The 46,451-nt window shown below is 67.3% G+C and carries 39 protein-coding genes; 22 read left to right on the plus strand and 17 right to left on the minus strand.

Going from position 1 to position 46,451, the window contains the following annotated elements; all coding sequences use genetic code 11:
* Positions 1-99 precede the first annotated feature (99 nt).
* Both V7778_RS21300 and V7778_RS21305 read left to right on the plus strand, forming a co-directional pair.
* Positions 100-531 carry a DUF2231 domain-containing protein gene (locus tag V7778_RS21300; protein ID WP_335558937.1) on the plus strand — a complete coding sequence of 144 codons (432 nt, stop codon included), beginning with the start codon at positions 100-102 and terminating at the stop codon, positions 529-531.
* On the plus strand, positions 528-1,820 hold the full coding sequence (locus tag V7778_RS21305) for a PQQ-dependent sugar dehydrogenase (protein ID WP_335558939.1): 1,293 nt from the start codon (positions 528-530) through the stop codon (positions 1,818-1,820). Before V7778_RS21300 ends, V7778_RS21305 begins: the two co-directional genes overlap by 4 nt.
* A gap of 22 nt (positions 1,821-1,842) precedes the next feature.
* Here the strand turns inward: V7778_RS21305 and V7778_RS21310 are convergent, their stop codons facing one another.
* Genes V7778_RS21310 through V7778_RS21325 form a run of 4 tightly spaced genes read right to left on the minus strand, consistent with a single transcriptional unit; the run spans position 1,843 to position 6,012 of the window.
* Positions 1,843-2,169: a hypothetical protein gene (locus V7778_RS21310; RefSeq protein WP_335558941.1), complete on the minus strand. Its 327-nt coding sequence runs from the start codon at positions 2,167-2,169 to the stop codon at positions 1,843-1,845.
* A 2-nt stretch (positions 2,170-2,171) separates the two neighbouring features.
* On the minus strand, positions 2,172-4,688 hold the full coding sequence (gene ctaD, locus V7778_RS21315) for a cytochrome c oxidase subunit I (RefSeq protein ID WP_335558943.1): 2,517 nt from the start codon (positions 4,686-4,688) through the stop codon (positions 2,172-2,174).
* On the minus strand, positions 4,685-5,614 hold the full coding sequence (gene coxB, locus V7778_RS21320) for a cytochrome c oxidase subunit II (protein WP_335558944.1): 930 nt from the start codon (positions 5,612-5,614) through the stop codon (positions 4,685-4,687). The genes ctaD and coxB overlap by 4 nt, the downstream gene beginning before the upstream one ends.
* Entirely contained in the window at positions 5,611-6,012 is a 402-nt protein-coding gene (locus V7778_RS21325; RefSeq protein WP_335558946.1) for a c-type cytochrome, read from the minus strand. Before V7778_RS21325 ends, coxB begins: the two co-directional genes overlap by 4 nt.
* Before the next feature lie 79 nt (positions 6,013-6,091).
* On the opposite strand from V7778_RS21325, the gene V7778_RS21330 reads away from it, so the two are divergent.
* Genes V7778_RS21330 through V7778_RS21340 form a run of 3 tightly spaced genes read left to right on the plus strand, consistent with a single transcriptional unit; the run spans position 6,092 to position 7,905 of the window.
* On the plus strand, positions 6,092-6,640 hold the full coding sequence (locus tag V7778_RS21330; protein ID WP_335558949.1) for a c-type cytochrome: 549 nt from the start codon (positions 6,092-6,094) through the stop codon (positions 6,638-6,640).
* Positions 6,637-6,999 carry a c-type cytochrome gene (locus tag V7778_RS21335; RefSeq protein ID WP_335558950.1) on the plus strand — a complete coding sequence of 121 codons (363 nt, stop codon included), beginning with the start codon at positions 6,637-6,639 and terminating at the stop codon, positions 6,997-6,999. Before V7778_RS21330 ends, V7778_RS21335 begins: the two co-directional genes overlap by 4 nt.
* Before the next feature lie 51 nt (positions 7,000-7,050).
* Positions 7,051-7,905, plus strand: coding sequence for a fumarylacetoacetate hydrolase family protein (locus V7778_RS21340; protein ID WP_335558952.1), 855 nt, complete (start codon positions 7,051-7,053; stop codon positions 7,903-7,905).
* A 148-nt stretch (positions 7,906-8,053) separates the two neighbouring features.
* On the opposite strand, the gene V7778_RS21345 is transcribed toward V7778_RS21340, so the two are convergent.
* The gene (locus V7778_RS21345) at positions 8,054-8,608 is read right to left on the minus strand and encodes a carboxymuconolactone decarboxylase family protein (RefSeq protein WP_335558954.1); all 555 of its coding nucleotides are present in this window, start codon (positions 8,606-8,608) and stop codon (positions 8,054-8,056) included.
* A 117-nt stretch (positions 8,609-8,725) separates the two neighbouring features.
* On the opposite strand from V7778_RS21345, the gene V7778_RS21350 reads away from it, so the two are divergent.
* On the plus strand, positions 8,726-10,051 hold the full coding sequence (locus tag V7778_RS21350) for an aspartate aminotransferase family protein (RefSeq protein ID WP_335558956.1): 1,326 nt from the start codon (positions 8,726-8,728) through the stop codon (positions 10,049-10,051).
* Positions 10,052-10,202: 151 nt separating this feature from the next.
* On the opposite strand, the gene V7778_RS21355 is transcribed toward V7778_RS21350, so the two are convergent.
* From V7778_RS21355 to yjgA, 3 genes are read right to left on the minus strand one after another with little or no spacing between them, the layout of a single operon-like run.
* Positions 10,203-10,871 (minus strand): alpha/beta hydrolase, encoded by a 669-nt coding sequence (locus V7778_RS21355; RefSeq protein WP_335558957.1) that lies wholly within the window; start codon positions 10,869-10,871, stop codon positions 10,203-10,205.
* Positions 10,872-10,884: 13 nt separating this feature from the next.
* Positions 10,885-11,499 carry a molybdopterin adenylyltransferase gene (gene mog, locus V7778_RS21360; protein WP_335558959.1) on the minus strand — a complete coding sequence of 205 codons (615 nt, stop codon included), beginning with the start codon at positions 11,497-11,499 and terminating at the stop codon, positions 10,885-10,887.
* Complete coding sequence (gene yjgA, locus V7778_RS21365; protein ID WP_335558961.1) at positions 11,480-12,070, minus strand: ribosome biogenesis factor YjgA; 591 nt, start codon at positions 12,068-12,070, stop codon at positions 11,480-11,482. The genes mog and yjgA overlap by 20 nt, the downstream gene beginning before the upstream one ends.
* A gap of 107 nt (positions 12,071-12,177) precedes the next feature.
* Between yjgA and pmbA the strand changes: the two genes are divergently transcribed.
* Both pmbA and V7778_RS21375 read left to right on the plus strand, forming a co-directional pair.
* Positions 12,178-13,530 carry a metalloprotease PmbA gene (gene pmbA, locus V7778_RS21370; RefSeq protein WP_335558963.1) on the plus strand — a complete coding sequence of 451 codons (1,353 nt, stop codon included), beginning with the start codon at positions 12,178-12,180 and terminating at the stop codon, positions 13,528-13,530.
* An 11-nt stretch (positions 13,531-13,541) separates the two neighbouring features.
* The gene (locus V7778_RS21375; RefSeq protein WP_335558965.1) at positions 13,542-13,781 is read left to right on the plus strand and encodes a hypothetical protein; all 240 of its coding nucleotides are present in this window, start codon (positions 13,542-13,544) and stop codon (positions 13,779-13,781) included.
* Between the two features lie 103 nt (positions 13,782-13,884).
* Here the strand turns inward: V7778_RS21375 and V7778_RS21380 are convergent, their stop codons facing one another.
* From V7778_RS21380 to paaX, 7 genes are all read right to left on the minus strand, one after another.
* The gene (locus V7778_RS21380) at positions 13,885-15,822 is read right to left on the minus strand and encodes a DUF4214 domain-containing protein (RefSeq protein WP_335558967.1); all 1,938 of its coding nucleotides are present in this window, start codon (positions 15,820-15,822) and stop codon (positions 13,885-13,887) included.
* A 150-nt stretch (positions 15,823-15,972) separates the two neighbouring features.
* Positions 15,973-17,835, minus strand: a complete 1,863-nt coding sequence (locus V7778_RS21385) for a DUF4214 domain-containing protein (RefSeq protein ID WP_335558969.1) — start codon at positions 17,833-17,835, stop codon at positions 15,973-15,975.
* A gap of 119 nt (positions 17,836-17,954) precedes the next feature.
* Complete coding sequence (locus V7778_RS21390) at positions 17,955-24,104, minus strand: type I secretion C-terminal target domain-containing protein (protein WP_335558971.1); 6,150 nt, start codon at positions 24,102-24,104, stop codon at positions 17,955-17,957.
* A 110-nt stretch (positions 24,105-24,214) separates the two neighbouring features.
* Positions 24,215-28,858, minus strand: a complete 4,644-nt coding sequence (locus V7778_RS21395) for a DUF4214 domain-containing protein (RefSeq protein ID WP_335558972.1) — start codon at positions 28,856-28,858, stop codon at positions 24,215-24,217.
* A 222-nt stretch (positions 28,859-29,080) separates the two neighbouring features.
* Positions 29,081-29,317, minus strand: coding sequence for a hypothetical protein (locus tag V7778_RS21400; protein WP_335558974.1), 237 nt, complete (start codon positions 29,315-29,317; stop codon positions 29,081-29,083).
* A 10-nt stretch (positions 29,318-29,327) separates the two neighbouring features.
* Positions 29,328-30,461 (minus strand): M14 family metallopeptidase, encoded by a 1,134-nt coding sequence (locus V7778_RS21405; RefSeq protein ID WP_335558976.1) that lies wholly within the window; start codon positions 30,459-30,461, stop codon positions 29,328-29,330.
* A gap of 60 nt (positions 30,462-30,521) precedes the next feature.
* A complete protein-coding gene (gene paaX, locus V7778_RS21410) occupies positions 30,522-31,451 on the minus strand; it encodes a phenylacetic acid degradation operon negative regulatory protein PaaX (protein ID WP_335558978.1) in 930 nt (309 codons plus the stop codon).
* A 93-nt stretch (positions 31,452-31,544) separates the two neighbouring features.
* On the opposite strand from paaX, the gene paaA reads away from it, so the two are divergent.
* The 13 genes from paaA (at position 31,545) to V7778_RS21475 (ending at position 44,012) form a co-directional block, all read left to right on the plus strand.
* Positions 31,545-32,528, plus strand: coding sequence for a 1,2-phenylacetyl-CoA epoxidase subunit PaaA (gene paaA, locus V7778_RS21415; protein WP_335558980.1), 984 nt, complete (start codon positions 31,545-31,547; stop codon positions 32,526-32,528).
* 71 nt (positions 32,529-32,599) lie between these two features.
* Complete coding sequence (gene paaB, locus V7778_RS21420) at positions 32,600-32,884, plus strand: 1,2-phenylacetyl-CoA epoxidase subunit PaaB (protein WP_020651929.1); 285 nt, start codon at positions 32,600-32,602, stop codon at positions 32,882-32,884.
* An 8-nt stretch (positions 32,885-32,892) separates the two neighbouring features.
* Positions 32,893-33,645: a 1,2-phenylacetyl-CoA epoxidase subunit PaaC gene (gene paaC, locus V7778_RS21425; protein ID WP_335558984.1), complete on the plus strand. Its 753-nt coding sequence runs from the start codon at positions 32,893-32,895 to the stop codon at positions 33,643-33,645.
* Positions 33,645-34,157: a 1,2-phenylacetyl-CoA epoxidase subunit PaaD gene (gene paaD / locus V7778_RS21430; protein ID WP_335558986.1), complete on the plus strand. Its 513-nt coding sequence runs from the start codon at positions 33,645-33,647 to the stop codon at positions 34,155-34,157. Before paaC ends, paaD begins: the two co-directional genes overlap by 1 nt.
* Before the next feature lie 7 nt (positions 34,158-34,164).
* Complete coding sequence (paaE, locus tag V7778_RS21435) at positions 34,165-35,241, plus strand: 1,2-phenylacetyl-CoA epoxidase subunit PaaE (protein WP_335558987.1); 1,077 nt, start codon at positions 34,165-34,167, stop codon at positions 35,239-35,241.
* A gap of 150 nt (positions 35,242-35,391) precedes the next feature.
* A complete protein-coding gene (gene paaG, locus V7778_RS21440) occupies positions 35,392-36,183 on the plus strand; it encodes a 2-(1,2-epoxy-1,2-dihydrophenyl)acetyl-CoA isomerase PaaG (RefSeq protein ID WP_335558989.1) in 792 nt (263 codons plus the stop codon).
* Positions 36,184-36,185: 2 nt separating this feature from the next.
* Positions 36,186-37,721, plus strand: a complete 1,536-nt coding sequence (paaH, locus tag V7778_RS21445) for a 3-hydroxyacyl-CoA dehydrogenase PaaH (RefSeq protein ID WP_335558991.1) — start codon at positions 36,186-36,188, stop codon at positions 37,719-37,721.
* A complete protein-coding gene (gene paaI / locus V7778_RS21450) occupies positions 37,714-38,160 on the plus strand; it encodes a hydroxyphenylacetyl-CoA thioesterase PaaI (RefSeq protein WP_335558993.1) in 447 nt (148 codons plus the stop codon). Before paaH ends, paaI begins: the two co-directional genes overlap by 8 nt.
* Before the next feature lie 14 nt (positions 38,161-38,174).
* The gene (gene paaK, locus V7778_RS21455) at positions 38,175-39,488 is read left to right on the plus strand and encodes a phenylacetate--CoA ligase PaaK (RefSeq protein ID WP_335558996.1); all 1,314 of its coding nucleotides are present in this window, start codon (positions 38,175-38,177) and stop codon (positions 39,486-39,488) included.
* A gap of 13 nt (positions 39,489-39,501) precedes the next feature.
* Positions 39,502-40,704, plus strand: a complete 1,203-nt coding sequence (pcaF, locus tag V7778_RS21460) for a 3-oxoadipyl-CoA thiolase (RefSeq protein ID WP_335558998.1) — start codon at positions 39,502-39,504, stop codon at positions 40,702-40,704.
* Between the two features lies 1 nt (position 40,705).
* Positions 40,706-41,302: a phenylacetic acid degradation protein PaaY gene (paaY, locus tag V7778_RS21465; RefSeq protein WP_335558999.1), complete on the plus strand. Its 597-nt coding sequence runs from the start codon at positions 40,706-40,708 to the stop codon at positions 41,300-41,302.
* 184 nt (positions 41,303-41,486) lie between these two features.
* Entirely contained in the window at positions 41,487-43,538 is a 2,052-nt protein-coding gene (gene paaZ, locus V7778_RS21470) for a phenylacetic acid degradation bifunctional protein PaaZ (RefSeq protein WP_335559001.1), read from the plus strand.
* A gap of 27 nt (positions 43,539-43,565) precedes the next feature.
* Positions 43,566-44,012: a cupin domain-containing protein gene (locus V7778_RS21475; protein WP_335559003.1), complete on the plus strand. Its 447-nt coding sequence runs from the start codon at positions 43,566-43,568 to the stop codon at positions 44,010-44,012.
* On the opposite strand, the gene V7778_RS21480 is transcribed toward V7778_RS21475, so the two are convergent.
* Both V7778_RS21480 and V7778_RS21485 read right to left on the minus strand, forming a co-directional pair.
* A complete protein-coding gene (locus V7778_RS21480) occupies positions 44,009-44,236 on the minus strand; it encodes a hypothetical protein (RefSeq protein WP_335559005.1) in 228 nt (75 codons plus the stop codon). The genes V7778_RS21475 and V7778_RS21480 overlap by 4 nt on opposite strands.
* A 228-nt stretch (positions 44,237-44,464) precedes the next feature.
* On the minus strand, positions 44,465-45,136 hold the full coding sequence (locus tag V7778_RS21485) for an HAD-IA family hydrolase (protein ID WP_335559007.1): 672 nt from the start codon (positions 45,134-45,136) through the stop codon (positions 44,465-44,467).
* 317 nt (positions 45,137-45,453) lie between these two features.
* Here V7778_RS21485 and rsgA point away from each other — a divergent pair.
* A partial coding sequence (rsgA, locus tag V7778_RS21490) for a ribosome small subunit-dependent GTPase A (protein ID WP_335559009.1) occupies positions 45,454-46,451 on the plus strand: 998 nt, incomplete at its 3' end.

The raw sequence follows: 46,451 nt of genomic DNA on the forward strand, positions 1-46,451 counted from the left end.
TGAGCAACGCGTCATCCATCCCCGGCCTCAAGCATGCGCCGGCGCGCCGGTATCGCCGATATGATTTGAACAACATCCATCACTGTCGAGGAGTCGCCCATGTCTTCCGTTGCCACCGCCGGCCCAAGCTATCGAAGCGCGCCGGGGCCGCTGCACACGATCCTGCTCGCCGGAGCCGTCCCGCTGTTTCTCGGGGCATTGCTGAATGACATAGCCTACTTCAAGACCTACCAGATCCAATGGAGCAATTTCGCCTCCTGGCTGATTGCCGGCGGCCTGCTCTTTGGCGGACTCGCTCTTTTGTTCGCACTGGTGAATCTCGTCCGTGCGAAGCGGAAGGCGGGACGGCCGCTCGTGTATGTCCTGCTGCTGCTGGCAAGCTGGGTGCTTGGACTGGTCAATGCCTTCGTCCATGCGAAAGACGCATGGGCCGCGATGCCGGCCGGACTGGTGCTGTCGGTGATCGTGACCCTGCTGGCCTGCGCAGCCGCCTGGGCCGGCCTCGACCAGCGTTCGGGAGGTGTCCAATGAAGCGGTCGAACAGCTTGGCATTGATCGGCATGGCGCTGCTTGCAAGCGCATGCACCAAGGAGGGCGGCGGCACACAAGCATACGGAGCGGATCCGACCATGCCGGAGCCGCAGCGCGGCCTGCTGCCCAGCATGAAAATCGCCGAGCCGGCCGCCTGGGGCGACCAGCGGCCGACCGTGCCCAAGGGCTACACCATCACGCCGATCGCGACGGACCTGAAGATTCCACGGCAAACCCTGGTCCTGCCCAATGGCGACATCCTGGTGGCGGAAGGCCGCGGCGGAGGCGCGGCCAAGCTGAAGCCGAAGGACGTGATCGCCGGGTATATCAAGGCACAGGGCAACACCAAGGTCAAAAGCGGCAATCGCCTGAGCCTGCTGAGGGATGCCGACGGCGACGGGGTGTATGAGCTGAAGACCGTGTTTGCGGAAAACCTGAACGCTCCTTACGGCCTGGCCTTTGCCAACAACAAGCTGTACGTGGCGAACCAGGATGAGCTGGTCAGCTTCGACTACCAGGAAAACCAGACCAGGGCCGGCGGGCCGCCGACCAGCATCGCCAAGCTGCCTGCCGAGATCAACCATCACTGGACCAAGGCATTGACCGTCAGCCCCGACGGGCGCTTCCTGTATGTCGGCATCGGTTCGAACAGCAATATCACCGAGCGCGGCATGGAGGCGGAGGTCGACCGGGCCCTGGTGTGGCAGATCGATGCCCAGACCGGCGCCTACAAGCCTTATGCGACCGGCCTGCGCAATCCGACTGCGCTGGCGATGCACCCGCAAACCGGGCAATTGTGGGCGGTGGTGAATGAACGCGACGAGCTGGGACCGGACCTGGTGCCGGACTACCTGACCTCGGTGCGCGAAGGCGGTTTCTACGGCTGGCCTTACAGCTATTGGGGACAGAACGTCGACACCCGCGTCAAACCCCAGGACCCGAAAAAGGTTGCCGCCGCCATCAAGCCCGATTACAGCCTGGGCTCGCACGTCGCGGCGCTCGGACTGAGTTTCTCGCTGCCGGCCATGGGCGACGCCTACGCCAGCGGGGTGTTCGTCGGGGAACACGGCAGCTGGAACCGCGACAAGCCCGTGGGCTACAAGGTGATCTTCGTGCCCTTCGCTGACGGACGTCCGTCCGGCCAGCCGGTCGACTTCGTGACCGGCTTTCGCGATGCCGATGGAAAGACGCGCGGACGGCCGGTTGGCGTGACGGTCGATCCGCGTGGGGCGCTGATCGTCGCGGACGACCTGTCGAATACGGTGTGGCGGGTGGTCCGCACGCCTTGACTATAGCCGGGATGCCCTGCCGTCAGGCGCATCCCGCCACCAGCAGCAGCGGCATGCCGTTCCAGGCGATGCCGATCACGGCCAGCAGCGCGCTGGCAACGGCCGCATAGCCGGACAGTCCCAGGTCCGGCTCCCGCAGGCCCCCCCGCGCGCGCCACCCCAGCCATACGCAGGCGCCCAGCGCCAGCACGGTCGCCACCCCCAGCAGCACCCGGTCCGGACCGCCAGTGCGCATCCCGCCCGGCGTGCACTGGGCCGCCGCCAGGCCGTAGCACAGCGCGAAGTGCAAAGCCCAGATCATCAGGGGAGCGGTGGCGCGCGCGAGGCGCACGAAGAAGTGGTCGTGCATGCTCAGTCCATCAGCAAGGGCAGGCCGCGGATCACCGCGATGGCGGCGATGCCCTGCAGGGTGGTGTAGTGCCAGATCAGGACGATGTTGTCGAGGGTCGCCAGGCTGGTGTTGGTCAGGTGGCCGCGCCACACGCGCAGGCACAGGTAGGGCGCGAGGATGGCCAGCAGGACGATGTGCAGTCCCTGGTAGCCGAGCAGGGTGGCGATGGCGGCGCTCCAGGCGTCGACGGTGCCGTCCAGGCGCACCAGCTGCCAGCCCTGCCATTCGCACAGGAAGGACGCGACTGCGCAGCCCAGCGCCGCCAGGGTGGCCCAGGGCAGGAAACGCCGTTCGAAGCGGCCGCCCAGCCACAGCAGCGCGGAGCCGGCCGCCAGCAGGCCGGCGGACAGCATCGGCCATAGTGTCTCCGGCAGCGCGGCCCCCGGCGGCGGGCAGATCTCCAGCCGCATCGAGATGTGCACGTAGGTGAAGGCGAAGGAGGCGAAGATGCTGGCGTCGACGACCAGCATGATCATCGTGCCCCACCACGATTGCGAGGCCGTGCCGCGCGCATTCACCGGCAGTACCAGGTCGCGCGACACCCGGGCCTCAAGCGCCGGCGGCGGGCGGTCCGACTGCCACAGCCAGCCGATGGTGGCGCCGACCGCGACGATGCCGAAGGCCCAGGCCAGCCACACCAGCTTGACGGTCAGCAGCAGGAAGAAGCCCGCCGTGCCGAGCGCCGCCAGCACGGTCAGCCAGCTGTCGCCGGGCAGGATCATCAGGTAGCGCGGTTCGGCCGCGACCGGGCTGGTGGCGATGGTCTCGCGCCGGCCGGTGGCGGTGTAGGGCAGGTAGTGCCGGCCTTCCGCGACTTCCCTGGACAAGGTGGGCTGGTCCCACAGCGGATTGGCGGAGTTCACCCGGGCGATGCTGCGGTTGCCGTAGTCCTCGGAAGGCAGCCATTCGAGGGTGGCCGCGTCCCAGGGATTGCCGACTTCGCGTTCGGGACGGCGCAGGGTGCGCGCGACGTCGATGGCGAACAGCAGCACGCCCGCCGCGAACAGGAAGGCGCCGACCGTGGAGACCATGTTGAGCAGGTCCCAGCCCATCTCGGGCAGGTAGGTATAGACCCGGCGCGGCATGCCGTACAGGCCCGTGATATGCATCGGGAAGAAGGCGACATTGAAGCCGCCGAACATCAGCCCGAACACCCAGCGCGCCAGCCTTTCCGACATCCGGTTGCCGTTGATGAGGGGCAGCCAGTAATAGATGGCCGCGAACACGGGGAACACCATGCCGCCGATCAGCACGTAGTGCAGGTGGGCGACGATGAAATAGGTGTCGTGCACCTGCCAGTCGAAGGGAATCACGGCCACCATCACCCCGGTCAGGCCGCCCAGCACGAAGATGAACATGAAGCCGAGCAGGAACAGGGTGGGCGCGTGCATGCGCACATTGCCGCGCCACAGGGTGGCGATCCAGCCGAACACCTGGATCGCGGTCGGCACCGCCACCGCCATGCTGGCGGCCGAGACGAAGCTCATTTCCAGGATGCCGAGGCCGGCGGTGAACATGTGGTGGGCCCACAGCCCGAAGCTGAACACACCCACGCCCACCAGCGCGACGATGATGGCGCGCCGCCCCACCAGCGGCGAGCGCGCGATGGTCGGGATCATGGTCGAGACCATGCCGGCCGCGGGCAGGAAGATGATGTAGACCTCGGGGTGGCCGAAGAACCAGAACAGGTGCTGCCACAGCAGCGGGTCGCCGCCGCGTTCCGGGTTGAACAGCGGCCAGTCGAAGGCGCGCTCCAGCTCCAGCAGGGCGGTGCCGGCGATCACGGCGGGGAAGGCGAACACGATCATCACGCCCACCACCAGCATGGCCCAGGCGTAGACCGGCATGCGCGCGAGCGTCATGCCCGGCGCGCGCGTGAACAGGATGCCGACGATCAGCTCGATGGCGCCGGCGATGGCCGAGATCTCGATGAAGCCGATCCCCAGCAGCCAGAAGTCGGCGTTCAGGCCGGGCGAATACTTCATGCCGGTCAGCGGCGGATACATGAACCAGCCGCCGTCCGGCGCCAGGCCGACGAACAGGGTGCAAAAGAAGGCCAGGCCGCCGAAGGCATAGGCCCAGTAGGCATAGGCCGACAGGCGCGGGAAGGGCAGGTCGCGCGCGCCCAGCATGTTGGGCAGCAGGTAGACCGCGAGCGCCTCGACGATGGGAATCGCGAACAGGAACATCATCACGGTGCCGTGCATCGTGAACACCTGGTTGTAGGTCGAGGCGCTGAGCAGGGTGTTCTCCGGCACCGCCAGCTGGACCCGCATCAGGAGGGCCAGGATGCCGGCCAGGATGAAGAACAGCAGCGCCGTGCCGATGTAGAGCAGGCCGATGTTGGTGTTGTTGACCGACTTGAAGAAGCGCCAGCCGCTAGGCGTGCGCCAGACTTCCTCGAGCCGGGCGAGTTCGCCGCCGGGGCGGGGAAGGGTATTGGGCAGCGCATCCGGCGCGTGGGTGTCTGGCGTCATTTCAGGTGTTCGAGGTAGGCGGCCAGCGCGCGCAGCGATGCGCCGTCGAGGTCTTGCGAGGCCGGCATGAAGACGCCCGGCTTGATGGCCTGCGGGTCGGCGATCCAGCCGGCCAGCGCGCCGCGGTGGGTGCGCAGGGTGCCGGCGCCGATCTGCAGGCGGCTGCCCACGTGGGTCAGGTCGGGGCCGAGGCGCGCGCCGTCGGCCACGCCGCGGATGGTGTGGCAGGCCTGGCAGCGCTGCTCCAGGAAGGCGGCGCGGCCCTGGGCCAGCACCGCGGTGTCGGCCGGCTTCGCCGGCAAGGCCTGGCGCGCCAGCCAGTCGTCGAATTCCTCGGGGCTCGACGCCACCACGTGCAGCGCCATCCTGGCATGCTGGGCGCCGCAGTATTCGGCGCACTGGCCGCGGTAGACGCCGGGCTTCTCGGCGCGCAGGGTGAGGCCGGTGACGCGGCCGGGAATCATGTCGCGCTTGCCGGCCAGGCTGGGCACCCACAGGCTGTGGATCACGTCGGATGCGTTCAGGCCCAGGTAGACGGTGGTGCCGACCGGAATGTGGATCTCGTTGGCGGTGACGATCTCGCGCCCGCTGCGGGGATCGCGGTAGCGCACTTCCCACCACCACATCTTGGCGGTGACCGAGATCGTCAGGGCCTTGTGCGAGGACTGCGGCACCAGCTGGGCGCTGCGCCAGGTGCTCCAGGCCAGCAGGGCGGTGAGCAGCACCACCGGGAAAGCCACGCCGGCGCCCGCGATCCACAGCGCGGGGCGTACCGGGCGTTCCTGGCGCCGCATGCTGAGCAGGAGCAGGAGCATCACGGCCACGAAGATCAGCCCCCCGGCGCCGAACAGCACCCAGGCGAACTGGCTGATCACGGCGGCATCAAGGCCGGCCGGATGGAGGACGGATTGCAGGGGGGCGCTCATCGCAGGGTGTACAGAAAGGCGGCCATGTGGCGCGCTTCCTCTTCCGACACGCCCATCGATGGCATGGCGGTGTCGGGCTTGAGCGCGGGCGGATCCTGCAGCCAGCGCACCATGTTGGCGGGCTGGTTCGGGATGCGTCCGGCGATGTAGCCGAGGCGTCCCACGTATGCAAGCGAAGGGCCGGCGTCGCCGCCCGCACCCGGTATGTCGGGAATGGCATGGCAGGCGCCGCACTGGTACTGGCGGACGAGCTGCAGGCCGCGATCGGCGTCGCCGCCGCTCACCTTCACGACCGGTTCTTCCTTGGCGCAGCCGGCGGCAAGGCCGGCCAGCACGATGGCGCAGCCTGCCCGGAGGGGCAGGGTGGCGACAGCGTGACGGAGAGAGGGGTAGCGCACGTATCGTTTCTCGCTATTTACCTATGGCTTTTATAATACTAAAAAATGATGCAATTTTTTCAATAGAACGGACATCTGCATGCTATCGAATCGCGCGCGACTCGTCGTCAAGACCGTACTGTTCACCGCGCTGGCGGCGGCGGCGGCGGGCGGCGCGCTGGGGGCGATGGTCTTGTTCGGCGGCTGGTACAACATCGGTGCGACCAAGCAGCATTTCCCCATGGTGTACACGGTGCTGGAGCAGGGCATGCGCTACTCCGTCCAGCACCATGCGCAGGGCGTGAAGGTGCCCGCCCTGGGCGCCCCGCAGCAGCTGCGGCTTGGCGCCGCCCTCTACCGCGACAACTGCGCCCAGTGCCACGGCGGTCCGGGCGTGGCCCAGGCGCGCATCGGCATGAGCATGCAGCCGGTGCCGGGGCCCCTGTCCGACGCCACCGCGCGCTGGGAGGCGCGCGAGCTGTACTGGATCACGCGCAATGGCATCAAGATGAGCGGCATGCCGGCCTGGGAAGTACACCTGGACGAGGGGGAACTGTGGGCGGTGGTGGGCTTCGTGTCGGCCATGCCAGGCATGTCGGCGCGCGACTACCGGCGCCTGACCGCATTGCAGGAGGAGGAAACACCATGACGCCGATGCGCTGCGCGCTCCTCATGGCGCTTGTTCTGATGGCGGGCTGCAAGGGCAAGGACAGCCCCGCGCCGGGCGTGCAGGGCGACCCTGGGCGCGGCAAGATGGTGCTGACCCAGTATGCCTGCCATGCCTGCCACGTCATCCCGGGCATCGCCGGCTCGGAGGTATATGTCGGCCGTCCGCTCGACGACCTGGCCAAGCGCAAGTACATCGCCGGCCAGCTGCCCGTCACCCAGGCCAACCTGGTGCGCTGGATCCGCGACCCGCAGTCGGTCGACCCCGAGACCGCCATGCCCGCCATGGGCGTGACCGAGCGCGACGCCCTCGACATCAGCGCCTATCTGCTCAGCCAATAGCGAGCTTTGGTATCATCGCCCCCTTGCATTCACCACAAGGAAGAACACAGCATGAGATTGGTGCGCTATGGCCGCCCGGGCAAAGAGAAACCGGGCCTGTTCGACGAAGAGGGCCGCCTGCGCGACCTGTCCGGGATCATCGATGACATCGACGCCGCCGTCCTCTCGGACAAGGCGCTGCGCAAGCTGGCCAAGGTCGACTGGAAGACCCTGCCGCTGGTGCGCGGCAACCCGCGCCTGGGCGTGCCGGTAAAGGGCATCGGCAAGTTCATCGGCATCGGCATGAACTACGCCGACCACGCGGCGGAAACCGGTTCGCCGGTGCCGAAGGAGCCGGTGTTCTTCACCAAGGCGATCAGCAGCCTGTCCGGTCCGGACGACCCGATCCAGCTCCCGAAGGGCTCGAAGAAGACCGACTGGGAAGTCGAGCTGGGCGTGGTGATCGGCACCCGCGCGCAGTACGTGTCGGAAGACGAGGCGCTCAAGCACGTGGCCGGCTACTGCGTCGTGAACGACGTGTCCGAGCGCGCCTTCCAGTTCGAGATGGGCTCGCAGTGGGACAAGGGCAAGGGCTGCGATACCTTCGGCCCGGTCGGGCCTTTCCTGGTGACGCGCGACGAGGTGTTCGACGTGCAAGACCTGGATTTGTACCTGGAATTGAACGGCAAGCGCATGCAGAGCGGGAATACCGCGAACATGATCTTCTCGGTGGCGCAGATCGTCAGCTATGTGTCGCGCTTCATGACCCTGGAGCCGGGGGACGTGATCACGACCGGGACGCCGCCGGGGGTGGGCATGGGCAGGGCGCCACAGCGCTTCCTCAAGAAGGGCGACAAGCTGCGCCTGGGGATTGCGGGGCTGGGGGAGCAGCAGCAGGAGGTTGTGGCGTTTCCGAAGGCGAAATAAGCGGTTCGGCTGTTCGACGAACTTGGGTCCCCGCCTTCGCGGGGATGACGTTTTTTTAGGGGGCTGACCAAACACAGTGTCGGCTTCGGCCACGCCCCCTGAAACGTCATCCCCGCGCAGGCGGGGACCCAAGTTCTACCGCACACCACTACTCCGGCAGCACCCACTCCTCCCCTTCCGGCACCGCCGTCCGCGCCGTATTCATCACCATGGCCAGGAAGGTGTAATACCCGCAAATCCCCATCAGGTCGACCACCCCCTGTTCCCCGAACAGCGCCAGTGCATCCTCGTACACCCGGTCCGGTACCGATTTGTTCTCGTGCAGCTCGACGCAAAAATCGTGCACCACCGCCTCGTCCACCAGCATGCCCTCGGGCCGGCGCCGCTGCGCGATCGCGTTGACCACGTCCGGCGGGATTCCCACCTTCCCGGCGATCGGCGCGTGGATCGCCCATTCCACCTGCTGGTCCCACTGCCTGGCCGTGACCAGGATCGCCAGTTCCGATAGACGAATGCCCACCGCGCTGCGGTAGCGCAGGTATTCGCCCATGCGCTGGGCCAGTCCCATCAGCTCGGGACTGCGCAGCAGGGGCACGAAAGGGCCGTACACGGCGCCGCGCGGGCCGTCGATGATCGCTTGCGCGGCGGCGCGCTGGGCGGCGCTCATGTCTTGGAGGGGGATGGGTCCCAGGCGGCCGCTCATGGGTGATGCCGGTAGCGGTTTATTTGCATGACGTGCGGAAAATATCAAAGAAAGCGGACGCGGGCGCGCTTATCGTCAATCGTCGATCAATCGTCGTACTCTCCCGGAGGATTCGTCATGAGCCACATCATGCACCGCAACTTGCGCCAGGTGCCGCCCGTCGCGGTAGGCGCGGACGGCATCACGATCCGCGCCAGCGACGGCAAGACCTACATCGACGCCAGCGGCGGCGCCGCCGTCTCTTCGCTGGGCCACGGCCACCCCGATGTCATCGCCGCCATGCACCGCCAGATCGAGCGCTGCGCCTATGCCCACACGGGCTTCTTCACCACCGAGGCGGCCGAGGAGCTGGCCGAGCGCCTGGTAGCCGGCGCGCCCGAGGACCTCACGGGCGTGTACCTGGTGTCGGGCGGCTCGGAAGCGATGGAGACGGCGTTCAAGCTGGCGCGCCAGTACTGGGTCGAGATGAACGAGCCGAAGCGCCGCCTGTTCCTGGCGCGGCGCCAGAGCTACCACGGCAACACCCTGGGCGCGCTGGCGGTGGGCGGCAACGAGTGGCGCCGCAAGGACTTCGCGCCGCTGCTGATGGACGTGGTGCGGGTCGCGCCCTGCTACGAATACCGCGACCGCCTGGCGCGCCAGAGCGTGGACGACTACACCGCCAACCTGCTCGACGAACTCGAAACCACCATCCTCAAGACCGGCCCGGAAAACATCATCGCCTTCTGCGCCGAGCCCGTGGTGGGCGCCACCGGCGGGGCGATTCCGCCGACGCCGGGCTACTTCAAGGGCGTGCGCGAGATCTGCGACCGCTACCGCATCCTGTTCGTCGCCGACGAGGTGATGTGCGGCATGGGGCGCACCGGCACCATGTACGCGATCGAGCAGGACGGCGTGGCGCCCGACATCGTCGCCGTGGCCAAGGGCCTGGCGGCCGGCTACCAGCCGATCGGCGCGGTGCTGGCGCACCACGCGATCGTGGACTGCCTGCGCACGGGCAGCGGGGCCTTCCAGCACGGGCACACCTACATCGGCCATCCGGTGGCGGCGGCGGCCGCGCTCGCGGTGCAGCAGGTGATCGAACGAGACGATCTGTTGGCGCGCGTGCGCAGCCGCGGCGCGACCCTGCGGCGCATGCTGGGCGACGTGTTCGGGGTGCACGAGCATGTGGGCGACATCCGCGGACGCGGGCTGCTGCTGGCGCTGGAGTTCGTGCAGGACCGGTCGACGAAAGAACCGTTCGCGCCGGAGCGCAGGTTGCATGCGGTGCTCAAGCAAAAGGCGATGGAGCGGGGGCTGATGGTGTATCCGATGGGCGGGACCATCGATGGGCAGCGCGGCGATCACGTGCTGCTGGCGCCGCCCTTCATTGCGACGGCGGCGGATCTGTCGGAGATCGTGTCGCGGCTGGAGGAGGCGGTTGAAGCTACTTTCAAACAGTGACGCTGGTGGTGTGCTGAGAAAATTGGGTCCCCGCCTGCGCGGGGATGACGGAGCTTAGGGTAGCGACAGGCTTTGCAGCACCATCGCCCCAAAGACCGTCATCCCCGCGAAGGCGGGGACCCAAGTTTGCGTGCAGACCCGTAATCCGAGCTCAGGAAATCACCTTCCGAATCCACCCCGAAATATCCTGCACCTCCTCCATGCACAGCGAATGCTGCATCTGGTACTCATGCCACTCCACCTGGTAGCCCAGCGCCTGCAGCGCGTCGCGCGACTGCTCGGCGCGCTGGAAGGGCACCACCGGGTCCTGGCGTCCATGCGCCATGAACACCGGGGTCTGCAGGCTGGCTTCGTTGCGCTCGGCGCCGGCCACGGAAGCCAGCGGCAGGTAGCCCGACAGGCACAGCATGCCCGCCAGTTTCTCAGGATGGCGCAGGCCGGTCTGCAGGGTCATCGCGCAACCCTGCGAGAAGCCGGCCAGGATGATGCGCGAGGCCGGGATGCCGCGCGCCTTCTCGCGGGCGATCAGGGCCTCGACCTCGCGCTGCGAGGCGCGCAGGCCGGTTTCGTCTTCGCGGCGGGTCAGGTCGGTGACGACGATGTCGTACCAGGCGCGCATCACGTAGCCGCCGTTGATCGTCACCGGCATGGTCCTGGCGTGCGGGAACACGAAGCGGATGCCGGGCAGGCCGGCCAGGTCCAGCTCGCGCACGATGGGGACGAAATCGTTGCCGTCGGCGCCCAGGCCGTGCAGCCAGATGATCGCCACTTCCGGATTCGGGGCGGTTTCGATCTCGATGTTTTCCAACAGCTGGGTCATGCGATAGTCCTTGTTAGTTCGCGGGCGGGCGCAGGGCCGACTTGGGCCGGAAGGTCTTGCTCACGCCCGGGTCGGTTTCCATGTAGGGGCCGCCGATCAGGTCGATGCAATAGGGGACCGCGGCGAAGATGCCGCCGACGATCACCTTGCCCTGCTCGTCCTTCAGGCCTTCCAGGGTTTCCTTGATCGACTTCGGCTGGCCCGGCAGATTCATGATCAGGGCCGCGTGGTCCGCGGTTTCGCGGATGACGGCGGTCTGGCGCGACAGGATGGCGGTCGGCACGAATTGCAGGCTGATCTGGCGCATCTGCTCGCCGAAGCCCGGCATTTCCTTGGTGGCCACGGCCAGCGTCGCCTCGGGCGTGACGTCGCGCCGCGCCGGGCCGGTGCCGCCGGTGGTCAGCACCAGGTGGCAGCGCGCGCCGTCGACCAGCTCCACCAGGGTCGCTTCGATGCCGGCGCGTTCGTCGGGAATCAAACGGGTCTCGATCCGGTAGGGCGTGGTGATGGCCTGCGCCAGCCACTCCTGCAGGGCCGGGATGCCCTTGTCCTCGTAGACCCCGCCGCTGGCGCGGTCCGAGACCGAAACCAGGCCGATCACCAGCTGATCACTCGTCGGCGTCGTCATCCGGGGCTTCCTCGGCGTCGGCTTGCTTGCCCTTCTTGGCCAGGTCCTTCAGGATCTGGAAGATCTCGCGGTAGGCCTTGGGCGGCTTGTTCTCGGCCTGCTCCTTGCGCGCATTGCGGATCAGGGTGCGCAGGTGCTGGGCGTCGAGTTCGGGATGCTCTTCGAGCAGCACGGTCAGCGCCTTGTCGTCGCCAAGCAGCTTCTCGCGGCGGCGCTCCAGGGCGTGCAGGGCGGCCGTCTCGGCTTTCGAGGCGCCTTTCCAGCTGTCGATGGTGCGCTTGATGACGTCGACTTCTTCCTCGCTCAGGGTGCGCATCATCTTGCCCACGTATTGCAGCTGGCGGCGCCGGCCTTCGTGGTTGGTGATGGTCTGGCACATGAGGATGGCGTCCTTGACCTCGTCGGGCATGGGGACGCGCTTGACACGGTCACGCGGCTCGTCAATGAGCTGTTCGCCCAGTTTCTGCAACTCGTTCGACTGGCGCTTGAGTTCAGACTTGGACGGGCGTTCGTACTCTTGATCAAACTCGTTGGATTGGAAGCCGACTGAGCCGCGGTTTGGATTAGGCATAATTTGAGGAAAATTCCGGATTGATCCGATTGGCGCTGGGCCGATCAGTGAAAACAGTAAACGGCTGCTATGATAACTGTTTTAGGGCTCGCCACGAAAAACACGACATGAACGATTCCTTTTTCACCCACTCCCAGGATCAGCTGAAACAGCTCGCACGCGACGTGCTGGCCATTGCCCGTGAACAGGGCGCGACCGATGCGTCGGTCGAGATCAGCGAGGGCAGTGGGCTATCGGTTTCCGTTCGTAAAGGAAATATCGAGACGATCGAGCAGAACAAGGACAAGGGCCTGGGCGTCACCGTGTACTACGGCCAGCGCCGCGGCAATGCCAACACCTCGGACTTCTCGCCCAGCTCGCTCAAGGCGACCGTCGAAGCGGCCTGGAACATCGCCCGCTTCACCGCCGAGGACGACTGCGCCGGGCTGCCCGACGCCGAGCTGCTCGAAATGAATCCGCGCGACCTGCGCCTGTGCTACCCCTGGGAGATCTCGACCGAGGAAGCCGTCGAGCTCGCCAAGCGCTGCGAAAGCGCCGCCTTCGAAGTCGACCGCCGCATCACCAACAGCGAAGGCGCCAGCGTCTACGTCCAGCAGTCGCATTTCGTCGGCGCCAACTCGCGCGGCTTCATCGGCGGCTACCCGTTCTCGCGCCACACCCTGTCGGTGGCCCCGATCGCGGGCAAAGGTAACCAAATGCAGCGCGACGACTGGTACACCTCGTCGCGCAACCCCAAGGAACTGGCCGAGCCCGAAGCCGTCGGCCGCTACGCCGCCGAACGCGCCCTGGCGCGCCTGAATGCGCGCAAGCTCGACACCCGCACCTGCCCGGTGCTGTTCGAGGCGCCGCTGGCCGCCGGCCTGCTCGGCTCCTTCGTCCAGGCGGTGTCCGGCGGCTCGCTCTACCGCAAGTCGAGCTTCCTGCTCGACACCCTGGGCAAATCGATCTTCCCGAACCACATCCAGATCGTCGAGGACCCGCACCTGATCGGCGCGGTTGGCTCGGCCCCCTTCGACGAGGAAGGCGTCAAGACCGTGCGCCGCAAGGTGGTCAAGGATGGCGTGCTGCAGGGCTATTTCCTGTCCTCGTATTCGGCCCGCAAGCTGGGCATGCAAACCACCGGCAACGCCGGCGGCTCGCACAACCTGGAACTGGTCTCGACCCACACCAAGCGCGCCGACGACTTCGCCGGCATGCTGCGCAAGATGGGCACCGGCCTCCTGGTAACCGAACTGATGGGCCAGGGCGTGAACTACGTCACCGGCGACTATTCGCGCGGCGCGTCCGGCTACTGGGTCGAGAACGGCGTCATCCAGTACCCGGTCGAAGAGATCACCATCGCCGGCAACATGCGCGAAATGTTCCAGCAGATCGTCGCGATCGGCAGCGATGTGCTGACGCGCGGCAACAAGTCCACCGGCTCGATCCTGATCGAGAAGATGGTCGTGGCCGGCAGCTGAGCGGAGGGCTCATGAACCGATTCGTACGCATCGACAAGGAGGGCAGCAACAAGACCGTGCTGCTCAATCTCGACCTGGTGGCCACGGTCGAGCTGGCGCAGGCATCGGACCTGCTCAGTTCCGGCAACGACAGCCGCAAGGTCTACGCCACCTTCATGGCGCCGGACAAGACCACCATCGCCACCCTGCATTTCGACAGCGCCGAAGACGCCAATACCTGGGTGGCGGCGCATCTCGGCGTCCAGCTCTGAGGCCGTCGCCGGCAACAAGACCACGGCCAACGACGCCGGCGTCCTGGCCTATCCAGACGCGATTCCCGGCGCCGCGACGCGCGCGGCCTATCCCGCAGCCTGGTCAGCCGCCGTAGGGCGTGTACCAGATGCCGTTGGCGATCACTTCCGCCACCGCTTGCTGGTTTTCCGCGCTCTCGCTGATCTGCGCCAGCACCTGGGGCGGGTCGGCGCGTTTCTCGTCCAGCACCTTGACCCAGAACGCGAAGCCGGCCGGATCCGGATCGCGATGCAGGACGTTCTTGTACAGCCGCTGCACCACCTCGGCGTTGCTCGGCGCGCTGCCGTACAGGTCGATGAATTCCTTCGAACCCATGAAGCCGCGGGCGACCGCTTCGAGCGAAGACCCCTTGTCCAGGGCCGCCAGCCAGTAGCCCAGGCCGCCCGAATCCGGCGTGCGGTCGAAGGCGGCGCGGTAGATGCGGTAGGCCTGGCCCGCGGCGCCGTCGAGATCGAATGCGATACCGAGGTCGGAAAACTGGAGCCGCTCGATGCTGCTCAGGTGGTCGGTGTTGCCCGAGGACTTGAGGGTCACGGTAAAGCCCGATTGGTTGGTGCTCACGGTATAGTCGGCGCTGGACTTGTCAAAAAGGGCGAGGTCGATCCCGGCGCCCCCGATCAGCATTTCCTGGGCGTTTTCGTGCGGCTGCAGGACGTCGTTGCCGTTGCCGCCATCGAGCCGGAGGTTGCCATAGCGGCTGACCAGCATATCGTTCCCTTCCCCGCCTTCGAGGATGCCGCCCTTGTCGGCGGACAGGTAATCGTCGCCCTCGCCGCCGCGCAGGGTGTAGGGGCCGTTCAACTGGATGTAGCCCGCGTTCCTACCGACCAGCTCATCGTTGCCCGGACCGCCGTCGAGCAGGTTGCTGCCATTCCCTTCGGCTGTCAGTCGATCATTGCCGGCGCCGCCATACAATTCGTTATCGCCGCCCTGGGTGTCGAGCAGAAAGTCATCGCCATCACCACCCAGCAGGATATCGTTGCCCTCGTTACCCTTCAGTTTGTCGTCCCCGCCACCGCCGTCGAGCCGGTCGTTCCCCTCCAGGCCTTCCAGGTCATCGTTTCCCTCGTGGCCGGACAGCACATCGTCGAGGATGCCGCCGACCAGCACATCGCGCAGGGCGGTGCCGGACCGCGTCATGCCGGTGCTGCCGCCATCAGGACTGATACCGCTGGAGAAATTGGCCGAGGTCAGCTGAGACGGCTGGATACCTGCCAGCTGCAGCACCGTGCGGTAGCCCGTATCGGCGCGCAGCTGCAACAAGGTGTCGCCGCCGTCCGATGTGAGGCGCAGCAGGCCGCTAGCAAACGGATTGCCGGTATGGCCGTAAGGGAGGAAGCGTTCCAGATCGATCCTGTCGCCCCCTGCGCCTGCGGCGAAGTCGAGAATGCGCAGCTGCGCGCTTCCCCTCTCCACCTGGTTGCTGTCCGCCAGGACGAAGGTATCGGAGCCGGCGCCGCCCGTGATGGCAAGGCGGCCCAGGGCGTCCCTGTCGAAATCGAATTCGAACCGGTCGGCGCCGCTCCCGCCGTCCACACGCGTATCGAGCGCCTGCAGGCTGGAGACTGAAATCTCGATGCGGTCGTCGCCATCCCCGCCCGCATAATCGTAACCGTTGTAGCCGCTCAGGGAGTCGTTGCCGGCGCCGCCATCGAGCAATCCGGTCGAGCCGTTCAGGGCCAGGTACATGGGCAAGCCTTCCGGGCCACGGCTGCCGCGCAGGTTATCGTTGCCGTCGCCGCCCCGCAGCTGGTTGCGGCCCTCTGCGTCGTACAGCATATCGTCGCCGGCGCCGCCTTCGAGCACATCGTCGCCCGTACCGCCGTACAACTCGTCGTTGCCCCCAAGGCCCCGGAGCGTGTCATTGCCGGCGTCGCCCGACAGATTGTCGGCCAGCTCGCCGCCCTCCAGGATATCGGGGCCCGCTGTCCCGGTGGCGGTGACGGAACCGCTTGCAAGCGAAGCAGCCAGGGAAGCGTAGGGATTGGAGGAAAACGACATGGTCAGGATCGGCACGTAAGGAGGAGCCGCAACTATGTCCGAACCGGCAACTGCTGTCGAGCAAGATCCGGCATCAGGCTGCAAGTTGTGCACTATGCATAAACACGGCGGAGCCAACACCGGGCGGCAGCGGCCCATGCCGCAGCCTGCTCAGCCCTCGTAGGGGGTGAACCAGATGCCGTTGGCGATCAGTTCCGCCACCGCATCCTGGTTCTCCGCGCTCTCGCTGATCTGCGCCAGCACGTGGGGCAAGTCGGCGCGCTTCTCGTCGAGCACCTTGACCCAGAAGGCGAAGCCGTCCGGATCGGGTTTGCGGTGCAAGACGTTCTGGTACAGGCGCAGGACCACGGCGGCATTGGTCGGGGCGCTGCCGTACAGGTCGAGAAATTCCTTCGAGCTCATGAAGCCGCGGGCGACCGCCTTGAGCGATGCGCCGCCGTCCATGGACGCCATCCAGTAACCCAGGCCGCCCGGGTCGGGCGTGCGGTCGAAGGCGGCGCGGTAGATGCGGTAGGCCTGGCCGGCGATGCCGTCCGTGTCCAGCGCCAGCGCGCCGTCCGCGAAGTGGAGGCGCTCGATCCCCAGCAGGATGTCCGAGCCGTTGTCCGCGGCGCCGTCCGTCGCGCTGAGCACGAAGCCGCCGGCGGCGCCGTGCGTGACCGTATAGCCGCTGGCAATGTCGTTGTAGCGGGCGCTGTCGAAACCCGCGCCGCCGATCAGGCTGTCGTTGCCTGCGCCGCCCACCAGCACGTCGTCGCCGGCGCCGCCATCGAGCCGGTCGTCGCCGGCGGCGCCGATCATGACGTCGGCGCCTGGTGTGCCGTTGCGGACCTGCCCCGGAAAGGTGGGCGGGCGCGGAGTCGGCGGAGGCGGCGTGGACCCGGCCACGAAGGGCGTGAAGCCCTCGACGATGTTGTCCGCCGTGATGCCCAGCGCGTTGACGCCTTCGAGCACCATGAAGGGAAGGAAGGACTTGGCCGTGCCGGCGCCGTCCCCATCGAACTCGAACACGGTGTCGGCGCCGCGCTGGACCAGCCGCAGGTAGCCGCTGGCGAAGGGATTGCCGAGGGCGGCTTTGGGTAGGGGAAAGGCTTTCACGGCGATCCGATCGCCGCCGTCGCCCGCATCGAAATCGAGGATGGTGAGCGAGCCGCGGCCCACCGGCAGCCACTGGATATCGTAGGTGTCCTTGCCGGCGCCGCCTTCCAGCACCACGTCGGGGTCCGCGTCCTTCCCGTAGCGGACCCTGAACACATCGTCGCCGCTCCCGCCGTGCAAGGCCGCATGGTCGACCCGCGCCGCGGGGTTGCCGCCGTCGTGCAGCCAGAGCAGGTCGTTGCCGCCGCCGCCGCGCAGCACGTCGTTGCCCCAGGAGCTGGACAGCTGGTCGTCGCCGGTCCCGCCTTCCAGGATGTCGTCTCCGGTTTCGTCGGTGGCTATCCCGGCCGGCATCTCACCCATCAGGTCGCCGGAGAGGATATCGTTGCCATTGCCGCCGGACAGGTAGTCGTCGCCCGCGCCGCCCCACAGGGTGTCGTCGCCGATGCCGCCCGAGATGTCGTCGTCCAGCCAGCCGCCTTCCAGCCTGTCGGCCGCGCCGGTGCCGGTCATCTTGCGTCCCGCTTGCGAGCCGTCGGGATTGAAGCCCAGGACGACATTGGCGGCGCCCAGGCTGGCCTTGTCGATCCCGGCCAGGATCGCGATGTCGCCGTAGCTCGACACCCCGCCGGCACTGGTGAAACGGGCTTGCAGCACCGTGTCGGCGCCGCGCTGCTCCACCCGCAGGCGGCCCGCCGGGCCGAAGGGATTCGGGTCGCCGTCGTCCCAGCGGGAAATAAAGGCGCTCAGGTCGAGCAGGTCGCCTCCTTCGCCGGTCTGGAAGTCGGGGATCGTGAGCGCCGCGCCCTTGCGGTCGGGCAACACATAAGTGTCGCGCCCGACACTGCCGGCGCTGGCGGCCATGCGGTCGTGGCCGACGGGTTTCGTGGACAGGAGCTGCGCGGTAGGGGGCATGGCGCTGGCCGGTATGAATGGATGAGCTACTATCGCTTACTCATCAAGACAAGTCCAGCGCCGGTTCAAGCGTGCGCGGCCCATGCGCACTGCATGGGCCACGCCTTGCCGCGACAGGCTTAGCCGCCGTAGGGCGTGAACCAGATGCCGTTGGCGATCAGTTCCGCCACCGCGTCCTGGTTTTCCACGCTCTCGCTGATCTGGGACAGCACGTGAGGCAAGTCGGCACGCTTCTCGTCCAGCACCTTGACCCAGAATTCGAAGCCGCCCGGGTCCGGATCGCGGTGCAGCACGTTCTTGTACAGGCGCATGACGATGTCGGCATTGCTCGGGGCGCTGCCGTACAGGCCGAGGAATTCCTGCGAACCCATGAAGCCGCCGGCCACCGCCTCGAGCGAAGCGCCCTTGTCCAGGGCCGCCAGCCAGTAGCCCAGGCCGCCGAAGTCCGGCTCGCGGTCGAAGGCGGCGCGGTAGATGCGGTAGGCCTGGCCGGCCACGCCCTCGATGTCCAGCGCCAGCGCGCCGTCGGTGAAGCTGACGCGCTCCACGCCCACCAGGGTGTCGCTGCCTTCGCCGGAGGCGCCGCGCTTGTCCGCCACCTGGAAGCCGTCGGCGGTGCGGGTGACGGTGTAGTTGGCGCGCGCGCCGGTGTAGCGGGCGCTGTCGAAGCCGGCGCCGCCGATCAGGGCGTCGTTGCCGGCGCCGCCGACCAGCAGGTCGTTGCCTTCACCGCCGTCGAGGCGGTCGTTGCCCGTACCGCCGGTGAGCTGGTCGCCGCCGCCCGTGCCGGTGCTGGTCTGCGGTGGGGCAGGGGGCACCGGCGGAGTCGGCGGCGTTGGCGGAGGCGGTGGTGGCGGTGGTGGCGGCGGTGGCGGTGAGGGAATAACCGGCGGGGTGGCAACCGGATGCGGACTATAGCCGCCCAGGATATTGTCGGCGGTGATGCTGTCGGCGCGCACACCGGCCAGGGTCATGATGGTCTTGAGGCTATACCAGCCGCCGCTGCCGTCGCGGTCGACTTGCAGCACGGTGTTGGCGCCGTCCTGCACCAGGCGCATCATGCCGAGGTCGAAGGGATTGCGTGGATTCACCATGCCGAGCATGGACATGACGTCGATGCGGTCGCCGTTCGCTCCGACCTGGAAATCCGTCACCGTGTAGTGGCCGCCGGCCACGAACAGGTCGCGTCCCGCGCCGCCGGTGGCGGTGGCGATGCTCTCGGCGGCGAGGGAGTCGACGCTGAAGACATCGTCGCCGGCGCCGCCGAGCATGGTCGCCTGGAATCCCCGGTCCAGGCTCTCGATCCTGTCGGCGCGTAGCCACAAGCGGTCGTTGCCTGCGCCGCCATCGAGCAGTCCGCCGCCGAGCATGTCGACGAGAACGTCGTTGCCGTCTTCTCCGCGCAGGATGTCGCCGCCCCAGGCGCTCAGGTCGTCGTCGCCGGCGCCGCCGAGGAGGGTGTCCGTGCCGTAGCGGTCGTACAGGCTGTCGTTGCCGTCGCCGCCTATGAGCAGGTCGTTGCCGCGCGATCCATCCAGCTGGTCGTTGCCCCCGCCGCCGCGCAGTTCGTCGTCCAGCCACTGGCCGATCTGGAACTCGTTCGCATTGCCGCCCGTCCAGCTGATCCCCTGGGTCGCACCGCCGGGGTGCAGGCCGTGCGCCATGTTGGCGGTGACGAGCTGATCCTTGTCGACGTTCTTCAAGGTGAGGAAATCCTGGTGCACGCCTCCGGGCTCGGCAGCCACCTGGAGCACGGCGTCCGCGCCGCGCTGCACGAAGCGGTACTGGCCGGTCGCGAAGGGCGAGATATCGTCCAGCGCCACATAGCCTTCCATCTCGAACACATCAAGCAGGTCGCCGCCGGCCCCGACCTGGAAATCGGTAATCGTGAGCGAGCCCTGGGACGGCAGCCAGCGGACCTGGAAGCTGTCACTCCCTGCGCCGCCTTCCATCGTCACGTCCATGCGATCGCCGCGCGCGGGCTGGACCTTGATCAGGTCGTCGCCGGCGTCGCCGTGCATCGCTACGCGCTGGTGCGGCGCCAGGCTATCCTGGTTCATCTCCAGGAGCAGGAGGTCGTTGCCGTCGCCGCCATGCAAGGTATCGTTGCCGCCCGCGCTGCGCAGTTCGTCCTGGCCTGCCCCGCCGTCCAGGATGTCGGCGCCGGCGAACACCGGCCCGGTGGCGCCGGGCGGCGCATCGCGGTAGTAGTCGCCCATCAGCAGGTCGTCGCCATCGCCTCCCAGCAGGCGGTCATTGCCGGCGGCGCCGAACAACTGGTCGGCGCCGCCGCCGCCGGCGATGCTGTCGTCCAGCCATCCTCCGCTGATCTGCTCGCCGTCCTGGCTGCCCACGATGTTGCGGCCGACCGTGGAACCGTCCGGATTGAAGCCCCACAGCACGTTGGCCGCGCCGATGGCCGCCTTGTCCACGCCGGTGAACACGACCAGGTCGCGGTAAGTCACCTGGCCCGCTTCGCTCACGCGCGCCTGCAGGACCGCGTCGGCGCCGCGCTGGACGATCCGCATGCCGATGCCGGGACCGAAGGGATTCGGTGCGCTGTCCCAGCCGACAAAACGGCTCAGGTCGAGCAGGTCGCCGCCTTCGCCGGTCTGGAAGTCCCGAATGGTCAGCGCACCGCCGCGCGCCACATTCTGGATCAGGTAGGTGTCCTGGCCGGCGCCGCCATCCGCGATGACTTTGCTCCCCAGGTTTTCGCCCAGGGCGGCGACGATCAGGTCATTGCCGTCGCCGCCGTGGATCGCGATGTTCGCCGGTCCATTCTCGAGCAGCGTGCCGGCCTCGATCCTGTCGTTGCCCGCTCCGCCGTCCAGCACGAGATTGCCGCCCAAGCCGGACAGGGTATCGTCACCCGCGCCGCCGCGCAGTTCCCCGCCTCCGGGCGACCAGGTGGAGAGCCTGTCCCTGCCGTCGCCGCCGTCGAGCAGGTTGGCGCCGATGTGATCGACCAGCTGGTCGTCGCCAGCACCTCCGTACAAGCGGTCGTCGCCTTCTTCTCCCTCCAGGTAGTCGCTGCCGCCGTCGCCATACAGGCTGTCGGCCCCGAGGCCGCCGTACAGCATGTCGCTCTGGTCTCCACCATGCAGGCTGTCGTCCAGGCGCCCGCCGCGCATCGTGTCGTGGTCTGCGGTGCCGGTCAACATATAGCCGGTGGGCGAACCGTCCGGCCGCGCGAAATCGCTGAAGTTGTCGCCCGTGAGCGACGCCAGCGGGGTATTGCGCAAGACGACGGCGTCATGCCAGTCGCTGGCAGTGCCTGGCGCCGTGCGCTGCAGGACCGTGTCGGCGCCGCGCTGCAGCAGCCGCAGGCCGCCGCCCGGGGCGAAGGGATTGCCGCTGTTCGGCTGGTAATCCAGCAGCGAAAAGACGTCGATCAGGTCGCCGCCGGCTCCCGCCTGGAAGTCGGTGATCGCCAGCAGCGGCATTGCCATGTTCCGGTTCAGCGAATAGCTGTCGCGGCCTTCGCCGCCGGCCGCTTCGATCGTCAGCGCGGTATTGCTCCAGGCCTGGATGGATACCAGGTCGTCGCCGGCGCCGCCCTCGATGCGCATGGCTTGTGCGGACGCCGGGTTGCCAGGGGTGTAGATCTCGATGCTGTCGTTGCCACCGCCTCCCTTGATGAGTTCGACGTCGAGCGAAGCCTCGATCCGGTCATTGCCCGCGCCGCCATCGACCGAGACGCTGAAGGGCGGGAGGGGCTCGCTCACATAGTTTCTGCCGGCGCGGATCGTATCGTTGCCGTCGCCGCCTTCGAACACGTCGTTGCCGGAACTGTCCTCCAGCAGGTCGTCGCCATCGCCGCCAACCAGCCGGTCGTCGCCGGCGCCGCCGTCCAGGTCGTCGTCACCAGCGCCCCCGTCGAGGATGTCGTTGCCGGTCCCGCCAAGGAGGTCGTCCCGGCCCTGTCCTCCGCGCAGCTTGTCGTTGCCGGCGCCGCCATCGAGCCTGTCGCCGTAGCTGGATTCGTCGCCGCCATCCAGGTCGTCATCTCCCTTGCCGCCTTCGATGACATCGTCGCCGCCCAGGCCGCGGATGGTGTCGTCCAGATCTTCGCCTACCAGCCTGTCGTCTTGCGCGGTGCCGACGATGGTGAAGCCGACGTCGCTGCCGCGGGGATCGTAGCCGCCGCCGAAGCTGGTGCGCGACAGCGCGGACAGCGAGACGCCGGACAAGGTCAGCGCCAGCTGGGACTGCTGCGCCGCACCCGCCGCGCCGTCGCTGTCGACATAGATCAGGGTGTCGTTACCCGACTGCTCGGCCTTGAGGTAGCCGGCCGTGCCGAAAGGATTGTCGTTCAGCGCGACGGGAACCAGCTGGCGCAGCTCGATCCGGTCGCGCTGGGCCACATTGAAATCTTCGATGCGCACCTGCGCACCGGGCGCGTTGAGCACGAAGATGTCGGCGCCGGCGCCGCCGCGCGCACTGACCGTGACCGAGGCGGCCGTGATGCCCAGGTTGAGTACATCGTCGCCCGCGTCGCCCGCCAGGCTGACAGTGCGCACCGCGCCATTGCCCGTGTCGGCCACAGTGAGGATGTCGTCGCCGTCGCCGCCAATCAGGCTGTCGGCACCCCGGCCGCCGGACAGCGTGTCATCGCCACTGCCGCCGTCGAGCACATTGGCTCCGCTGGAGGCGACCCACAGGAAGTCGTCGTCGGCGCCGCCATCCAGGCGGTTGCTGCCGGTCGCGTCGCCGCGTTCGTCGAGCGTGTCGGTGCCGGCGCCACCGGATAGCCGGTCGTTGCCGCTGTCGCCCACCAGGCGGTCGTTGCCCGCGCCACCGGCGATGCTGTCGTTGCCGCCGCCGCCGCGCAGGTTGTCGCCGCCATCCAGGCCGTCGATGCTGTCGTCGAGCAGGGTGCCAGTCAGCACGTCGGACGACGCGGTGCCGGTCAAGACTACGCCAAGCTGCGAACCGAGCGGGTCGAGATCGCCGACGAAATTGGCGCGCGTCAGACTGCCGGGGTCGATGCCGGTCAATTGCAGCAAGGTCTGGAAGCCGCCGTCCGCAGCGGCGTCGCGCAGCTGGAGCAGGGTATCGGCGCCGCTGTCGACCAGGCGCAGCAGCCCGTTGCCGAAGGGGTTGCCGGAATAATCCGCCGGCAGCAGGGGCAGCACATCGATGCGGTCGCCGCCGGCGCCGGGGGTGAAGTCCGCAACACGCACATGGGCGCCGTCGCCGGCCGGCGCATCGGGCATGGACAACACCCAGGTGTCGATGCCGCTGCCGCCCCTGGCGTCCAGACGCGCGTCGGCGGGGCGGTCGAATACGAGCTCGATGCGGTCGTCGCCGGCGCCCGCATCGAGCTGCGAGACCGTGGCGCCCGCGCCGGCCAGGATGACACGCATGCTGTCCTTGCCCGTGCCGCCTACGAAATCGGTCCCGCCGTAGCCTTCCAGCGCGTCGTCGCCGGCGCCGCCGTCGAGCGTTCCCGTCGCGGCGCTGCCGGCAAACAGCCTGTCGTCCCCGTCCCCGCCCAGCATGCGGTTGTCGCCGGCATCGTCCTTCAGCTCATCGTTGCCGTCGCCGCCCTCGAGCAGGTCGTCGCCGGCCCCGCCCGTCAAGCGATCGCCGTGCGCGTCGCCATACAATCGATCGTTGCCGTCGCCGCCCAGCAGCTGGTCCAGGCCATCGTTGCCGTGAAGAACGTCATTGCCGGCTCCGCCGACCATGTAGTCGCCGATGACATGACCGGTCCCGGGCTCGTTGCCCCCATTCAGGATGTCGTCGCCTCCGTAGCCGTACAGGTAGTCCGAGCCGCCGGCGCCGGACATCGCATCGGCGAAGTCGCTGCCGTGGAGCAGGTCATCGCCGTCGCTGCCGGTGGTGTTCACCGGCGTGGTGCTGATGCCGGTCGTGAAACCGACCGCGACGCCCCAGCTGTCGGCCAGGCTGTTTCCGGCCAGGTCGAGTACGGCGCCCTGGCTGAACTGTATAACGTAATAGCTCTTCAAATCCAGCGGCGACGGCGGATTGAAGATGACCGTGTTGCCCGAGACGCTGAGATAGGGGCTGGTGGCGACGTCCGTGGAAAACGTGGGGCCGATGTCCGGCGACACGGACAGCGTGCCGCTGCCGAGCTTGACGGGTTCGCTGAAGGTGAACACCAGGTCGGCGGTCGCGTCGTGGCCATTGGCGGGCGAGGACACCAGGACCGGCGCGGTGGTGTCGGCATCGCTGGAGGACCCCGACATGCCGCCATGCCGGATCAGGTGGGTGGAGACGAGGCGCATGGCGAGCAAGGTCATTTTACTGACAGTTGGTTTGTTATCTTATTAATATCGCTGACTCGACAGTAAATGTCTAGCGAATCAAGGATGCGCCACGGCCGCGCTTCCTGCGGCCGTGGCGCCGGGCATCAGCCGCCGTAGGGCGTGAACCAGATGCCGTTGGCGATCAGCTCGGCTACCGCGTCCTGGTTCTCCGCGCTCTCGCTGATCTGGGACAGCACGGACGGCAGGTCTGCGCGCTTGTCGTCCAGCACCTTGACCCAGAACTCGAAGCCGCCCGGATCGGGGTCGCGGTGCAGCACGTTCTTGTACAGGCGCATGACCACGTCGGCATTGGTCGGCGCGCTGCCGTACAGGGCGAGGAACTCCGGCGAGCCCATGAAGCCGCCTGCCACCGATTCCAGGCTCGTACCCTTGTCCAGTACCGACAGCCAGTAGCCCAGGCCGCCGAAGTCCGGCTCGCGGTCGAAGGCGGCGCGGTAGATGCGGTAGGCCTGGCCGGCCACGCCGTCGATGTCCAGTGCCAGCGCGCCGTCGGTGAAGCTGACGCGCTCGACGCCCACCAGGGTGTCGCTGCCTTCGCCAGAGGTGCCGCGCTTGTCCGCCACCTGGAAGCCATCGGCGGTCCGGGTCACGGTGTAGTTGGCGCGCGCGCCGGTGTAGCGGGCGCTGTCGAAGCCGACGCCGCCGATCAGGACATCGCTGCCGGCGCCGCCGACCAGCAGGTCGTTGCCCTCGCCGCCGTCGAGACGGTCGTTGCCGGTGCCGCCGGTGAGCTGGTCGCCGCCGCCCGTGCCGGTGCTGGTCTGTGGCGGAGCAGGGGGAACCGGCGGCACGGGCGGCGGTGGCGGCGGTGGCGGCGGTGGAGGTGGTGGCGGAGGAGGTGGCGGCGGAGGTGGTGGTGGCGGCGGAGGAGCCGCCACGATGGGCGCGACGCCTCCCACGAAATTCGCTGCCGTCAGTGCGGACACCGTCACACCCTTGAGCGTCAGGATGGTCTGGAAAGCGTGCTTCGGTCCGGCGCCATCGGCGTCGTAGTCCAGCACGGCGTCCGCGCCGCGCTGTTGCATCCGCAGTCCTCCATTGGTGAAGGGATTCGGGCTGCTCGCATATGGAGCGAAAGCCGTCAGGTCGAGCAGGTCCCCGCCTTGGCCCGCCTGGAAATCGCGGAGCGTGACGGTGACGGTATTGGTGTGTCTCGTGCCGAAAGACCAGGTGTCGCGGCCCGCGCCGCCTTCGCCCGTAATGGTGCCGTGCTGCCCGGGAAGGCTGTCCAGGTTAGTCCAGTCGTCGCCCTCGCCGCCCAGGATCGTGATGCCAAACGGTCCGGTGCCCATCCAGTCCTCGTCGAGCCCGAAGCGGTCGTTGCCGGCCCCGCCATCGAGCACGACGCCCTGGCCGCGGCTGTACAGCTTGTCGTTGCCGGCGCCGCCCGTGAGGATGCCGCCGTTCAGCGAACTGCTTCTCAAGTCGTCGTCACCCTCGCCGCCGTCGAGCAGATTGTTGCCGTCGTGGTCCCAGAGCGTGTCGTTTCCGCCGCCGCCGGACAGCTGGTCATCTCCGGCATTACCGAACATATGGTCTGCGCCGCCCGCTCCACGCAGCTGGTCCGCGCCAGCGCCGCCCACGATCCAGTCATCCCCCTCACCGCCGTCGAGCATGTCGTCGAAGCGGCCGCCATTTATTTCGTCATCGCCGCTCGAGCCGGTGAGCACGTAGCCCTTGAGCGAGCCATCGGGATTGGCGCCCTCGTCGAAGTTGGTATTGGCCAGCGCCGTGGCGTCGACGTTTTGCAAAACGACGATGTCGCGCCAGCCTGCCACGCCCAGGGCGCCATCCGCATCGTACTGCAACACTGTGTCGGCGCCGCGTTGCTGCAGGCGCGCATACGCGGCGGCGCCGAAGGGATTCTCGAGACTGCCATACGGCAGCATCCACATGACCGACAGGACGTCGCCGCCGGCGCCGGCCTCGAAATCCGTGATGACTGCCGCCGTTGCCGGTGCGGCGTCATGGAAGCTGAAGACATCGCTGTCGGCGCCGCCGCTTGCTTCGATTACACGCGTGCCGCCCTGGACGCCGAGCGAGATCGTGTCCTTACCCTCGCCTCCGGCGATCCGCAAAGGCTGGTCCGGCAGCGCGCCGGGCGCCGCGGCGACATGGATGCGGTCGTCGCCGCTGCCACCGTCGATCCGGTCGATGGCCACGGTGGCGTCGATCTGGTCGTTGCCAGCGCCGCCGTCGATGAAACCTTGGCCCGGTTTGGCGAGATACCCATCAGCGGAGATGCCCGCCACGATCTTGTCGTTGCCGTCACCACCTTCGAAACTATCGTTGCCGAGCTGATCCGTCAGCCTGTCGTCTCCGCCACCGCCCCGGAGTACATCGTCGCCTTCACCGCCGAGCAGCTCGTCGTCATCGTCACCCCCTGCGAGCAGGTCGTCGCCTTCGCCGCCTTCGAGCCGGTCCATACCCGCACCGCCGTCGATGTCGTCGCCGCCCTTGCCGCCGTTAATGGCGTCGGCGCCGCCCAAGCCCCGGATCAGGTCGTCCAGGCCGCCGCCGCGCAAGGTGTCGCTTTCCTCGGTACCCGTAATGTTCAGTCCGGTATTGCTGCCGTCGGGATGGTAGCCGTCGACGATGTTGGCGCCGCTCAGCGAGGCCGCGTCGACGCCGGCCAGGGTGGCGATCGTCCTGAAAGCGTGGGTGTTGCCGGCGGCGCCGTCGGCGTCCACCAGAAGCAGGGTATCGGCGCCCGACTGTTCCAGCTTCAGGAAGCCGGCTTCGCCGAAGGGATTGCCCTCGACCCAGTCGGGGACCAGGGGATCCAGGTCCAGCTGGTCGCCGTCGGCGGCGCTGAAGTCACCGATCTGCGCCACACCGTCGACCCGCTCCAGCCGGAAGATGTCGGCGCCGCTGCCGCCGCGCGCACTCACGCTGACGTTCGCATCCCAGACGTTGACGCGCATCCAGTCGTTGCCTGCGCCGCCGTCCAGCACCAGCGTATCGTTGCGGTTCAGGATGCTGGTGGCGTAGAACAGGTCGTCGCCGTCTCCGCCGAGCAGGGTATTCTTGCCGCCGTTGCTCCACAGTTCGTCGTTGCCGGCGCCGCCGTCGAGCAGGTTGGTGCCGTTGTTGACCACAACAAGCTTGTCGAAACCTGCGCCGCCTTCGAGTACATTGGTCTCGCCGGTATCCAGGCCATATTCGTCCTTGAGGGTATCGAAGCCGTCGCCGCCGATCAGAACGTCGCTGCCGTACTGGCCCGTCAGCGTGTCGTCACCGGCGCCGCCGTCGAGCCGGTCGTTGCCGTCTCCGCCCTGCAGTTCGTCGTTCCCGTAGCCACCCTCGAGCAGGTCGTTGCCGGTGTTCCCGTACAGGCGGTCGTTACCGCCCAATCCTGCCAAGGTATCGTCCAGCACGCCACCTTGCAGCGTGTCGGCCCCCGCGGTGCCGACCAGGTTCAGCCCCCGCGAGGAACCGCTGGGGTCGACGCCGCCCACGAAGTTATCGGCGGTGAGCTGTTGCGGCGCGACGCCGGCAAGGACCAGCACGGTCCGGTAGGCGCCTTCTTCGCCCGGCAGGCGCCGCTGAAGCAGGGTGTCCGAACCCTGGACGGCCAGGCGCAGGCTGCCCTCGGTGAAGGGATTGCCGGTATAGCCCAACGGCAGCAGGCCAGCGGGGTCGATGCGATCGCCACCGGCGCCGGCGGTGAAATCGGTAATGCGCATGTTCAGCCCCGCGCCGTGCTCCATGGAAGTGCGGCTGAAGACGTAGGTATCGGCGCCAGCGCCGCCCGTTAGCGCGAGCTGGGCTTCGGTCTGGTCCGTGAACCAGAATTCGAACGTATCCTGGCCCTCGCCGCCGTCGATGTGCTTGAGCGTACCGGGAGGTCCGCTCAGCACCATCCAGATCATGTCGTCGCCGCGGCCGCCGGATACGTCAGCGCCGCCCCGGCCCCACAGTCTGTCGTTGCCGTCGCCGCCATCAAGCACGCCGGTCGCGTTCGCAGCCAGCGACAGGTAGTCGTTGCCCGCGCCGCCGAGCAGGGTGTTGTGGCCTGCGCCGTCTTTCAGGGAGTCGTTGCCGTCGCCACCCTCGAGGCGGTCATCGCCGGCGCCGCCGTCGAGGATGTCGAAACCCTGGCCGCCGCGCAGGATGTCGTTGCCGGCGCCGCCGTCGAGACGGTCGCTGTCGTCCAAGAAGACCGTGGCGCCGTTGCCGCCTTCGAGGATGTCGTCGCCGTCGAAGCCGTACAGTTCGTCGCTGCCGTCACCACCCTTGATGGTGTCGGCATAGATGCTGCCGTAGAGAATGTCGCGCCCGGCGCTGCCGGTGCGGTTGACGGCCGGCGGGCTGGCCGCGGTCGTGAAGGACACGCTCAATCCCGCAGGCCCGCCGGCGTCGAATGGATTGCCGGCATAGTCCTGGACAACGCCATCCGTGAACACGACCGTGTACTCGCTCTGGTATTCGAAAGGCACGGGCGGCGTGAAGCTCAGCGTATTCCCGGACACGAGGATGTCCAGGTTCATGTAAGCACGGCCCGAGTAGATATGTTCCTCACCGCGCTTCAGGATCACCCAGCCGTTGCCGCCGGTGACAGGCTCACTGAATGTGAATACAAGTTGGCCATCGACGACCGCGCCAGACTGAGGTGGCCACGGAGTGAGGGTCGGCGCCTGGATGTCGGCAGTGTTGGCTGCGGCTCCCGACATGCTCGAGAAATGAAGCTGGCCGGTCGAGGTCGGATCGGATGGTGGACGCTGCATGATGAAGAGACAAGATTTTAAAGCTGGGAATATCTCTCAATCAACATGCGTTGTCTATCAATAAATGAAAACATCTCCTATCGTTCATGCATTCAACATTGATCTGTCGGCAAAATCGCAACATGTGTAAAAAATACAACGATTTGAAGTTTGCCAGTCCTGCAAATGAAAACGCTCCGAGGTCCGGAGCGTTTTCTGAGGTGCTGCTGTTGATCGTGTTGGTCAGCCCGCCGTTTCACTCCGGCTGAGCCGCTGCCCAAACACCACCCAGGTACGCGCCTCCCCATCGACCATGGCCTTCAAGGCCCAGCCGGTGCCGATCTTCTCGACCGTCACCTCGGTTTCCAGTTCTTTCGCGACTTTCTCGGCCCAGGTCTGGGCCGCGCCGCGGCCCTTGAACAGCTCCTGGCCTTCATAGACGACGGTGGCGTCGAACACGGGGGCGGCGAATACGCTCATGGCAGGCTCCTTACTTGATCGCGCGGATGGAATTCAGCACCGGCTGCAGCACCGCCGCGCCCAGGCGCGCGCTGCGGGCGCCGTCCCAGCCCACTTGCGGGTCCGGGTCGTTGGCGTTGTCCTTGAACGGCAGTTCCAGCGTCAAGGACAGGCAGCCGAAGGCGTGGGTGATGTGCGGCGAGCCCATGGTCAGGGTCTCTTCGGTGTACGGGGTCTGGCCGTAGCCGTGTACGTCCTGGAAGTCCGGGCTGGCGATCATGAAGTCGTCGCTGAAGCGCTTTTGCGCCGCCGCTTGCGCCTCGGTGAAGTTCGGCAGGGATTCGCTGCCGGCCACGAACACGTAGGGCAGGCCTTCGTCGCCGTGCACGTCCAGGCACAGGTCCACGCCCACTTCATGCATCTTCTGCTTGACCAGGAAGACCTCCGGGCTGCGCTCCATGCTCGGGTTCAGCCATTCGCGGTTCAGGTTGGCGCCGGCCGCGTTGGTGCGCAGGTTGCCGCGCACCGAGCCGTCCGGGTTCATGTTCGGCACCACGTAGAACACGCTTTCTTTCAGCAGCTGGCGGCCGAAGGGGTGGGCCGGGTCCAGCAGCGCGTCGAGCATGCCCTCGACGAACCATTCGGCCATGGTCTCGCCGGGGTGCTGGCGTGCGATCACCCACACCTTTTTCTTCTCGGGCGACGGCTCGCCGATCACCAGCATGTTCAGGTCGCGGCCGTCGACGGTCGAACCCAGGTCCAGCATGCGCACGTTCTCGGACATCTGGGCGCGGTCCAGCAGCTCCAGGTGGCGTTCCCACGAGTACGGCTCGAAGTAGGCGTAATAAACGCTGTCCATCGCCGGGGTATGCTCGATGGTCATCACCTTGCCGTCGTAGGAAGTCGGCACGCGGAACCAGTTGACGCGGTCGTAGCTCGCCATCGCCTGGTAGTCTTCCCAGCCCGCCGGATAGGCCGCCTGGCCCGCGTTCAGGAAACGGATGGTGCAGGGTTCGCCCTGCGCGCCCTGCAGGCGGAAGTAGAACCACTGGATGATGTCGGCGTGCGAGTCCTTGCGGATGTTCAGGTCGATGGCGCTGGCGCTCGTGGCGTTCACGACGTCGATGGCGCCGGCGTCGAACTGGCTGCTGATCTTGATAGACATGGTGTGTCCTGTAATGGGAAGAACGGGTAGAGGCGAGATGATACCGCTTTTGGCGGCGGATCAGGCCCGTAGTCCGCCGAAGCGTTGATAGAAGTCCGCGTCGGCGTCCGGCGTGGCCTCGTCTTCATGGCGCAGCAGCGCCATGATGTGTTCCTCGGCCGGCGCCCAGGCCAGGCGGTAGATGCGGCGCGCCAGCTCGTAGGCTTCGGTGCCCGGCCAGGGCTGGGGCAGCAGGGCCACCGGCAGCATCGGGTCGTGCAGCTGCACGCGGCGGTAGGCGTGCACCAGCAGCGAGCGGATCGCGAAGGCGTCCTGTGGCGCCACGCCTGGCTGCGCCTCCAGCTGGGCCAGCAGCGGCGCGAAGCTGTCGATGAAGCGGCGGTAGCCCGCCACTACGCCGGCCAGGTCCCAGCCGTCGCGCACCAGCTGGGGCAGGGGGCGCGAACCCACGCCCGGCAGTTCGTCGGCCTCGCAGGCGAACACCTTGCCCTCGGCGTCGCAGCGGGTCAGGATCTCGCGCAGGCTGTCGCGGTCGGGCGCCGGGTGGGCCATCACGCCGGTCGCCAGCATGGCGTAGCCCTCCCATTCCAGCTCCTTGCGCAGCAGGTTGCGCAGCTCGGTGTCGATGCTGTTGCTGGGCGCCAGGAGGAAGCTCCAGCGGCCGTTCCAGTCCAGTCCCGGCGGCGAATAGATGCGGCGGTTGGCGCGCGCCAGGCGCGGCAGCGCCTTCGGCTCCAGCGCGTAGCGGCTGCGCCGCCCCTCGCGGCTGGCCACCAGCCAGCCTTCCTGCACCAGGCGGAACACGCTGGTGCGCACCAGGCGGTCGTTCACGCCCAGGGGCGCGAGCAGCTCGATCATGCTGCCCAGCCAGAAGCCGCCGCCGTGCGGCGCGATGGTGTCGCCGCACAGGGTCATCACCAGCGACTTGTGGCGCGGCGTGTCGTGGGTAAGGAAGTGGTCGATCCACTCGCCGCTGGAGGGTCGTGTCATGGATAAGCTAGCGCAATATGATTCAAAATTTTTGTGTACATCAGATTTTTTGTATCGTATTATGGATTGGAGAGGTTTGCAACGGAGACAGACATGTACGCACAAATGGTGGAGACCGGCCTCAAGAAAGTCCAGACCGCGGACGACATGAGCGCCGAAGAGCAGGCATTCCAGGCGCGCATCGACGCCGGGATCAAGATCGAAGCGAAGGACTGGATGCCGGAAGCGTACCGCAAGACGCTGATCCGGCAGATTTCGCAGCACGCGCACTCGGAAATCGTTGGCCAGCTGCCGGAAGGCAACTGGGTGACCCGCGCGCCCACGCTCAAGCGCAAATCGGTGCTGCTGGCCAAGATCCAGGACGAGGCCGGCCACGGCCTCTACCTGTACAGCGCGGCCGAGACGCTGGGCGTCTCGCGCGACGAGCTGCTGCAGGCCCTGCACTCGGGCAAGGCCAAGTATTCGAGCATCTTCAATTACCCGACCCTGACCTGGGCCGACATGGGCGCCATCGGCTGGCTGGTGGATGGTTCCGCGATCATCAACCAGATCCCGCTCTGCCGCTGCTCCTACGGCCCGTATGCGCGCGCCATGATCCGCGTCTGCAAGGAAGAGTCTTTCCACGCGCGCCAGGGCTACGACATCATGATGAGCCTGGCCCAGGGTACGCCGGAACAAAAGGCGATGGCCCAGGATGCGCTCAACCGCTGGTGGTGGCCTTCCTTGATGATGTTCGGCCCTTCGGACGCCGAATCGGTCAACAGCGCCCAGTCGACCGCCTGGCGCATCAAGCTGTTCTCGAACGACGAGCTGCGCCAGCGCATGGTCGACCAGACCGTGCCGCAAGCCGAGTACCTGGGCCTGACCATCCCCGACCCGGACCTGAAATGGAACGAGGAGCGCGGCCACTACGATTTCGGCGAGATCGACTGGAGCGAGTTCCATAATGTCCTGAAGGGCAACGGTCCCTGCAACCGCGAGCGCCTGCGCACCCGCGTCAAGGCCTACGAGGACGGCGAATGGTTCCGCGACGCCCTGGTCGCCCACGCAGAGAAGAAATCGAAAAAAGCCGCGTAGGGTCGGCGGCTTGGCCGCCGACGCGTCCAACACACGCCCGCATCACCGAATTCGATAACGGAGACAAGAAAATGAGCAAAGAATGGCCGCTGTGGGAAGTCTTCATCCGCAGCCAGCATGGCCTGGCCCACAAGCACGTGGGCAGCCTGCACGCCCCTGACGCCGAAATGGCGATCAACAACGCGCGCGACGTCTACACCCGCCGCAACGAAGGCGTCTCGATCTGGGTGGTCCGCGCCGCCGACATCGTCGCCAGCAGCCCGTCCGACAAGGAAGCGCTGTTCGAACCTGCCAACAGCAAGGTCTACCGCCACCCGACCTTCTTCCCGATGCCGGAAGAAGTCAAGAACCTGTGAGCGCAGCCATGGACGCGAAGTTTGAATACCTTCTGCGCCAGGGCGACAACGCCCTGATCCTGTCGCAGCAGCTGTGCCAGCTGTGCGGCAAGGGCCCGGCCCTGGAAGAAGACATGGCGCTGTCGAACGTGGCGCTCGACCTGCTGGGCCAGACCCGCATGTGGCTGAGCTACGCCGGCGAACTCGAAGGCAAGGGCCGCGACGAAGACCGCCTGGCCTTCCTGCGCGACGCCAGCGACTACCGCAACTGCCACCTGGTGGAGCAGCCCAACGGCAGCTATGCGGAAACGATGATGCGCCAGTTCTTCTTCGATACCTGGCACTACTTCCTGATGGACGGCCTGACCCGTTCGAGCGACCTGCGCATCAAGGAGATCGCCGAGAAGTCGATCAAGGAAGTGACCTACCACCTGCGCCGCAGCGGCGACCTGGTGGTGCGCCTGGGCGACGGCACCGACGTCAGCCACGCGAAGATGCAGGCCGCGGCCGACGAGCTGTGGATGGTCAGCGGCGAGATGTTCCTCTACGACGCCGTCGACAATGCCATGGTGGAAGAGGGCGTGGCGCCGCCGGCGGAAGCGCTGCGCAAGATGTTCCTCGACCACGTGGCCGAGGTGTTCGAGGAAGCCACCCTCAAGATGCCGCCGCCGGACGCCTACATGCAGCGCGGCGGCAAGCAGGGACGCCACACCGAGCGCCTGGGTTACATCCTGGCCGAGATGCAGTTCCTGCAGCGCGCCTATCCGGGAGCGCAGTGGTAATGACGGCCCTGGACGCCACCGTCGAACAGGTCTGGAGCTGGCTCGGCGAAGTCGCCGATCCGGAGATCCCGGTCATTTCGGTGGTGGACCTGGGCATCGTGCGCGATGTCGCCTTCGAGGATGGTGAATGCGTGGTCACGATCACGCCCACTTATTCCGGCTGCCCCGCGATGCAGGTGATCGCCGACTCGGTGCGCGAAGCCTTGCAGGCGCACGGTGTGGACAGGCTGCGCATCGTCAGCCGCCTGTCGCCCGCCTGGACCACCGACTGGATGAGCGAGGCCGGCAAGGCCGCCCTGAAGGGCTACGGCATCGCGCCCCCTAGCCAGCAGGCGATCGACATCAGCGGCCTGCACGCCGGCATCCGCCGCCGCGCCGCGCCCCAGGTGAACTGTCCGAACTGCGGTTCCCCGCATACCCAATTGACCAGTGAATTCGGCTCGACGCCGTGCAAGGCGCTGTACAAGTGCCTCGACTGCCGCGAGCCATTTGATTACTTCAAGTGCCACTAAGGGCAAGATGAGCAAATTCTATCCACTCACCGTGGCGAAGGTGAAGCACGAGACGCGCGACGCCATCGCCGTGACCTTCGACGTGCCGGACGAACTGAAGGACGCCTTCGCCTACAAGCAGGGCCAGCACCTGACCCTGCGCGCCATGATCGACGGCGAGGACGTGCGCCGTTCCTATTCGATCTGCTCGGCGGTGCAGGACAAGGCATTGCGCGTGGCGATCAAGCGCTGCGCAGGCGGCCTGTTCTCGAACTGGGCCAACGAAAAGCTGCAGCCGGGCGCCACCCTCGAGGTGATGCCGCCGATGGGCCATTTCAACGTGCCCCTCGAGCCCGAGAGCGCGCGCCACTACCTGGGCTTTGCGGCCGGCAGCGGCATCACCCCGCTGCTGTCGATCATCAAGACCACCCTGCAGGCCGAACCGCACAGCCGCTTCACCCTGGTGTACGGCAACCGCGCCTCGTCGACCGTGATCTTCCGCGACGAGCTGACCGACCTGAAGGACCAGTACATGGACCGCCTGCGCCTGGTCTACGTGATGAGCCGCGAGCAGCAGGACATCGAGCTGTTCAACGGCCGCATCACCGAAGAGAAGTGCGGCCAGTTCCTGAAGCACTGGATCGATATCCGCGACATCGACGTCGCCTTCATCTGCGGCCCCGAGGACATGATGCACGGCGTCTCGCGCTCGCTGCAGGAAGCCGGCCTGGCCAAGGAAAAGATCCGCATCGAGCTGTTCGCGGCCAGCATCCCCAAGCACGAACACAAGCCGCGCCACATCGAGGCGGGCGCCAGGCACCAGACCGAAGTCACCGTCATCATGGACGGCAACGCCGCCAGCTTCACGATGGACAAGGACAAGGAATCGCTCCTCGACGCCGGCCTGCGCGCGGGCATCGACATGCGCTATTCCTGCAAGGGCGGCGTGTGCTCGACCTGCCGCTGCAAGGTGCTGGATGGCGAGGTCGAGATGGACGTGAACTATGCGCTCGAGGACTATGAAGTGCGGCGCGGGTTCGTGCTGAGCTGCCAGAGTTTTCCGGTCACCGACAAGGTGGTGGTCGATTTCGATATCGCCGAATAGACGCAACGTATCTTTCGGCCCATAACGCCAGCACGTCATCCCCGCGAAGGCGGGGACCCAAGTCGACATTCGTGGCATAGCAATGAACTTGGGCCCCCGCCTTCGCGGGGGTGACGGATCAACGGATAACAATAAGATGTGGAGACACCCATGACCTACGAATCCATCCAGTTCAAGATCGACAAGGGCATCGCCCTCCTGACCCTGAACCGTCCCGACCGCCTGAACAGCTTCACCCAGGCCATGCACCTCGAAGTGCGCGACGCGCTGGGCAAGCTGCAGGAAGACAAATCCGTCCGCGTCCTGGTGCTCACCGGCGCCGGCCGCGGCTTTTGCGCCGGCCAGGACCTGAACGACCGCGCCGTCGACCCCGGCGCCCCCAGCGTCGACCTGGGCGAATCGGTCGAGAAGTTCTACGCCCCCCTGGTGCTGACCCTGAAAAACCTGCCGATGCCCGTCATCTGCGCCGTCAACGGCGTGGCCGCCGGCGCGGGCGCCAACCTGGCCCTGGCCTGCGACATCGTGCTGGCGGCCAAGTCGGCCAGCTTCATCGAAGCCTTCTGCAAGCTGGGCCTGATCCCCGACACCGGCGGCACCTGGCATTTGCCGCGCCTGATCGGCCCGGCGCGCGCCACCGGCCTGGCCATGCTGGGCGAGAAGCTCAGCGCCGAGAAGGCCGAGCAGTGGGGCCTGATCTGGCGCTGCGTGCCGGACGAAGCGCTGATGGACGAGGCCATGGCCATGGCCGAGCACTTCGCCGCCGCCCCGACCAAGGGCCTGGCTTTCACCAAGAAAGCCTTCCAGGCCAGCTACGCCAATTCGCTCGAAGACCAGCTCCAGCTGGAAGCGCAGATGATGCGCGAACTCGGCTACAGCTACGACTACCGTGAAGGCGTCGCCGCCTTCATCGGCAAGCGCGCGGCCCACTTCAAGGGAGAATGAGCATGCACGCACTCCCGCAAGGCAGCACGGTCGCCGTCATCGGCAGCGGCGCCATGGGTTCCGGCATCGCCCAAGTGGCGGCGATCGCCGGCCACCAGGTCCTGCTCTACGACACCCGCCAGGACGCCGCCGCCCAGGCCATCGACAGCATCCGCATCGCCTGCTCCAAGCTGGTCGAGAAGGGCCGCATGGGCGCGGTCGAATCCGACCTGGCCTGCGAGCGCCTGAAAGCCATCTCCACCCTGGCCGAAGCGAAGGACGCCGCGCTGGTGGTGGAAGCCATCGTCGAGAACCTGGAGGCCAAGCGCGCCCTGTTCACCGAGCTGGAAGGCGTCGTCGGCGACGACTGCATCCTGGCCACCAATACCTCGTCGATCTCGGTCACCGCGATCGCCGCGCCGCTGCGCCGCCCGCAGCGCCTGGTCGGTATGCACTTCTTTAATCCGGTGCCGCTGATGGCGTTGGTCGAAGTGATCAGTGGGCTGGCGACCGACCGCGCTGTGGCGGACACCGTCTACGCCACCGCCGAAGGCTGGGGCAAGAACCCGGTGCACGCCAAGTCCACGCCGGGCTTCATCGTCAACCGCGTCGCGCGTCCCTACTACGCCGAAGGCCTGCGCCTGCTGATCGAGCAGGCCGCCGATCCGGCCACCCTGGACGCCGTGATGCGCGAGTGCGGCGGTTTCCGCATGGGCCCCTTCGAGCTGATGGACCTGATCGGCCACGACGTCAACTTCTCGGTCACGAATTCGGTCTTCAACGCCTATTTCGGCGACCCGCGCTTCACGCCCTCGATCTTGCAGCAGGAACTGGTCAACGCCGGCTTCCTGGGCCGCAAGACCGGGCGCGGCTTCTACCAGTATGGCGAGGGCGCCGACAAGCCAGCCGCGCAGACCGAAGCGCCCCAGCCGCGTCCGCATGCGGTGTCGCTGATCGGTGGCGAGCCGGGCGCACTGGCGCCGCTGGTGGATCGCCTGGCAGCCGCCGGCTTCGCGCTGCCGCGCCAGGAAATCGGCGTGGCGCCGGGCTTCCTGTGCGAGGGTGCGGCCGTGTACCTGACCGATGGCCGCAGCGCCACCGAGCGCGCCCGCGACAACGATCACCGCGATACGGTGCTGTTCGACCTGCTGCTCGACGCCGGCAAGGCCACGCGCATCGCGCTGGCGCGCGCGGACCAGTGCAGCGACGCGGCCTTCCACGCCGTGGCCGGCCTGTTCCAGGCCGCGGGCTTCGCCGTGACGCGCCTGGACGACGTGCCCGGCATGGCCGTGATGCGCACCGTGGCGATGCTGGCCAACGAGGCGGCGGACGCGGTCAACCAGGGCGTGTGCAGCGCACGTGCGGTCGACACCGCGATGCAAAAAGGGGTGAACTATCCGCGCGGTCCGCTGGCCTGGGCCGACGCCGTCGGCCTGCCGCACATCGTGACGGTGCTGGCCAACCTGGCGGCCGCGTATGGCGAAGACCGCTACCGCGTCTCGCCGCTGCTGCGCCGCAAGCTGGCGGCCGACCCCGCGGGAGCGCGCATCCATGCATAGCGATCCGCAGGCCCTGGCCGAACTGGCCGGCAAGACCATGTACGAGCGCGATCCGGCCAGCCAGGCGCTGGGCATGACCCTGGACGAGATCCGCCCCGGCTATGCGCGCATGGGGATGCGGGTGCGCGCCGACATGCTCAACGGGCACGCCACCTGTCACGGCGGCTACATCTTCATGCTGGCCGACAGCGCCTTCGCTTTCGCCTGCAACTCGCACAACTTCAACACCGTGGGCGCCGGCTGCACCATCGATTACCTGGCGCCCGGCCGCGAAGGCGACCTGCTGGTGGCGGAGGCGGTCGAGCAGGCGCTTGCGGGCAGGACCGGCGTCTACGACGTCACCGTGACCAACGGCGAAGGGCGCACTGTCGCGCTGTTCCGCGGGAAGTCGCACCGCGTCAGCGGGCATGTGGCCGAGGTAGCGCAGAACACCCAATAGCAAAGGAGGTCGAGATGGTCCAACGCAATCCCATGCCGGGCGAACTGGAGCCGATCGAACGCGCCAGCCGCGACGAACTGCAGGCGCTCCAGCTGGAGCGCTTGAAATGGTCGCTCCGGCACGCCTACGAGAACGTGCCGCACTACCGCGCCGCCTTCGACGCGGCCGGCGTCCATCCCGAGGACCTCAAGACGCTGGCGGACCTGGCGAAGTTCCCCTTCACCGAAAAGAAGACCCTGCGCGACAACTACCCCTTCGGCCTGTTCGCCGTCCCGCGCGAGCAGGTGGTGCGGGTGCACGCCTCCTCGGGCACCACCGGCAAGCCGACCGTGGTCGGCTACACCCGGAAGGATATCGACACCTGGGCCGGCGTGGTGGCGCGTTCGATCCGCGCGGCGGGCGGCCGTGCGGGCGACATGGTGCACATCGCCTACGGCTACGGCCTGTTTACGGGCGGCCTGGGCGCCCACTACGGCGCCGAGCGCCTGGGCTGCACCGTGGTCCCGATGTCGGGCGGCCAGACCGAGAAGCAGGTGCAGCTGATCTGCGACTTCCAGCCCTCGATCATCATGGTCACGCCGTCCTACATGCTGAACATCATCGAGGAATTCCAGCGCCAGGGAATCGACCCGGCCGCGTCCTCGCTGAAGGTCGGCATCTTCGGCGCCGAGCCCTGGACCGACGCCATGCGCCGCGAGATCGAAGGGCGCGCCGGCCTCGACGCGGTGGACATCTACGGCCTGTCCGAAGTGATGGGCCCGGGCGTGGCCAGCGAATGCATCGAAAGCAAGGACGGCCCGGTGATCTGGGAAGACCATTTCTACCCCGAGATCATCGACCCCGATACCGGCGAGGTGCTGCCGGACGGCGAAGAGGGCGAACTGGTCTTCACCTCGCTGAGCAAGGAAGCCCTGCCCATCATCCGCTACCGCACGCGCGACCTGACCCGCCTGTTGCCGCCGACCTCGCGCTCGATGCGCCGCATGGGCCGCATCACCGGCCGTTCGGACGACATGCTGATCATCCGCGGCGTGAACGTGTTCCCGAGCCAGATCGAAGAACTGATTCTCAAGATGCCGCTGCTGGCGCCCCAGTACCAGCTGGTGGTGGCGCGCGACGGCCATCTCGATACGCTGGAAGTCCTGGGCGAGCTGCGCGATGGCGCGCTGCCCCAGGACACCGTGGAGGCCCTGTGCCGCGAACTCCAGCACTGCATCAAGACCTATGTGGGCGTGAGCACCCGCGTGAGCCTGCTGCCGCCGCAAGGCATCGAGCGCACGCTGACCGGCAAGGCCAAGCGCGTCGTCGACAAACGCCCGAAAAATTAATTTAGGAGATTCCATGAACGACGCATACATCTGCGACGCGATCCGCACCCCCTTCGGCCGCTACGGCGGCTCGCTCTCGACCGTGCGCGCCGACGACCTCGGCGCGCTGCCGATCGCCGCGCTGATGGCGCGCAACAAGGATGTGGACTGGGCCGCGGTCGACGACCTGTTCTACGGCTGCGCCAACCAGGCGGGCGAGGACAACCGCAACGTGGGCCGCATGGCCGCGTTGCTGGCAGGTCTGCCGCAAGACGTGCCGGCCAACACCATCAACCGCCTGTGCGGTTCGGGCATGGATGCCGTCGGCACCGCCGCCCGCGCCATCAAGGCCGGCGAGGCGCAGCTGGTGATCGCGGGCGGCGTGGAGAGCATGACCCGCGCGCCTTTCGTGATGGGCAAGGCCGACAGCGCCTTCTCGCGCGCCGCCAAGATCGAGGACACCACCCTGGGCTGGCGCTTCGTCAATCCCTTGATGAAGGCCAAGTACGGCATCGATTCGATGCCGGAGACCGCCGAGAATGTGGCCCGCGAATTCAACATCGGCCGCGCCGACCAGGATGCGTTCGCGCTGCGCAGCCAGCAGCGCTGGGCGCGCGCCCAGGCCGCAGGCTTCTTCAAGGACGAGATCGTGCCGGTGACCCTGCACGGAAAGAAAGGCGAGTCGCGCGTGTTCGACACCGACGAGCAGCCGCGCGAGAGCAGCCTGGAAGCGCTGGCCAAGCTGAAGGGCGTGGTCACGCCGGACGGTTCGGTCAGCGCCGGCAATGCCTCGAGCCTGAACGACGGCGCCTGCGCGCTGCTGCTGGCGTCAAGCGACGCCGCGCGCCGCTACGGCCTGGCCCCGCGCGCGCGCGTGGTCGGCATGGCAACCGTGGGCCTGGCCCCGCGCATCATGGGCTTCGGCCCGGCGCCGGCCGTCAAGAAGCTGCTGGCCCAGACCGGCCTGCGCCTGGACCAGATGGACGTGATCGAGCTCAACGAAGCCTTCGCGGCGCAGGGCCTGGCCGTGACGCGCGACCTGGGCCTGGCGGACGACGCCGCCCACGTCAACCCGAACGGCGGCGCGATCGCGCTTGGCCACCCGCTGGGGGCCTCGGGCGCGCGCCTGGTGACCACGGCCGTGAATCAGCTGCACCGCACGGGCGGGCGCTACGCACTGTGCACCATGTGCATCGGCGTGGGCCAGGGCATCGCGCTGATCGTCGAGCGGGTGTGAGATGGTGAAGGTGTACGAGATCAACGGCGTGCGGCCGGTCGTGCATCCGACCGCCTACGTGCATCCGTCCGCGGTGCTGATCGGCGACGTGATCGTCGGCCCGCGCTGCTACATCGGCCCGCTGGCCTCGCTGCGCGGCGATTTCGGCCGCCTGGTCCTGGAAGAGGGCGCGAACCTGCAGGATACCTGCGTGATGCATGGCTTCCCGGGCGAGGACACGGTGGTCGAGGTGGATGGCCACATCGGGCACGGCGCGGTGCTGCACGGCTGCCGCATCAAGCGCAACGCGATGGTGGGCATGAATGCGGTCGTGATGGACAAGGCCGTGGTCGGCGAGGAGTCGATCGTGGCGGCCATGAGCTTCGTGAAGGCGGGGATGATCATTCCACCGCGCTCGATGGTCATGGGGACGCCGGCCAAGGTCATGCGTGAGCTGACCGACGAGGATGTGAAGTGGAAGAGCTTTGGGACGCGGCAGTATCACGAGCTGAATGTGAGGTCGCTGGAGACGATGCGGGAGGTTGAGGCTTTTACCGAGGTCGAGCCGGACCGCAAGAGCATCGAGTTCGGGCCGGATGCGCATAGGCCGAAAAGCTGAGAGTTAAAGCTGTAAGTACCGCTAGCCTAAAAACCGTCGTCCCCGCCAAGGCGGGGATCCAAGTTTTACGCGGACCACTGCTCTGCGAACTTGGGTCCCCGCCTTCGCGGGGATGACGTTGGCAAGAGGGACGACGGATTAAAGTTTGTCACAACCTGACGAGATAAAGAACGGAGACAAAAACATGGGCAACATCGCCACCCTGCAAAGCCTGATCGCCGGCCGCTGGCACGGCCAGGAAGCGCACACCCCGCTGCATAGCGCGCTGGACAACCAGCTGATCTACCACACCCACGCCGAGAAGATCGACTTCGAAGAAGCCATCGCCTACGCGCGCAAGACCGGCATCAAGCAGCTGATGGGCCTGGACTTCCAGAAGCGCGCCCAGGCCCTGAAGGCCCTGGCCCTGTACATGATGGAGCGCAAGGAAGAGCTGTACGAGATCTCGCACCTGACCGGCGCCACCCGCCCCGACAGCTGGGTCGACGTCGAGGGCGGCATCGGCACCCTGTTCGCCTACGCCAGCATGGGCTCGCGCGAGCTGCCGTCCTCGAACGTGCTGCACGAAGGCCCGGCCATGGCGCTGGGCAAGCGCGGCGGCTTCTCCGGCACCCACATCCTGGTGCCGCGCGGCGGCGTCGCGGTGCACATCAACGCCTTCAACTTCCCGATCTGGGGCATGCTCGAGAAATTCGCGCCGAGCTTCCTGGCGGCCATGCCCTGCATCGTCAAGCCGGCCACCGCCACCAGCTACCTGACCCAGGCCACCGTCAAGATGATGATGGAATCCGGCCTGCTGCCGGAAGGCGCGCTGCAGCTGGTGATCGGCTCCACCGGCGACCTGCTCGACCGTTTGGGCGGCTTCGACGCGGTCACCTTCACCGGTTCGGCGGACACCGCCGCCAAGCTGCGCGCCAACCAGAACCTGATCCGCAACTCGGTGCCGTTTACCGCGGAAGCCGACTCGCTCAACTGCGCCATCCTGGCCCCGGACGTCACCCCGGACGATCCCGAGTTCGACCTGTTCGTGAAGGAAGTCGCGCGCGAGATGACCGGCAAGGCCGGCCAGAAGTGCACGGCGATCCGCCGCGTCATCGTGCCGGAGCAGCATGTCGATGCCGTGGGCGAGCGCCTGCGCGAGCGCCTGGCCAAGATCACGGTCGGCAATCCGAAGATGGAAGGGGTGCGCATGGGCGCGCTGGCCTCGATGGACCAGCACCGCGACGTGTCGGAGCGGGTCGAGATGCTCGCGCGCGGCAACGAAGTGCTGTTCAGCGCCCGCGACGGCTTCGCGCCGGTGGGCGAGGGCTGTGCCAACGGCGCCTTCTTCTCGCCGACCCTGCTGCTGTGCCGTAACGCGCTGGTCAACGACGCGGTACACGACATCGAGGCCTTCGGTCCGGTGAGCACCCTGATGACCTACAAGGACATCGACGAAGCCTTGGCGCTGGCCGCGCGCGGCAAGGGCAGCCTGGTGACGACCCTCGCCACCAAGGATCCGCTGATTGCCGCCCACGCGGTGCCGGTGGCCGCCGCCTCGCACGGCCGCGTCCTGATCCTCGACCGCGAAGCCTCGGTGGACAGCACCGGCCACGGCTCGCCGCTGCCGCAACTCAAGCACGGCGGCCCGGGCCGCGCCGGCGGCGGCGAAGAGCTGGGCGGCATCCGCGCCGTCAAGCACTTCCTGCAGCGTGCCGCGGTGCAGGGCTCGCCGACCATGCTGGGCGCCGTCACCGGCGAATACGTGCGCGGCGGCGCGGTCAAGGAGACCGAGGTCCACCCGTTCCGCCGCTGGTTCGAAGACCTGGAGATCGGCCACTCGCTGCTGACCCACCGCCGCACCGTGAGCGAGGCGGACATCGTCAACTTCGGCGGCGTGTCGGGCGACTACTTCTACATGCACTTCGACGAGATCGCGGCCAAGGACACCCAGTTCGGCAAGCGCATCGCGCACGGCTACTTCGTGCTGTCGGCGGCGGCCGGCCTGTTCGTGTCGCCTGCGCCGGGTCCGGTGCTGGCCAACTACGGCCTGGACAACCTGCGATTCGTGGCGCCGGTGGCGATCGGCGACACCATCCGCGCGCGCCTGACCTGCAAGCGCAAGGTCGACCGCAACCGCACGGACGAGCAGGGCCGCGGCCAGGGCGTGGTGGCCTGGGACGTGCAGGTCACCAACCAGAATGACGAACTGGTGGCGAGTTACGATATCCTGACGCTGGTACAAAAACGCGGCTGACGCCGTATTTCCAGTGAAAGGGAGACCATGACGAGACTCGACCTGAGCAGTATTCCCGTGGTGAGCGGCACCGGCTATCCGGCGCCCTTCGCCCAGGCGGTGGATGGGCGCACACGGCAAGCACTGGGCGATGCCGGCGGCCTGAGCCAGTTCGGCGTCAACCTGGTGGAATTGCAGCCCGGGGCGGCCTCGTCGCAGCGCCACTGGCATTCGCACGAGGACGAGTTCGTCATGATGGTGTCGGGCGAGCTGGTCCTGATCACGGACGAAGGCGAGACCCTGATGCGCGCCGGCGACTGCGCGGCGTTTCCTGCCGGCAAGCCGAACGGCCACCACCTGGTCAATCGAGGCTGGGGGCCGGGCGTGTTCCTGGTGGTGGGCTCGCGCGTCAAGGAAGACGTCGCGACCTATCCCGACATCGACCTGCGCTGCGAGGGCGATGCTTTCCAGCACCGGGACGGCACGCCTTACTAGTTCAATTTGCGGGCGTAGCGCTGGCGGATGTGCTGGCTGATGAAGGTCGAGAGACCGCGTCCGTCCTCGGCCAGTTCGCGCATCTTCGCGATGTTCTCGGCGCCGGCGCTGCGTTCGGTGTAGAGGTAGCGGTCGCCGCCGGTGAACTGGATGGTGATCGAGTCCTTGCCGAGGTCGTAGGCGGTGACGCCGGATTCGCCGGTTTTGTTTCTGTAGCGATGCATGGGTGCCCCTGCTGGAGTGCGTCGATACAGGGTAGGTGAGGGCTGGCGGGCGCGAGACAAGGCTTGCCGTGCGGCAGCGCTTAGGTCTGCTGAACTTGGGTCCCCGCCTTCGCGGGGATGACGTACTGATGGTGGTGGCTGGAGGAAACGCTAACTATTGGCCCGCTACCTTAGAACGTCATCCCCGCGCAGGCAGGGACCCAAGTTCAAGCAGCGGGTGAGCAGCCCTCACACCTTGCGCTGCAACCTCAACATCCCATCCTGCGTCTGCACGACAAGCAACTCCGCATAATCCGGCACGTCATACGCGTCCGTCTCCAACGCATGCGTATGCGTCGCCGTCACGACGATACTATCCATCCCCGCCGCCTCGGCCGCCTGCAGCCCCGCCAGCGTATCCTCGAACACCAGGCAGTGCTCCGGAAACACATCCAGCTTCTGTGCCCCCAGCAGGAAGGGATCCGGCGCCGGCTTGCCGCGCTGGACGTCTTCCGCCGCGACCAGCACCGCCGGCAGCGGCAGCCCGGCCGCCACGATGCGCGCCTCGGCGAGTGCGCGCGGCGCCGAGGTCACGATCGCCCAGCGCTCCGGTGGCAGGCTGGCGAGAAAGGCCGCCACGCCTTCGATCGCCTCGATCCCGGCCACGTCGTCGATCTCGGCCAGGGTGATGCGGCGCGCCTCCGCCGCCGGATCGACGCCGGGCAGGTTCAGGTTGCGGATCGTGTCTTCGGTGCGCTTGCCGTGGATGGTGGGCAGGAAGGCATCGACGTCCAGCCCATGGCTGCGCGCCCAGTCGCTCCAGACCCGCTCGGCGGCCTTGATCGAAGTGAGGATGGTGCCGTCCATGTCGAACAGGAAGGCGGCGAAGTCGCGCTCGGGCAGGGCGGAAATGGTGGTCACGGTCGTTCTCGTTGCGGGTTGTCGGGGGTGCGCCCAGCATAGCGCAAAAGCCGCCTGCGCCTTGTCCGCCATCCGTTTGCTTGACGCCATCCAGCCATGGTGCGAGACTACGGGCCTTTCCACCACCAACCGAGGAGCCGCCGCATGAACCAGCCTGATACCGCTCTCCGGTCGGCCGCCTGACGCGCATCACCATCACGACGATGGCCTGAGGCGCCCGCTTCCCAAGGCGCCGACCTTCCTTTTCACGATCTTTCCGCCACTGGCGGATGTTCGCGCACGCCTGTTGCGCTCATCGAATTGGAAAACACATCGTCATGATCGATTTCGACTACCCCGTCCTCCACCTGATCGGTTTCAACCAGCATGCCGCTTCCCAGCTCGCGGCAGCCAAGCCGCAGCAGCGCCTCGCGCGCATCACCTCCGTCCAGCGCGACTGCCTGATGCTGGACGACGGCAAGGAGGCCTTCCTGGCCCGCAGCACGCCGCCCATGGCCTCCAGCCCGCCGGTGGTCGGCGACTGGGTGCTTGCAACGCGCATCCTCGGCGACTACTGGATCGACCACATCCTCGAATCCGCCACCCGCCTGGCGCGGCGCACCGCGTCCGGGCGCCAGGTCCTGGCCAGCAACGTCGATACCGCGCTGCTGCTCATGGGCCTGGACAAGGACTTCAATCCGCGCCGCATGGAGCGCTACATCGCCATCGTGCGCGCCTGCGGCGTGGCCCCGGTGATGGTGCTGACCAAGTCCGACATCGGCGGCGATGCCGGGGAAAAGATCGCCCAGCTGCGCCGGCGTATCCCTGGCGACGTGCCGGCGCTGGTCCTGCATCCCGCCGAGCAGGACGATGCCGGTGTCCTGGCGCCCTGGATGGGGGCGGGGCAGACCCTGGTGCTGCTGGGATCCTCGGGTGTGGGCAAGTCGACCTTGACCAATGCGCTGACGGGCAGCCTGCAGGCGACCGGCGGCACCCGCCATGGCGACGACCGCGGGCGCCACACCACCACGGCGCGTTCGCTGCACCGCTGTCCGGGTGGGGCCTGCATCATCGATACGCCGGGCCTGCGCGCCTGGCAGCCGGATGCGGACGAGGATGACCTGGAACTGTCCTTCAACGACATCGCCGCGCTGGCGGAGACCTGCCAGTTCCGCGACTGCGGCCATGAGAGCGAGCCGGGATGCGCGGTAAGGGATGTGGTGGATGCGGATCGCTTGCAGAACTACCGCAAGCTGTTGAGGGAGGTGAGGCGGGCCGAGCAGACAGCGCTGGATCGGATCGCCGAGCGGGCGAAGTGGAAAACGCTGATGAAGGG

The organism is Massilia sp. DD77 (assembly GCF_036961685.1).
In the GTDB taxonomy this organism is placed as follows: domain Bacteria; phylum Pseudomonadota; class Gammaproteobacteria; order Burkholderiales; family Burkholderiaceae_D; genus Telluria.

Coding starts and splice junctions, on each gene's coding strand:
- V7778_RS21475 (WP_335559003.1), top strand. CDS start 43,566: ATGACGAGACTCGACCTGAGCAGTATTCCCGTGGTGAGCGGCACCGGC.
- mog (WP_335558959.1), bottom strand. CDS start 11,499: ATGACGACGCCGACGAGTGATCAGCTGGTGATCGGCCTGGTTTCGGTC.
- V7778_RS21405 (WP_335558976.1), bottom strand. CDS start 30,461: ATGTCTATCAAGATCAGCAGCCAGTTCGACGCCGGCGCCATCGACGTC.
- V7778_RS21355 (WP_335558957.1), bottom strand. CDS start 10,871: ATGACCCAGCTGTTGGAAAACATCGAGATCGAAACCGCCCCGAATCCG.
- paaA (WP_335558980.1), top strand. CDS start 31,545: ATGTACGCACAAATGGTGGAGACCGGCCTCAAGAAAGTCCAGACCGCG.
- paaD (WP_335558986.1), top strand. CDS start 33,645: ATGACGGCCCTGGACGCCACCGTCGAACAGGTCTGGAGCTGGCTCGGC.
- paaY (WP_335558999.1), top strand. CDS start 40,706: ATGGTGAAGGTGTACGAGATCAACGGCGTGCGGCCGGTCGTGCATCCG.
- paaI (WP_335558993.1), top strand. CDS start 37,714: ATGCATAGCGATCCGCAGGCCCTGGCCGAACTGGCCGGCAAGACCATG.
- coxB (WP_335558944.1), bottom strand. CDS start 5,614: ATGAGCGCCCCCCTGCAATCCGTCCTCCATCCGGCCGGCCTTGATGCC.
- V7778_RS21345 (WP_335558954.1), bottom strand. CDS start 8,608: ATGAGCGGCCGCCTGGGACCCATCCCCCTCCAAGACATGAGCGCCGCC.
- V7778_RS21310 (WP_335558941.1), bottom strand. CDS start 2,169: ATGCACGACCACTTCTTCGTGCGCCTCGCGCGCGCCACCGCTCCCCTG.
- paaH (WP_335558991.1), top strand. CDS start 36,186: ATGCACGCACTCCCGCAAGGCAGCACGGTCGCCGTCATCGGCAGCGGC.
- paaE (WP_335558987.1), top strand. CDS start 34,165: ATGAGCAAATTCTATCCACTCACCGTGGCGAAGGTGAAGCACGAGACG.
- V7778_RS21480 (WP_335559005.1), bottom strand. CDS start 44,236: ATGCATCGCTACAGAAACAAAACCGGCGAATCCGGCGTCACCGCCTAC.
- pmbA (WP_335558963.1), top strand. CDS start 12,178: ATGAACGATTCCTTTTTCACCCACTCCCAGGATCAGCTGAAACAGCTC.
- pcaF (WP_335558998.1), top strand. CDS start 39,502: ATGAACGACGCATACATCTGCGACGCGATCCGCACCCCCTTCGGCCGC.
- V7778_RS21395 (WP_335558972.1), bottom strand. CDS start 28,858: ATGCAGCGTCCACCATCCGATCCGACCTCGACCGGCCAGCTTCATTTC.
- V7778_RS21375 (WP_335558965.1), top strand. CDS start 13,542: ATGAACCGATTCGTACGCATCGACAAGGAGGGCAGCAACAAGACCGTG.
- paaC (WP_335558984.1), top strand. CDS start 32,893: ATGGACGCGAAGTTTGAATACCTTCTGCGCCAGGGCGACAACGCCCTG.
- paaZ (WP_335559001.1), top strand. CDS start 41,487: ATGGGCAACATCGCCACCCTGCAAAGCCTGATCGCCGGCCGCTGGCAC.
- V7778_RS21330 (WP_335558949.1), top strand. CDS start 6,092: ATGCTATCGAATCGCGCGCGACTCGTCGTCAAGACCGTACTGTTCACC.
- yjgA (WP_335558961.1), bottom strand. CDS start 12,070: ATGCCTAATCCAAACCGCGGCTCAGTCGGCTTCCAATCCAACGAGTTT.
- V7778_RS21350 (WP_335558956.1), top strand. CDS start 8,726: ATGAGCCACATCATGCACCGCAACTTGCGCCAGGTGCCGCCCGTCGCG.
- V7778_RS21380 (WP_335558967.1), bottom strand. CDS start 15,822: ATGTCGTTTTCCTCCAATCCCTACGCTTCCCTGGCTGCTTCGCTTGCA.
- paaK (WP_335558996.1), top strand. CDS start 38,175: ATGGTCCAACGCAATCCCATGCCGGGCGAACTGGAGCCGATCGAACGC.
- V7778_RS21305 (WP_335558939.1), top strand. CDS start 528: ATGAAGCGGTCGAACAGCTTGGCATTGATCGGCATGGCGCTGCTTGCA.
- paaB (WP_020651929.1), top strand. CDS start 32,600: ATGAGCAAAGAATGGCCGCTGTGGGAAGTCTTCATCCGCAGCCAGCAT.
- V7778_RS21390 (WP_335558971.1), bottom strand. CDS start 24,104: ATGACCTTGCTCGCCATGCGCCTCGTCTCCACCCACCTGATCCGGCAT.
- paaX (WP_335558978.1), bottom strand. CDS start 31,451: ATGACACGACCCTCCAGCGGCGAGTGGATCGACCACTTCCTTACCCAC.
- V7778_RS21335 (WP_335558950.1), top strand. CDS start 6,637: ATGACGCCGATGCGCTGCGCGCTCCTCATGGCGCTTGTTCTGATGGCG.
- V7778_RS21340 (WP_335558952.1), top strand. CDS start 7,051: ATGAGATTGGTGCGCTATGGCCGCCCGGGCAAAGAGAAACCGGGCCTG.
- V7778_RS21400 (WP_335558974.1), bottom strand. CDS start 29,317: ATGAGCGTATTCGCCGCCCCCGTGTTCGACGCCACCGTCGTCTATGAA.
- V7778_RS21385 (WP_335558969.1), bottom strand. CDS start 17,835: ATGCCCCCTACCGCGCAGCTCCTGTCCACGAAACCCGTCGGCCACGAC.
- paaG (WP_335558989.1), top strand. CDS start 35,392: ATGACCTACGAATCCATCCAGTTCAAGATCGACAAGGGCATCGCCCTC.
- ctaD (WP_335558943.1), bottom strand. CDS start 4,688: ATGACGCCAGACACCCACGCGCCGGATGCGCTGCCCAATACCCTTCCC.
- V7778_RS21300 (WP_335558937.1), top strand. CDS start 100: ATGTCTTCCGTTGCCACCGCCGGCCCAAGCTATCGAAGCGCGCCGGGG.